Below are 57671 nucleotides of genomic sequence, written 5' to 3'. Positions count from 1 at the left end.
TAACGGACGGCAATCGGCTTTGTGCTTAGGCCTAAGCCCCCCTCAAAAGCGGGATACTTCCGTAGCTAGCATTTGTCTAAATGAAGATAAAAAAAGTGCCTATCCGTCTTTTTGACGAGATAGACACTTTTTCATTATTTTATAGGCCACATTTTAACTGTGCAGCACAGTTTGTACAAGTATTACAGCCACCGATTTCCTCTACAGTTCCTTTGCGGCATACAGGGCAAGTGTTCCCTACATCCGAACCGATAACTGTTGTCGATTCTAACGCTTGAATCGTATCTACTAATACAACCGGGCGCTTCGTTGGTACTTCTACTAATTCTTCCTCGAATGATAGTTGATCCATATCATTTTCTTCAGCTTTTAGTGTCAGTACTTGTGAATCACGGCTACCATCTACATAGACCGTACCACCTTTAGCGCCGCCTTTATATAAGCGCTCGTATACTTGTTCAACTTGTTGTACTGTATAACCTTTTGGTGCGTTTACAGTTTTTGAAATAGATGAATCAATCCATTTTTGGATGATACATTGTACATCAGCATGCGCCTCTGGTTTTAACTCCATCGCCGTAACGAACCATTCAGGAAGGTCATTCTCATTTGCTTCTGGATGACGTTCTAAATATTCTTGTACGATTTCTGCTTTTACCTCGATGAATTTACCTAGACGACCTGAGCGGTAATATGTGAACGAGAAGTATGGCTCAAGACCAGTTGCCACGCCAACCATCGTACCAGTAGAACCAGTTGGAGCTACTGTCAGTAAATGCGAGTTGCGAATACCTGTTGCTAAAATTTGCTCTTTAATGTGTGCAGGTATTTTTTGCATAAAGCCTGTTTCAGTAAATGCTTTACGTAAACGCGCTGTCTCTTCCTCAGTTGCTCCTACAAGGAATGGGAAGCTACCGCGTTCTTTTGCAAGCTCTGTTGACGCCTCATACGCAGTTTCAGCAATCGTTTTAAAGATTTCATCGACTAGCTCATTACCAGCTTCTGAGCCATATTCTTTCTCACAATAAATTAGTAAGTCCGCTAAGCCCATTACGCCCAAGCCAACACGACGCTCACCAAGAGCTTGTACACGGTTTTCTTCTAAGAAGTATGGTGTTGCATCAATTACATTATCCTGCATACGAACACCAACACGAACTGTTTCACGTAGTGCTTCGAAATCAATTGTTTGATCTTCTTTATTTGCAAACTGTGCTAAGTTCACAGCTGCTAAGTTACACACAGAATATGGTGCAAGTGGTTGTTCCAATTATTGTTATCCTAAAGGCTTTTTATCCTCTAGTTCTTACAGTTCAATTCCTGTAAGTTCAGCATACATTTTCATTACACACTTTTTTCATAAACCTAAGTAGTTCTTTTCTTCCTCTATCTTCCCCAAAAATTGATTTTGAAATCACTCTAAAATCTTTAACCCCAAATTCTTGATAAATTCTTTCGATTAATGGTTGAAGAGTTGATTTTATTTGATTATAAGGGGTTGCAATTATAATTTCTTTATTGTTGATCGCCCATTGAATTACTGTCTGTTTAATTTCTCGATGAATTTTCGCTCGCTTATCAACATAAGTTTGTGTGGCAACTTGAATATTTGAATATCCAGCGCATGATTGAGTACAAAACAATTTTGTTGAAGAAACAATCACTTCAAAGTTGCTTCCACAACTCTTACAGATTCTTTGTTCCCTAGGTTTCTTTTGCTTACCCTTTTGAGCCAGGCCAGATTTTCTTAAACCTTCAATCATTCTTGCCTTTGCTGGACTATTAGATTCCCACAATCGCTTTGTATGCTGTCCAATTATTTTTTTAGTTTGCTCATTATGTTGTTGATTGAAATGGCCATTATACTTACCATAACTAGCTTTGTTTATTGTCGTATTTTTTGATTCTATCCATTCTGTTATCGTGGATGTTAACGAAAATGGTACAAGCTTATACATTTCGAGCAATTCTTCATAAGAAATTAATTCGCAATCAATATCATAAGTTGTTTCAATAACCTTTAAAGCTTCAAGAGCTTTTTCTTTCGCTGTAATATCGCGAGACTTAATTTCAACAATCTTTATAATATCACCGTTATCATTATAGAAGAAAAAATCAGGTTTATAAAATTTAAATCCTATATTAAATACTTTGTCTTCATAGCCCCAAGAAATGGAATGATAATCTAGAAATTTGGCGTATGCATACTCATATGAACTTCTTAAATAATATGATTTATAAAAACCTGCATAACCTCTGTTCATTTGATCACAGCCTTTCTTTAATTAGGCTAGTATTTATTACATTGTGTAATGTTGCGGTCTCGTGCCCGGATTATAGTCTACTAAGTAGGATCACCGGGTATGCGTTGCCCCTGACTTAAGTTTTACCTTTAGCCTTCGGTTCGGATTAGCATCTCAGCCTTCCCGCTTTATCCCGCAATTTTTAACGTGAGGCGAAGTCCACCACACGGATTTGTCGCAACAACGCTTTGACCATAAGCTTTTGCATTTGTCATGTCATTGGCGTTGTCGATGAAGAAAATACCTGGCTCTGCAGAGTATGTTGCACAAACGTTGATTAAATTCCATAATTCTTTCGCTTTAATCGTACGGTATGTGCGTACTTTATAGCCCATTTTCTCCCATTCGCGCACATCTCCAACTTTATGCCACTCACTGTTGTAAATAGCCATCTCTTCTTTTGTATATTCTTCAACAGCTGGGAAACGAAGTTCAAAGTCAGCGTCATTTTCTACTGCTTTCATAAATTCTTTTGTTAATGTTACAGAAATATTTGCACCAGTTAAAAACTCTTGATTGTGAACAGTATAAGTACCACCATCACGAAGTTTGTTTTCCGCTTCACGAATAATAGCCGTATCAAATCCGCCTAAGCCTTCGATACCTTTATAGTTAACAATCCCTTGATACATAGCTTCCTCTTGAGTTGAAAGAGGTTTAAAGTTTAATTTTTCTTTTGCTAGACGAATAATTGTTTTATCCGTTGTATTTTCGATTAGGTATCGTAGAATTCGTGGATTTTGCATTTTTGAAATAATAAATTCCACGATATCAGGATGCCAATCTGCCAGCATAATCATTTGGGCCGATTTCTTACGCGGGTTCGCTACACCCACTCTCTATGTCACCATAGAAGTTGAGACCATATCTTACATCTATTAGATGTCCTCGCACTTCGGAGTGGCTTCACTCCTACTCTACTCACTTCCGCTAACTTAGCGTGCTTTCGATGGTCGTTGAACCTTCCTCTCTGAAAGAGGCTTGGCTGCTGATTGTCTTTATCCCACTGCTATTTTTAAGCATTCACGCTTACCGTTTCCAGTTACGTTGTAGCTAGCAGTGCATTTATAATGCGTTTTTTAACATTTGTAAAGTTATGCTCATTTTTCAAATGAGACGTAAACCTTCCTTGTTTATTATGATCTATTGTAAAACCACATATTAAACAAGTTTGTGGCTGTTTCGCATCATAAACATCCATATTTCCCACCTCGATTAAAGTGACAATATTTCCGTTAAAGAGTTCCCAGCAATTCACGAGGTTTGTTTACGCAGAAGCACCTAGATTATGCTTACCTCTGCGGCTACCACCTTGTTCGACAAGATGAGTCAGCTTCGCAATATCATCTAACCATGACACGGAACCAGATGATTTACCATTTACACCACGTGCTAAAGTGTTACGTGGACGCAATGTCGAACCATTTGTCCCTACACCACCACCGCGGCTCATAATTTCCATTACTTGCTTACGGTGATCACTAATTCCTTCACGTGAATCTGCTACAAATGGCATTACATAACAGTTGAAGAAAGTTACATCTGTTTCAGATCCTGCTCCGTAAATAACTCGTCCAGCTGGAATGAATTTTAATGATACTAACTGCTCATAAAACTTTTCAAACCATTCTTGGCGTTTCTCTAGTGTTTTTTCAACAGCAGCAAGTCCTGTTGCATTTCGTTTTGCGATTTGTTCATAAAATATTTCAAGAGGCTTTTCTAGCACGTCAATTGAACGCGTTATCACACCCGTTTCTTGCTCTTTCGGATCATCTAAAGCACTACGGTAATCTTCCTGAATCAAAATTTCTGCTGTTTTCGTAGACATATCAAGCTTTTGGATTGTCCCTAAACCACGTGCAGGGAATTTTGGATCTGACTTCACTGTTAATACGACGAAATCACCAGCTTTTAACGTTTTCTTCTCCGTATCCTTAAACGAGTAGCGATCGATCATCACAAGTCTTGATACACCTTTATGCGTAATGTGCATATCAGGTGTTACAGGATGAACCTGTGGAAATTGTTCAATATCTTTGTTTAACTGTTCAAATTTGTTTACTTCGGGTTGATGATTTGTAAGTACCATCGTTTTGCCTCCCTTGTTTTCTGCATTACAATAATAAATACACAATATCATGTGTCGTTAAACACTACATATTGTGTATGTTTCTTTAAAAAAGATACTATATATAGTTTTTTAATTCAACACTTGCAATTTCGAATAGAATCCGAACCACTTGTTATTACAAGGGTTGAACGATAAAAAAATATTTTTCTTATACCATTTTTTATTTTTTGAAGTTCCAATCATCACATGCATATTTTTTTTCTTCTAGTGCATGTACATATTCTAATTGCTCCTCAGAAAGTGTAAATGGTTTTAAATCAATTTGCAACGATTTTGCAAAACCATCTCTAAAAGCTGTCACACATTGTTCAATAGTCACTGGTTCTTTAACAAGGTTATTGATAGCAACCGCTTTCTCAGGCATCTTTCTACGCATACGGTCCTTCGCTTCTTCACTTGAAAAGTTGAAAACAGACAATAATTTCTCCTGATCTAAATCCAGTAAAATAGCTCCGTGCTGTAAAATAACACCTTTTTGACGAGTTTGTGCACTACCCGCTACTTTTTTACCTTCTACAACAAGCTCATACCAGCTTGGCGCATCAAAGCAAACTGCGCTTTTTGGTTTCTTTAAGTCTGCTCTTTGTTCTTCTGTATCAGGTACACTAAAATAAGCATCCATACCTAGATTATGAAAACCTTGCAATATACCTTCACTTAACACTCTATATGCCTCTGTCACTGATTCAGGCATATCTGGATAGCTTTCTGAAACAATGACACTATATGTCAATTCATGTTCATGTAAAACAGCTCTACCACCTGTTGGACGACGAACAAAGCCTAGTCCTTGTTCTCGTACCGCTTCTAGATTGATATCTCTTTTCGCCTGCTGAAAATAGCCAATCGAAAGTGTCGCTGGCTCCCATTCATAAAAACGAATGACTGGTGGAATTAAACCTTCACTATGCCAATCAAGTAATGCTTCATCTAATGCCATATTAAAAGAAGGGCTACATTTCCCTGAATTTAGAAAATACCAAGTTGTCATATTTTCATCTCCTACAAATATTTAATTAAACTTTAGCGAAAGTGTACAAAAATAAGTCTCATCACCATAACGTGGGGTTGATTTCCGTTCCGGCTGGGCGCTTTCGCACAGAAAACATCCGCTTCGCTGCAGGGTCTCGGGCCAACACGATGTTGGTCACGAAGGCGTTATCACAGGATGTGATGCTTTTAGCCTTCGTTCCTCTATCGCTGATCCCCAAGGGGTCGCCCTGCCTTCACTCCAATCAACCTATATATGGCATACGTTTCAACAAATGTATCCTACTCTAGGTGATGAGCAAAAAACAATACTTCTCAAAATTTTGACACTGTGCGTTAAGTTCTATTCTTTAATAAAGTATCCACCACCCTATTCCAAGAAAATAGTGGAAAGATACTGTGACAGTTCACTAATAAAATCCATATAAATCGAGATAGATTAATTCTAGCCACAATCTAATTTATTTTATCAAACTCATTGGACTATCGCTAGCGCATCTTTTATAATAATAAAGAAGATAGAAAGGGGTAAGAAATTTTGTTGAACATACTTATCACAATCGGTGTTATTTTAGTAGTTGTAATTGCTTATATCGGCATTAATGCTCTACGACTAAAAAAAGCCGTAACAAACCTAACACAAGAACAATTTATTGAAGGCTATCGTAAAGCACAGCTTATCGACGTACGTGAACAAAAAGAATTTGATGCTGGTCACATCCTTGGTGCACGCAATGTTCCTTCAACTACTCTACGTCAACGTCACAAAGAAATTCGCCCAGATTTACCAGTATATTTATACTGTCAAAATACAGGCCGTAGCTCACGTGCTGCTCTATTTCTTAAAAAACGTGGCTACAACCAAATTTACCAACTTCAAGGCGGCTTCCGTACTTGGACAGGTAAAATAAAGTCCAAAAAATAAAATTAAAAAATCGATAAGACATTAGTGACTAATATAAATAAATCTACTCACGGAAACAAAGTAAATTTGTTCATATTTACCTATATCACTTTGTTTTAACTTCTTTCAGCAATTATTTTATGTAGCGAAAGCGAAGCGTCAGCTACAAATGTCTTTTGTAGCGAAAGCGAAGCGTCAGCTACAGAAGTCTCCCACCTCTATAGATGGTGAGATGAATGCAGGTATAAGTTACTTTTCAGCGGGTGTCCAAACATCCGCTGAAAGAAGTTAAAGCCTCCGGCGGATGTCACGGAAATCGGAAAGGAGTGCTTTGTGCAAGCACAAAGCCGATTCCGGACGCAATTATGCCGAGGCATAATTGATACAAAAAGAAACCATCTCACTATGAGATGGTTTCTTTTTTGCAAAAAATTCTGAGTTTCTACTATATTATATATATTGTTTAACGTCTGACAAGTTAGTTGGAGTAAGGTAAAGCAACGAGAGGTAATATGTCCTCATATTCACATTCCTTTGCCAAAATGCTAGCCGCTTCCCATGCTAGTTCCAATAGTTTACCTCTTTTAACACCCTATACCATAAATTAAATATTATCCTTAAATTAACATATGTCTAAAAATACTATTTTTCGTAAAGTATTTACCTAGACGAGCTCCAATCTTCTTTTTTTCTGAAAATGACTGAAATTTATCCTTGAATAATTAAGTAGGCACTGATAGGATTTATAATATCTTAAAACAATGTCATACAGACATACAATACAAGCTATGAATGCTATGGATAACACTATAGCAGGAGCAGTTCTGGAGAGAGCGCATTTTGCGTCGCCGAAGGGTTCACTATCTCAGGCAAAAGGACAGAGGAGTAATATCAACTTTCATCATGAAAGCTATACCACACGAATGTTTTCTTTTTTACATACAACATCCGCAATCGGTATTTGTTATTCTGTCGTTTACGAGACTAGTGTCACTACTAGTCTCTTTTTTATTTTCCAGTCATAGTTTTTACGAATCTTTGAGGGGGATCAACGTGGAACAACAACAACAACAATTAAAACGTGATTTAAAAAATCGCCATGTGCAGCTCATTGCGATTGGCGGAACAATAGGTACTGGCTTATTTTTAGGATCAGGTAAAGCCATTGCTTTAGCGGGACCTTCCATCATCTTTGCCTATCTAATTGTCGGAACCGCCTTATTTTTTGTTATGCGGGCATTAGGCGAACTATTATTATCGAATGCTGGCTATACATCATTTACTGATTTTGCATCCGAATACATAGGCCCTTGGGCAGGTTACATTACTGGTTGGACATACTGGTTCTGCTGGATTATGACCGCTATGGCAGATATTATTGCTGTCGGCGTTTATACACATTATTGGTTTGATATACCTCAATGGGTGCCTGCAATTGGCTGTTTAGTACTGTTATTAATTTTGAATTTATTGACTGTAAAACTATTTGGCGAACTAGAATTTTGGTTTGCCCTTATAAAAGTAATCACCATTGTTGCGCTGATTATTATTGGACTAATCATGCTATTTACAGGCTTTCAAACAAGCTCTGGCACAGTTTCTGTTGAAAATCTTGTGGCACATGGCGGGTTATTCCCGAACGGCCTAAACGGTTTCCTAATGGCATTCCAAATGGTTGTTTTCGCCTTTGTAGGTGTCGAATTAGTAGGAGTTTCTGCTGCAGAAACGGCCAATCCCAGGAAAAATATTCCTTCTGCCATTAACAAAATTCCATTACGTATTTTATTATTCTACGTAGGAGCGTTATTTGTTATTTTATGTATTAATCCTTGGTCTGAAATGTCTGCCTCAAGTAGTCCATTTGTACAAGTATTTACACTAGCTGGAATTCCAATTGCTGCAGGCATTATTAATTTTGTCGTTTTAACATCTGCTGCTTCGGCCGGGAATAGTGGTTTATTTTCTACAAGCCGCATGCTGTTTAATCTTGGAAACAACAAGCAAGCTTCGCCAACGTTTGCAAAGCTCAATAAAAACAGTGTGCCAAGCAACGCACTCATTGTTTCTGCAGTTGTTGTATCCGCCGGCGCATTACTAAGTAAATTAATGCCTGAAAACGCCTTTAGTGTTGTTACAACGATTAGTGCTATTTGCTTTATTTGGGTGTGGAGTATTATATTAATCTCTCATATCATTTATAAACGTAAAAATCGTGCACTTCATGAAGCATCGATTTTCAAGGCACCTTTTACTCCGTTCGTGAACTATTTAGTACTTGCCTTCTTTGCATTTCTATTAGTAGTGATGTTCATTTCAGAGGCAACACGTACCGCATTACTGTTAACACCAATTTGGTTTATTTTGCTACTGATTATTTATAAGATGAAAAGAAAGAAAGCAATACGCTAAAATGTATTGTCCTGGATAGTGATACTTTTAAGAAAGTGATCCTATTTAGGGCTTTTTCATTTGAAACAAAATCACAAAAAAGATGACTCCATATACTGAAGTCATCTTTCATTGTTTGATTAAAAAATATTCATATTCCACTCGGTAGCGATATGCTTTAGTAAATTCACTCCGGCTACACTGTTCCCAATGTCATCAATAGCTGGTCCATAAATACCAATGCCGCAGCCAGCAGGAAAAGGTGAATCTAAGCCTGCGTGACTTGGCACAGCCGCCAAAATTGCTCCAGAGACACCACTTTTAGCGGGTAACCCGATAAATGCAGCAAATTTACCAGAAGCATTATACATACCGCAAGTAACCATCAATGCCTTCGCTAATTTCGCTACTTGCTTTGGAAAAATTTGCGTTTTCAATAAAGGATGATAGCCATCATTGGCGATTACTAAACCAATCATCGCTAAATCCGAAACATTTACTTCTATAGCACATTGTTTCAAATAAACCTCCAATGCCTCTTCTACAGGGCAGTCTAAAAAGCCAGAATCCATTAAATAATAGGCTAATGAACGGTTTCGGTTTGCAGTTTGCCACTCAGATTGATAAACCTCTTCATTAACCTTTAATTCCTTTCCAACCATTTGTTCTAAAAATTGAAGGATTTTTGAAACCTTCTCTTGCGGAGAATTTCCGTCAAGCATAGAGGATACTGTAATTGCTCCTGCATTAATCATTGGATTAAAAGGTTTTCCAGGCTGATGGCTTTCTAGACGAATAATTGAATTGAAAGTGTCACCTGTAGGTTCAACATCTACTCGTTCTAAAACATAAGGTAATCCCCGTTCCATACACGCTAAAATAAATGTAACAACTTTTGAAACACTTTGCAGAGTAAATAGTACAGTTGTCTCTCCGGCTTTCATTTCATCATTATTAGTACCGATAATTGAAATCGCTAATTGATTTGGATCTTTTTCCGCTAAAGCGGGAATATAGCTTGCACATTGTCCCTCTTTAGCATAAGGACGAAACTGTTTCACCCATTCTGCCACAAGGTGATTATTATGATTGATATGATCTGTCGGCATTTTGTGGTCTCCTTTCAAAAAACGGCATCTAACACCATAGCTACCCATTAAGTACACTTTACTAAGAAAAAGACTTAATAGTATGTAAAAACAGAGCCTTCATAGTTTACCCTATGAAGACTCTATTTGGAATAACTTTATCAATTATGCCTCGGCATAATTACGTCCGGAATCGGCTTTGTGCTTGGGCCTGCATGATACAGGTCAGTTAGCCGTTATCGCATGGATGCGATGATTCTAGGCTAACATCCTTTATTAACTCCTTTCCGATTTCCGTGACATCCGCCGGAGGCTTTGGGCCAACATGATGTTGGTCACTCAGTCGTTGCCACAGGACGTGGCGTTCTTAGACTGAGTTCCTCTATTTCAGCGGATGTTTGTACACCCGCTGAAATGTAACTTAAACCCGCATTCATCTCACCACCTATAGAGGTGGGAGACCTCTGCTGAAAGAAGTTAAAGTTTTGGAGGCATAGTATCTTCTGGAATTAGTGAAGCATAAGTCTCCCCTTCCAGACGTTCCTTCCATTCTTTTTTAGCTTCTTCAATAAGTGTTGGATTATCAATTAAATCAACAGCAGTGCAAGCCATAATTTTTGCTGCCTGAAGCATTCCTTTATGAGCTATTGGCATAACACCCTGTGATACAACTTGCCAAGTATGAAGTGGTGTACCAAGTGCCATACATACCGTTGTACACTGAACAGTTGGGACATTCCAGCTTACATCCCCAACGTCCGTTGATCCACCCAATATAAATTCAGGTAGAACACTTGGGATATGGTTAGCAATAACTTTCCCTTGTAACTGCGCGACATCTTCTTTTTTTAGTCCAACTAACGATGATGCCTGAATTTCAGGAGTAAAGGTATTAAAAATAGCTTGGGCATGCTGCTCATCTTCTATTGTATAAGTTGGCATTCCTAAATCAAGTATTTGTTTTTGCATCGCATCATACAGTGTTTTATTTGGAATAAGATTTGACGCAGCTCCCTCAAAGGCGATTTCTAACGATGTTTCAGTCATTAACGTTGCGCCTTTAGCAATATTTTTAACACGTTGATAAATCTCTTGTACTTGATGTTTTTTAGGCGCTCTAACTAAGTATGTCACCTCTGCATATGGTTGAACAACATTTGGAGACGTTCCTCCTGTGTTTGTAACCGCATAATGCACGCGCGCTTCTGGAATGATATGCTCACGTAAATAGTTTACCCCAACATTCATGAGTTCAACTGCATCTAATGCACTTCGTCCTAGATGTGGTGCAGCTGCTGCATGTGCACTTTTCCCTGTAAACTTAAAAGTAGCTGCATAGTTTGCTAGAGAGCTGCAAGTCATAACAGATGTAAAAGTACCAGGATGCCAAGATATTGCAATATCGACATCATCGAAAATACCAGCCGTCGCCATATAAGCTTTACCAGAACCATTTTCCTCTGCAGGACAACCGTAGAAACGAATTGTAGCCGATTGATTATTTTGCTCTAAGTAATCTTTCACCGCAACGGCCGCAGCAAACGCTCCTGTACCTAATAAGTTATGCCCACAACCATGACCACTTCCTCCGTCCTCTAATGGTTCGCAATGAGTAGCTCCGCCTTTTTGACTCAATCCAGGAAGCGCATCATATTCACCGAGAAAAGCAATAACAGGCTTTCCAGAACCATACGTTCCTAAAAGTGCTGTATCAAGCCCTGCAATTCCAAGCTCTGTTGCAAAGCCCTCTTGTTCTAGAGCTGCCTTCATATATTGAACAGATTTCTTTTCTTGAAAGTGAAGTTCAGGTACTGCCCAAATGGCATCACTTAATTGAATGCTAGCATCTTTTTTTGACTCGACTAATGAAGAAATTTTTTCATGTAAACTCATATTTTTTACCTCCTAAGAAATATGTTCCTATTACGAATTTAAAAGACTCCCTTTTTGATCATTTAACGTTAAGAGTGCAATAATACAAATAACCGCAAATCCAATTAACATCCAAAAGGCTGCATCAAAGGAACCGTTAAAAGCATCTACCATGAAACCGATTGCCATCGGCGTTACAAATCCTGCTAATTGCCCACCTGTATTAGCAACCCCCATTGCTGAACCTGTAATAGAAGAAGGTAATTTCTTTAACACAATGGCAGGTAGTAATGTAACAACAAATGCAATAAATAAAGTAACTACAGTTTGATAACCAATAAACATCGTCACAGACTTAGCTGTAAACATGAAGTACAATAAAATACCAATAACTCCACATGAAATCGAACCTAAGATCTTGTCCATTCCTCGTGGCAACTTATCAATGATATAACCACTACCATAAATACCAATAATAGTAGCGATAGCTGGAATTGTTTGTGCCCAACCAATCGACATTAAATCAAGTCCACGATTTTTTTGAAGATATGTTGGAATCCATGACACTAATCCCCAGTTCACTGCATATATGCAGAAATACGCAATAATTAAATTCCACATAAGTGGTGTCTTAAGTAGTTCCTTAAAGTTAACTTTAGTAGAAGCTTTTTCTTTACTATTACTATTTTCCACCGCTTCATCTTGTGGAAGTTTGATATATTTCCAATATAAAAATGCAATAATGACACCGATAGCACCAATTACTACAAACATCGTGCGCCAACCAATTGTTCCTAACAAATAAGCTGCGAGTAAAGGTACGATTAATGAAACGATACCTCCAGAGGAAAGCATGATTGACATTGCTCGTCCTCTTTCTTCCCTCGGGAAAATCGTCGCAATAATTTTAGAGCTAGATGGTTGGAACCCACCTTCCCCAATACCAAATAAAAATCGAATGACAATCATTGCAACTAAAGACCAAGCCAGAGCTGTTAAACCCGTGAATATCGACCACATAATTACTGAAAAAAGTAGGATTTTTTTAGCACCAAATTTATCAGCAAGCCATCCGCCAGGTATTTGCATAATCGCATACCCTAAAAAGAAAGCACTTAAAATAATCCCAGTAGAAGAAGCATCTAAATTTAAATCACCAGTAATCGATACTACTGCATAGTTCATGATGTAACGATCTAGATTTCCTAATGACCATCCTAAAAATAAGAGTGCAAGGATTAAATTTTTGGATTTTTTTGTTACTTCATTCATTGTCATAAAAACCCCTCCTATGTTTAAACTACATCGCTGCAATTGATAGTAATAAGACAAAAAGTTTAATCATCGCCAGAAAATTACGATAATTAAAACTCTTATTCTTTCCTTTTCGATATCTTTTGCAACCTCAATATATTTATTTTCCCATCTCTCCCTATCTATAAAAATATGCCCCTTATATAACGACATTTTCGTTATATATTCGTATAATAATCGACTTGTTATGAAATGACAATATTTTTTTGAATATTTCTAATAGATAATCGCACAAAACTGATGTCTAAAATAAACCAAAAAACTAGGAAACTGTTGATTTATCTGCATTTTTAAATATTCACCAAAAACTAAAATTCACTAAAAATTTTCCGTCTTCTTTGACTTATACAACTATCCACCAAACAAAAAATGCCCCGAAAACCATTAATTGGTTCGGGACATTTTATATTTTTGGAAATTGACCTACATCAAAAGCTGATATATTTTTATTGGTCTACCACGTGTATGCTGTAATTCTTCTCCACAAATTTCCGCTAAGCCTACACTACATAAATCAGCCATGATGCGCTGCGCATTTCGTTCACTCATTTGAAGCTGTGTGGCTAAATCCTTTGTCGTAAAATGCTTCCAGCTCATTTTTTGAACTAGCGCGTGTATTCTTGTATAGGTTTTAATGCTGACACTGCCTTTTTTTAATTTTTCAAGGATAGTAGGATCTTCAGCTCTATAGGAATATGTTAGCTCCTCGGTATTACCGACAGATTCAATAATTGTGCCATCATCTTGAATCATAACAATATCAATCGATTCATTGTCTTTCGTTTGTCGTAAAGCTCTATGCGCATTTAATTCGGCATTAAATACCGTTTGCGCAAAACCTATTCCTGCTGTGACCTTTGCCTCCATTTCAATAGACAGCTGATACATTTTTTCCTTGATGAATTGAATCTGTCCCTCGATTGCTCCCCTCGTACTAAAAATTGTATATCTCCCATTCCCTTCCTCGATTAAGGAGCCATCAATCTGTTCACATAATTGCAGTAAGTTTTCCTTCATGCGTAATTCTAGATATTGAATACGATATCCTTGCTTCATTCTTTCCTTCAATGAATCGAAATCTTTTATTTCAAGCATGACAGCACCAATTTGCGTTTCTTTATAATACGACGTTTTAATTTTTTCGGTAAATAGCTGAACCGTATGATAAATTTCTGTTTTAGTTGGCGATACCCAATAGGAGGGAACCCCCATCTTTTTCAGGTCTTCATCAACTGACGGGTAACATGTTATCGCAAAATCGATTTTCCCTTTCAGCCACAGGTCATAATGGAAATCAAATAATTCTTTCGGATCAATAGCCACATCAAATTCCTTCAAATACAATTTCCTTACATTTTTCTCTATCTCCGCCAACCCTTCTGATGCCATTTGTGCAGGTGATGGGATAATATCAATACTGACACTCTCAATAAATTTTTTCATTTTATAGGATTGCTCTAAAAAGCCTTTATAGATAGCCGCTTCAGAAAAGATTATATGTGCCAGCTTATCTTGTGAGACGCTTGTCTGACTAGCAATTTTATAAGGTATGTATCCCGAAAACAGCCAAAAATCAACATCTTTATTATGGGTTTCCACAAGATGTTTTGCTTCTGTAGCAATCGAATAAATATATGGAATAAATTCCATGTCCTGTTCAATTTCATGTGCTAACTCGATAATTTTTTCTACAGATTTTATTGGGCCAACAACACCTATTTTATACATCTTTAGTTCCTACCTTCTATGTCAAACTACTCTTCTTATGATAAAAAATTCTCAATTATTATACAGATCAACTGTAAATAGTATATCTAAGTATTGATATTCTACACAAATGAAAAAGATAAATTTAACCAATAGACTTTTTTCTACTGAAAACCAATTATATCAATGAAATTAAGGATGTCATATTAGGAGACGCTTCGCTACAATCAACTTATCCACATGACATACTTTTTAACATAATGTCATCCAACTTTTGAATTTCATCGGAACACTTTTACGTTTTATCACCCAACTTTTGCATTTTATCTATAAACTTTCACGTTTTATCACCCAATTTTTTATTTTTATCGTCATCTTCATTCCAGGCGCACACACTAAAACCCCGAATAAATTTCTTTATTCGGGGTTTTGGTTTAAACTATTTTTTATAAATCGTTTGCATACATTTTCTTATATAAAATTTCTAATTTTTTCGAGAGCTTACCATATGCAGTTTGCCAAGCTTTACGAGCTGCTGCATTATCGTCTGTCGAAGGTACATACAGAGCATGAACCTCTGCTACCTTTTTCAAATCACTCTCAGCCGTAGTTAGCTTAGAATAATTTTTCACGACGCTCTTTTCAGAAGCACTAAGACCATCATATGCTGTACGAATTTCTTTTACTTTCGTCTCCAAGTCATCAATATATTCACCATTTACAAGCAGTGAATTAATTGATTCAACTAATTTCAAAGCAATTTCATTAGACTGTTGTTGATCTTGATCTTTATCAATAATGGATTGTCGTATTTCTGGACTAACTAAACTCATTTGTTTTGATGTAAGTTTTGCAAAAGCTTTGATGACAGTCGTTGGGCTACTAATAAATGATTTTTCATACGTCTTCATAAATGATTCTACTTTTTTTACATCAGAAACTGCTGTTGTTAAGATGGAAGCGTTCGTAATACGTTTTTTATCACTAGAGCTCAGCTTATTATATTGAGTTGAAAGCTCATTAATTTTTTCTATTGAAACTGTATACGTATCATTTGAGACAATTTTTGCAATTTCATTATTTAATTTTGTGATATCTGGTGCATTACCGTCTACTAGACGATTATTGAGCAAATCTTCATATTGCTGTTTTGCTAAATACTGTTGATTTGCAGGTAGCTTAGCATAAGCAGTTTGTACTGTTTGAATTTTTTTCGCTTGTTTCGTAACATCCGTTTCTTCTCGTGCGGTTTGCACTTTTTTATGGAATGACTTAACACCAGAAAGATCTTTACTAGCCGCTGTTAATAAATAATAGTTTGTTACGTACTTTCGTCCAGCGGAAGATATGTTTTTATATTTTGTTGTTGCTGCATTAACAGCACTTTCGAATTGTGCAAATGTATACTTCGTTACATCAGCAAGCTTATCAACATCAGCCTTTAAAGCCAATGCAGCTGCTTTATCAGCAGGTTCCTTACCATTTAAATCAACTGTAACATTCGGTGTATTTAATAAAAAATCGTTTGCATTATAAACAAGAGATTGTTGTAGACTAGTTAATTTATTATAAGCTTTCAATATATTAGTATAGTTAGTTTTCAACTTACTTTCAGCTACCCCTGGCGTTTCTGAAAGCTTTTGATAGGCGTCCATGTCCTTAATAATTTTTTCAGCTGCTTTAAAATCCTTTTGTAAAGTTACCATGCTTTCATATCCGACAATTTTAGCCGCTGAATTTTTCGTTAAGCCCTTATATTCATTAATAATACGGTTTACATTATTAACATGACTTTGCCAAGTAGTTACTGACGGATCTATTGGGTAACTATCATCCACATCGCCTACATAATTTTCAATCTCGATATTTAATCTGTCAATTTGACTGTTTTCTGCTTCTTCTGCTTGAAGTAATGTATTCAAATATTTTGCTGGTACAAGTTGAAGTTGTTTATAAGTTAACTTTTCATAAGACGTACGTATTGATTTTGCTGTAGTCACCTGTTTGCTAGGTGAATCATTTTGTGACAGCTTATCGAAAAGTTTAATAAATTGTTCAGCTTTTTTAATATCGGACTTAGCATCACTTAAAATTGTTTGATTTTGAACAGTTGCTCGGTAATTTTGAGATAATTTTGCTATATCCTTTTCAATTGTTTCAACTGCTGTTTGTAACGATTCTATGCTAGTAGGTACATACGTAACAAAAGAATTTTTATGTGCTAATAATTCTACAATTGCCTGATTTAGTCTTCTAACTTCTTTAAATTCTTCGATATCTGTAGGATTTTTCAAAATGTTTTTAATGCTATTGTATAAGGCATCATTTAGATCTAAGCTACGTTGTAATAAATCAAACTTATCATAGGCCTCTTCAATTTCTTTTAAATATTTTGACAGATCTTTTTCATTAACTTCATTAACCTTATCTACTTTCTCATTTAACTTGCTTATTAATTCTACATCCGCAACTGCTCTCTTTAATACATCATAATTTGTCACATTGGCCTTCGCCGCAGTTGATAGTGCCTGATATTTACTTTCTAATGCAGTTACTTCTGCCTTAAAAGATTCTAGACTTGTCATATTATATTTGTTGTCATTTATTAGTAAAGTTTTAATTTCATCAATCATTGAATCAGAAGGTTCATTAGATACTGATATCACATCAGAAACATCAGATTCTACGAAAGAAGATCCTACCTTTGCCTTTACTTTAACAATGATATCTTTCATGCCTTTTTCTAAAGCATCTTTAGGAATTCTGTATGTGTCGTTAGTAGCGCCATCAATTATTGTGAAGGATTCACCAACTTTATAAAACCATTGATAGCTATATGTAATTTGACTGCTTTTTAACTTTGCTCCTGCATCATCGGTTACAATTGCCCCAGCTACTTGTACCAATTCACCAGGTACTGCATAATTTGAACTACTATCAATTCTTGGTGCAGTTATTGAAAGATTTAGTTCTTTAATCGAACGGGGTTCACTCTTATACTTTTCACCTTTCGTTGTAGTCGCTTCCACGAAAACTGCCTTCCCTGCCGCTTCTACTGGTATTGTAAATGACGCTGATGTTGCACCAGAGATTGGTTTATTCGTTGAATCGTTGGAACCATCTACATAGTACCACTGATAACTATTAACAATTGAATTTGCTGGTAAGTTTTCAATAGAAGCTTTTAAAGTTTCATTTACTATATTTTGTCCTGTGACTGAAACTGTATAGTTTCCCGCCGCTCCTGCAACTGTTGGTACAATAAGTGCTGCTGGAATAGCTGCTGCTGTGAAAAGTAATTTTTTATTCAAATTTTCATACCTCCTCTATCATCTATTGAATTATATCGGCTACATTTTGAATAATTCTCTTCATTTTATTGAATAATTCTAAAACGTGTATTTCCTCCCTATTTTAAAATGAAGAATAATAATATTTTGATTTATATACTACGAAAAAAGAAATCTAGCAGTAATTCTCTGCTAGATTTCTCTTTTTATGGATTTCTGTCATCATATAGTTTTTCTAATTTTTTCGTAAGTTTATTATATGCCTTTTGCCATGCTTCAACATCATCTTTAAGCTCTTCAACTGCTTTTACTTTTTGTAAATCACTCTCAGCCTGTGTTAGTTTTGAATAATTTTTTACAAGATTCTTCTGCGCAGTAGTTAACTTATTGTAGTCTTCTTTAATTTTTGTCACTTTATTTTCTAGATTTTCTACATAATAGCCATTCTCTTGCAGATTATTTATTGATCCAATGATATCCAATGCTATATCGTTGGCTGTTTGTCCACTTGTCTCTAAATCAGTTATTTTCGCTAACATACTACCATCTAACAAGCTCACCTGTAATGACGTTAGTTTTTGGAAGTCCTTAACGATAGCTGAAGGATTTTTATCAATATTCGAATGGAATTTTTTTATAAACGACTCTATAGCTTTCACATCACTCGTTGCTTGTTTTATAACTTGGCCATTTTCTACTAATTTTTTTTCAGCAGAAGATAGACCATTGTAATCATTAATAATTTTCTTAACTTCTTCCAATGCAAATGAATATTTGTTATCTTCTATATTCTCTTTTAAATTAGAAAGTTGATCATTTAACTCACTATTACCATTTGTATAGTCTTTTATAGCATTAGTTATGTTTGAATAAAAATCACTTGCTAATTCCTGTTGGCTTGCATTTAATTTGTTGTATGCTTTGATTGCATCTTGCATCTTTGAATAACGCTTGTTTAAGTTAGTTTCGTTTACGGCATCATTTACTTTCTTTTCATAGGATCTAACTGCTTTTACATTCGTTTCAGCTGTTTTTAACTCTGAATAATTGGTAACATATTTTCGTGCACCTTTAGGTAATTCATTTTTGTATTCATTAGCAACCTTTTCAATTTCCCTTGCATACACTTGAAAATCAGCAGTACTTGTATTAAGCGCATTCTTAATTTTTTCACTGAAATCTCTTCCTGCAGTTGCATCACTTGACTCACTAGGTAATGCATTTCCGTTATTCTCAGGAGCTTTATTAAGAATATTTTTATTATAAACATATTCTTGCTGATTTTTTGTTAATTTATTAAATGCATTTAATGCTGAATTATAAGTCGTTTGTAATGTTGAATATTTTGTATCCGTTGTGTTTAATGATTCATATTTTTTTATTTGAGTAATTACCTTTTCAGCAGCCTTTAAATCCTTTTGTATTTGAATAAATTCATTCTTCTTAGCAACATTCTGATAAGATTTTAGACTTTTTTGTTTAGAAATAATTGAATTAACGTCTGCAACATATTTATTCCATGTTTCTGCATCTACTGGTTCTAATAAATTGTTTATTAGATCCTCTAAATCTGCTATTGCACTACTTTCTGCATTTTCAGCATCTTCTAATTCTTGTAACTTATATTCTACAAGCCCTTGTTGTCGTAAACTTAGCTTTAAATAAGCAGTACGAATATTTTTGGCTGTCGTTACCTTTTGTTGTGCTGTTTGTCCTTTAAGCTTATCAAAAAGCTTTTCAAACTTCTGAGCATTTTTAACATCAGCCTTAGCCATCGTTAAAATTTCTCGATTTTGTACAGCCGCTTTATAATCATTTGAGAGAGTGTTGATCTCTTTTTCTATATTTTGTATTAGAGTATCTAATTCAGTGGTAGTAGTTACTTTGTAGGTTGGTACTGAAATCTTATTACTATCTAACAAGTCGATTATCTTAGCATTTAAATCTCTCAATTTAGTAAGCTCTTTCATGCTATCAGGATTCTCAATAAGTAGTTTTAATAACTTTTCATAGGCAGTACCCGAATCCAAACTACGTTGGAGATAATCTAATTGATCATATTCTGCTTTTAATGCCTGCAACTGCTGCTGACTACTGTTTTCATCTAAACTACTAATTTTCCCAGCAATTTTTTCAACTTTTTCAATATCTGCAAGTGCGCGTTGTAAAATGCTATAGTTTGTCACTTGTGATTTGGCTGCAGGAGTCAAGCTTTGATAAGTTTCTTGTAATGAGGATGCTTTTGTTCTTATTTCTTCTATATAAGTTACTTTTTTATCCTTTGTCGATAACAGATCATAAATTCCCTGAATAAGTGGTGTAATATGTTTATCAGAAACAATAATAGGTTTCGATTCAATCTTAGATACCGTTTCATTCCCTACTTTTGCAGTTACTTTCACCACAATTTGATTCATACTTGAATCCATTGCGTCTTTTGGAATAGTATATGAAGCCGTTGTAGCATTTGGGATAACCGAGTAATTATCGCCTGCTTTATATAACCATTGATACGAATATGTTATTTGATCTGGGTTTAGAGTGATTTCTTTAGGGTTTTCAGTAGAACCATCATTTGTCGTCACAGTCGGCGCTTTAACTTTAAGAATATCTCCTGGTACCACTGAGTCGTTTTCGGCTTTAGAAAAACCTTCAATTACTAAATCAGCCATACTTAATTGTAATTTCTGAATAAATTTGTTTTCACTAACAAATACCAAGCCATCTTCCGTTTTCGCTTCTATAAATATATTTTTATTAGCAGCTGCAACTGGCATGATTATTTCGTTTTTCGTCGCGCCTTGAATAAACTTCGCAGTGTTTCCATCAATAATGTACCATTGATAACTGCTAAAAATATTTTTTTTATCTGGATTGTTTGGATTTTTTACATCATCAATATTAGCTTTTAGTTTACCATTTACATAATCATTTCCATCTATAGGGAGATTTCCTTTTGCTACGATTTTCTTACTTTCATAAACCTTCCCATTACTATCTGTGACCTGCACTATAATTGTTTTTCCCATCGCTATTTCAGGGACGTGTAAGGTTGGATTTATTTCATTGTCAATCTTCGTTATTGTATTGCCATCAACATAGTACCACTGATATGTAAATTGAAGATTTTCCGGTAAAGAAGAAATATCAACCTCTAGGTCAGATTTAATTACACCATTCCCTACAATAGTTACTTGTTCTACGGCAGCATATGCATCAATAGGCACGACAAGTGCTGCTGGAGCTGCTGCCATTAAAAAGTATTTTGCGTTCGTCATTCAAAGTTCGCTCCTCGTAATATGTATATGCTATACATTATAGCAACACTTTCCACCTACTAGCAATGACACCCTAATCTATATAAAATATGGTATAATAATATTTAAATAATTACTAAATTTTTATGATAATTTCACTAAAAAAAGTAGTATCTTTTTTCAAAAACACTACTTTAGACTTATCAGTATTTAAAATATATCATGACCTTCTTAAGGGATGTCTCTCTTTCTTAGATTTGTACACTCAAAAATAATATTGTTGCTCCTTCTAAACTTATTGCTTATGCAGAATATGCGTTTTATCATAACAATCAACGTATTGCACACGCTCAATTTCGCCTGATAATGAATAAAAAAATATCAATCGTTCATAAATCATCTCGGTTAAAAAAGCTGTTGTCGTAGAGTTATGACTAAATGGTATAAGTTTAAATTTATATAACGCTCCATACATCTTAGGGACTGTTAGATAAAGTTCTTCATTATTAATAGAAAGAGTAAGTACTTTGTCTTCATTTTCTATTACATATTGCCCCACGATAGATTCTTTCATTGTGAATGCGATCGGAACTGCAGGTGCTGGTGAAGATACATTTTTATCAAAAACGATTTTTGCAATCTCTCTACTTAAATGCATGACAGGTGTAACGCTAATATTGCTTAAAAAGATAATCGTAACTTGTTCATCAACAAATCTAAGGAAATCACTTGAATAACCGCTAATATCTCCAAAATGATGCACACATTTTTTCCCCATTACTTCAGAGACCAGCCAGCCACACGCGTAGGATCCAAGATTTGGAGTCAACATTTTCTCTGTTAATTCCTTGCGAAGGATTTTGGAGGATTTTAATGCCTGATCCCAAATAAATAGGTTTTCTGTTGTTGAATATAAACCGTAGGAACCTAATGGAAATGACATATCTGCATACGCTGAATGAATTGGTTCTTCCCAAAATGAATAGCCAGATGCTAAACCCGGAACCACCTTTATTCCATCATCACTGCCTGTATGATACATACCTAAAGGATGGCATATACGCTGCTGTATGTAATCTGTATAAGACATGTCTGAAACTTTTTCTATAATGGCCGTTAACAACGCGTACGCTGAATTTGAATAGCCAAATTTACTACCAGGTTCAAACTCTAATTCCTTTTCTTTAAAGGAATCAATGAGCTGATCTAATGTTGATGGCAGTCTCATTGTACGAAACCAAAAATCAGGGGCATTTGTATAATTAGATATTCCGGAACTATTAGTTAAACAATGAAATATTGTTATGTGTTGACCATTCGGATAATCATATAGATATTGTCCTACGTAATCGTCTATATTCAATTTTTGCTCTTCGTGCAATTGAAATATAGCCATCGCTGTAAATGCTTTCGTGAGTGACCCTATACGAAATTTAGTTGTTGGTACATTTGGAACGCTATGCTCCCAGTTCGCCATACCAAATCCTCTATTTAAAAGAATATTCTCATTCGATGAAATTAATATAGTACCATTCAAATAACCATTTCGATTATAAGAATCTACCCAATTATTTAACCGTTCTTCTAATAGCATGTGAGTTTCTCCTTACTAGAATGATTAATCATTCTTTAGATTGATAGATTTTCCTTACTTGATGAGTGACCAAATCCGCATTTCTTGAAATTATTTTGTAGAGACGCTTCACCTTAATTCATTTTGATGCGATGTCTAGTGTAGGATCATTTCTTCTATTTCCATATAGATATTAACTCCTTTCCATATAAATATACTTCAAAGCAAAACCCCCCAATCTATACACGTACTGTGTATTCTGCACAGTACGTGTATAGATTGGGAGGTGTGAAAATGGTTCATGTCTTTCTTTCTATTCATCTATTATCCTCTACTATGAGTTGGCCTTCTATGATAAGTATCGTAGTCGTAGTCATAGGCATGGGTATGATCCCCTTCATTTACTTTAATTCGAATGGACATTCCTTCTCCTACATTGGTGTTGATAGAAAACTGACCATTAAAGGCCTGTACCCTATCTTGCATTCCCCTGATGCCCATTGAATCAGCAAGAATGATTTCATCCATTTTACATCCTACACCATCATCAGAATAAATAATTTCAAAGCCCTCTTCTGTTTCTAACAGATGCATTTCGACAGTGTTGGCATACGAATGTTTTAAAGCATTGTTTAACAACTCTTGGAAAAGCCTATAAATCATCAAGTTTAAACGCTCATCCTCTAAATATAAACGATCAATTGTGTATATTAAAACAAAATCAGCACGCTTATGTACTTTTTGAATAAGTTTCTCAAGTGCAGCATTTAATCCCAATGTATCTAATAATGGTGGCTTTAAATTTTCACAGTAGCCTCTTAAATCATTCAATGATGCAATCATATGATCATGAATCTTAGTAAGGTTCACATGAATATCCGTTGTCTTCTTCGCATGAATAAATACATCCATTTCTCGAGCAATATGTAGCTGCTCTTGTAAAACCGTATCATGAAGCTCTTGAGCTAATTGATATTTTTCTTGTTCAAATCGTAGCCAAAGAAGCTTATTGAGCCATGGTAGCTGACTTTTATCAGCCTCTTTCATATGCTTTAACTGTTCTAATAGATCTTCCACCATTTTCGTATTTTCTATAAAATTATTTACATATAAAAGCAATAATTCAAGCCATAATAACTCCTCATCCTTTAGATAAATAGATTTATTATGGTCTACAACTAATATTCTTTTATAATTTACATCTTGATGAATAAAAGCAATATAAAAATGCTCCGTTTTCTTTATATCCCCCAAGCGGAGATTCTCAAGTAATATTTCGTTAATTTGATTTTGAGTATATTCTTTTGATGTGCTCGTGGAAGTAACTTGATGTGTTTGCAAATCGTAGGTTAATACATAAACATGTTTAATCTCAAGGTGTAAAGCAATTTCTTGAACAAATTTATCAAGCAAGTCTTCAATCTTCACGACCCTACCAATACTATCAACTGTCGTATACAAACGATGGATATAATCCCCTTTTGTTGAAAAAAGAATTTTCCGCTTACTGTAGTCTATTTTCTCTTTAATGTAGAAAAGCGCTATTAATGATAAGAAGGCAAAAAAGAATAATTCCGCCATTCTTGAAATAGACAAATCAGTAAGCCAATAAAGACCCATTAACAGCCAGATTGTAAAAACAAATGAAAAATTAAAATAATGGCGTAAACGGGTAATAAAGTATTCCATGTCAAATATACGTTCAGTGAGCTGTGTAAATATAAAACTATAAGGTATGAGCACTAAGAATGAGGAGCATACATCCGCTGAGAGTAATTTTTTATGAAAGATGACTTCTGGAAATGTATATAGAAAAAGAAATGGTAGAAACGGGATGATGATACTACTCAATAAGATTTTTAATTGTGGTGTTTTAAATCTATAGTAACTTATCCCTAAGACACCAAGAATAATAATTAATAAAATGAAAAACATCCACAGGACTATATTTGAGAATAATGGATATGTGAATGGATAAACACTACTGAAAATACTCATAAAAAACGTAATTAAAGGTAATATATAAAAAGCATTAATATTGTTAATAAAAAACCATTTTAAATTCAAAAATAAAAAATATTTTTTTAAAAAATGAATTAAAATTACTAAGCAAAGTAGCATACTACTACGATTCACAATTGTTCCTATAGTATTTAATCTTCCTGAAGCTCCTATACTAACATATGCTAATGAGACAATTAGTAGAAAAAGAATGAGTAAATTTATTAATTCAGTATTTCTTTGCTTATAATATAAGTAACATGCAATTATTAAACTTAAAAAATAATAACAAGCCGGGACTACTAGAACAAAAAGAATTTGTTCAGGAATGTCTAAAGGTTTTATTTGTACTCGGATAATATCTCCGTTAGTTTTCAATATTGCTAAATCATTAGCTCCTCGAATTACAGGAGTATACTTTATATTAGAAAGTTTATCAATTTGGATACCGTCAATCTCTAATACAATATCCCCATTTGCAATATGCTGTTTCGTTGCCCACTCCTTATAATAAGGATCAACTATCAACCATTGTCCATTTTCTTCCTTTAATTTAATACCTAAAAAAGGCGTACTATAAGTAACATATAGCAAATAAATGCCTAATAACAAATAGATACTTATAGTAAGCCCAAACCAATTATTTTTTAAAAATTTCAAAACCAAAGTCCGTTTTCTAAACGTTGCTCGTCATCAAACGAATCTAAGATTGCCTTCTGCTCAAGCTCAGTAACACCAACCAGAGAAGCTTTTTTTTCTTTTAACAAAGTTACCATCGACGGATTTTGCTCTAAAAATTGAATCATGTTAATCATAAAATCTCCTCATTTCATTAGTTTTTGTAATTACATCTATTATTTCATCAAAATACGATACCAATTATTTTACAAGGGATTAATAACCATAAATGTAATTACAACTTCATTATACTATCACTTTACTTTTAATCAACAATATTTTCTATAAATTGCTAAAAAATAATAGATTATGTAGTATTTTTCACAAAGTGTACCAATTTTCGCAATACTTCGTCATATCACTATTTAAATTTCTACCGTTTATAAATTCATTGGAAATATTTAACAAACACAAATTCCTTAACTCCCCTTATAAAATCCTGATAATTATAATTTAAAGTTTCATTAACAAAGTTTTTTCAGCAGTAGGTACTCGTTGAAAGAACAAAATAACAATGAAAAGGATGATTATATGAAGCAAAAGCTTTCACCCATATCTGCAAAAGAGCGGATTGAAACACTCGATGTATTAAGGGGGTTCGCATTATTAGGAATCATATTAGCAAATATTGTTTGGTTCCTTTATCCGGCCTATATGCAGGAAGATCTAAGTTTTAAAAATGAATGGACTTCTTTTTGGAATCAAGCAGATTATACAGTTCATACTATTCTTTCAATGTTTGTCGATGGGAAATTTGTTATGCTCTTTTCCATGCTGTTCGGTTTTGGAATGGTCATTATGCAGGAAAGAGCAGCCGCAAAGCAACTAAACTTTTGGGGAATTTATTTTAGACGACTTATTGCGTTATTTATTTTTGGTTGTATCCATGCTTATTTCATTTGGTTCGGAGATATTTTAACAGACTATGCAATCTTGGGGTTATTACTCCTTTTCATGCATAAGTTAAAACCCAATGCTATGTTAATCATTAGCATAACTTTATATAGCTTACTTTTTGGATTATTTACGTTAGGAACTCTATCCTCCGATTCTACAATGATGTCAATGACAATGTCAGAGGAAAGTAGTCAGCTTATGCAATTTACGATAGATGCCCATCAAAATGGAAGTATTCAAGAATTAATGAATGCTAATTTTATGGAAAGAACTTATTATACAATGCGTAATGGATTATATGTTCTTTCTCTAGGCAACCCTATACTTTATTTATTTACAAATCTTCCGTACTTACTAATGTTCTTATTCGGAGCAGCTGTTGCGAAGAAAAAATGGATTCACCGTTTTGAAGAATATCGAAAAGGCTTTTTCATTACGTGGTTACTAACGTTGATTTTTGGTGGAACATTGTGCTGGATCTTACCTTTCCTTTTAGAAAAATTTTCAGCTGTTCAATATATTAGCTCACCACTCCTAACAATCTTTTATGCCATTAGCTTGATCTTTATTTATCACACGGTGAAAGGGAAGAAAGTTTTACAGTGGTTAGCGTTCCCTGGAAGAATGGCATTCACAAACTATATCGGCCAATCTATCATTTGTACATTTTTATTTGGACCATTTGCATTTGGCGTATACGGAAAACTCCACTTAACGTCAGCTATCATCATTGCAATTGTCATTTTTGTGTTCCAAATAATTATTAGTAAGCTATGGTTATCCAAATTCCGCTTCGGGCCATTAGAATATGTTTGGAGGTCATTCACTTATTTAGGTATCAAAAAATAATATTTGATTATTTAACATAACGGAAATTCGCTTGATTTGTAGACTACCTATTCACAAATTTTCAAATAAACATGAAAGTCGGTTCCAGATTTAACATATTGCTTCTAAAAAAGAGCAAGTATATACTTGCTCTTTTTCTGTTCACTTCTTATTAATAATAAAAAATAGACTTATTAGGAAGATATTATCTTTGCTGTATGGGTTATTGTAAGAATTTCTTTTCAAAAAAATCTAACTGGTATTCTAATGTTTTTGCATCATTAAAGTAAAATGTGTTCGCATTCACTTCATATAAATGACCATTCTTTACAGCTTTTATATCTTTAAACCATGCTGTATTTGTAAATGAAGAATCTTGGTCTTCTGGTACACTTAAAATGATATAGTCACCAGCATATTCGCCTAATACTTCTTGTGAAATTGCAAAATAGCCTGGCTCTAAGGCCACTTCCTTCACTTTTTCTGGCATTTTCAAGCCCATTTCTTGATATAAAATTTCTGTTCCACGGGCCCAGTTATCTCCAAAAACATATAATTGTTTATCAAAACTTTCTGCAACAGTAACTGTGGCATCCTCACCGATTTTTTCTTTAATTTTCTTACCTACTTCTGAAGCACGTGCTTTAAAATCCTCTGCCCATTTTGTTGCTTCTTTTTCTTTATTAACAACTTTTCCAATTTCGATAAATTGCTGTAAATAATCCACTTTACCGTATGTAAACAGTACAGTTGGTGCGATTTCAGCTAATTTGTCTCCATTTTCAATATTATTTAACCCAATAATTAAATCTGGATCAAGTTCAATAATTTTTTCAATATCCGTATTTTCAACTACTTTCGCATTTTTAAGGCCATCATGGAAGTTTGGATTATTCGCCTCCCATGCATCAACACCCACAACATTAACTCCAAGCTGCAACAAATCCCCAGCATATGAGGATAACACTACTACACGCTTTGGATGAGCTGGTACTTCGATCGGGCCTGTTTCTGATTGATAGGTAATCGTTTCCGCTGAAGAAGCTTCTTTTGTACCCTCATCATCTTTCTTCAAAATGTCTTCCTTATTGCCACACGCTGCTAGCACTAGTATGACCACCATCATCATCGGTAATAACCATTTTTTCATTGTCAAATCTCCTTTTAATAATGTTCTATGTAATGCACATTGGCTTATTGGTACGTGAGTTCCTGCCAAGAATGCATCAATATGAAAATCGATTGTAGAATACAAATGCTTCTATATTAAAAAGTATAGTTTCCGTTCCAATCGATTTAGCTTGTAAAAATACGTGACCTCACTTTCCAAGGTAATCATAAAACAACGATAATGATAATCATTATCACTAAAGTTAGTCTAGTTATTCGAAAAGGTTTTGTCAAATACTTTTTTAAGATGTTCCACTACCACCTTATATCGTCCCTAACATCTAACGTAATCAGAAGCTATCATCATTAGCATCATGTGACAACGCACGCAAGATCTACCAATAATCACCTAAAGTAAGTACATCTCTTAACTTAACTATTTTTACAATTGATGAAATAGATTCACTGAGTCAAAAAAATCTTGATAGGCAACAATTCTCTTTGTTAAAGTACTTTAGATACGACATAGTGTAAAATAAGATGAATTTATTGGTAATTCATCTAAAATTCTCGATAAATTCAAAATGTTAATCGATAACTCATAATATTAATCGATAAACTTAGGATTCTTCTCGATAAAATGAACTAAGGGGCCGTCAGTTGACAGCCCCTCTTAGCTTTCTTTTCTAAGTTTTACCCTAATGATTTTCTAGCTCTTTTTGCCATTTGGCCTTCCATGCTTGCACCTTAGCGTTAATCTCGTCGGAAGCTCGCTTCATTTTGACATTTCAATCCGTCACTTTGCTAGTTCTATCTATCACTTTAGCTCTTATTTCCGTCACTCTGCTGGTTCTATCAGATACACTGCCTCTTTTATCCATTATTCGTGAGTTCTATTCTAAGCTCTGCCTCATTGATCCAACTCTTTTTCATTTAAATGCCTATCAAAAAAGGAATAAAAAAGGAGTCCAACAAGTACTAAAATACTCATTGGACGCCTTATGGCAGTTAATTATGCTTTTTGATAGCGAAGCACAGGTGTACGAGCAGCGCGTGTTTCGTCTAAGCGAGTTACGACTGTTGTATGTGGTGCTTCTTGTACGATTGATGGATTTTCTTCTGCTTCTTTTGCAATTTGGATCATTATATCGCAGAATGCATCTAATGTTTCTTTAGATTCTGTTTCTGTTGGCTCGATCATTAACGCCTCTTCCACATTTAATGGGAAGTAAGTTGTTGGTGGATGGTAGCCAAAGTCTAACAGACGTTTTGCGATATCTAAAGTACGAACGCCAAGTTTCTTTTGACGACGACCTGATAATACAAATTCATGTTTACAATGACGGTTATATGGTAGATCGTAGAATGACTCTAAGCGACGCATCATATAGTTTGCGTTTAGTACAGCGTATTCTGTTACAGCTTTTAAGCCATCTGGACCCATTGTACGGATATAAGTGTATGCACGTACGTTAATTCCAAAGTTACCATAGTAAGGTTTAACACGTCCGATTGATTGTGGACGGTCGTAATCGAAGTGATATGTTCCTTCCTCTGTTCTTACTAAAACTGGTTTTGGAAGGAATGGAATTAAATCTGCTTTTACACCTACCGGACCTGAACCTGGGCCACCGCCACCGTGAGGACCTGTAAATGTTTTGTGTAAATTTAAGTGTACGCAGTCAAAACCCATATCACCAGGACGTGCTTTACTCATAACCGCGTTTAAGTTTGCACCGTCATAGTATACTTTACCGCCAACAGAGTGAATAAGCTCTGCCATTTCGATAATATTTTCTTCAAATAGACCAAGTGTATTTGGATTTGTTAGCATTAATGCAGCTGTATCAGAACCAACTACATTGCGCAAATCTTCAATATCTACTAAACCATTTTCATCTGATTTAACAGTGATAGTTTCAAAGCCTGCAACAGTTGCCGATGCTGGGTTAGTACCGTGAGCAGAGTCAGGAACGATAACTTTATTACGATGACCTTCACCGTTTGCTTCATGGAAGGCACGAATCATCATTAATGCTGTCCATTCACCATGAGCACCTGCCGCTGGTTGTAATGTCACTTCATCCATACCTGTAATTTCAACTAATGAAGTTTGTAGATCGTAAAGAAGCTCCATTGCGCCTTGAACTGTTGATTCATCCTGTAATGGGTGAACATTTGCAAAACCAGAAATTCGTGCAACAGCCTCGTTAATTTTAGGATTATATTTCATCGTACAAGAACCAAGAGGGTAGAAGCCAGAGTCTACACCGTGGTTTCGACGAGAAAGTGCTGTATAATGACGCATTATATCAAGCTCAGATACCTCTGGTAACTCCGCTTCTTCCGCACGTACTAAGTTTGCAGGCAGTAAATCTGCAAGATCAACCTCTGGTACATCAAGTGCTTCTAAGCTGTAGCCTACGCGACCTTCTTTGGAAATTTCAAAAATGAGTGATTGATTTTCGTTATGCATTAAGAGCCCCCATTTCTGCAACAAGTGCATCAATTTCTTCCTTCGTGCGTAATTCTGTTACTGCGATTAGCACATGATTTTTAAGAGAGTCATATGTTTGACCTAAAGGATAACCACCGATGATCCCTTTATCAATTAAGCCTTTATTAATTTCTTTCACACATTTATTTGTCTTCACAACGATCTCGTTAAAGTGTGCACCTTGGAATGCTACTGTGAAGCCTGCCGCTTCAAAGGCATTTTTAGCATAGCGAGTTTTCGCGATATTTTGCATAGCCATTTCACGAACGCCTTGCTTACCTAGAGCAGTCATTGCCACAGAAGCAGCAAGTGCAAGAAGCGCTTGATTCGAACAAATATTAGATGTTGCTTTATCACGACGGATATGCTGTTCACGCGCTTGTAATGTTAAAACATAACCACGACGACCTTCACCGTCTACTGTTTCACCAACAAGACGACCTGGAACTTTACGCATTAGCTTCGTCGTTACTGCAAAGAAACCACAGTGAGGACCACCGAATGCTTCAGAAATACCGAACACCTGTGCGTCCCCTACACAAATATCAGCACCTAGCTTACCAGGTGGTGTTAAAACCCCTAGTGAAAGTGGGTTTGAAGATACGACAAATAAACTTTTTGCTTCATGTGCAATATCGCCAATTACTTGTAAGTCCTCTATTTGACCAAAGAAGTTAGGATACTGTGTAATAACAGCTGCCGTATTGTCATCAATTAGTTCTTTTAAAGTTTCTACATCTGTCACACCATCTTTATGTGGAACAGTAACAATTTCAATGGATTGACCGTATGCATATGTAGCAACGACATCGCGATACTCAGGATGAACCGTTTCAGATACTAAAATTTTCTTACGGCGTGTATGTCCAGCTGCAAGCATACCTGCTTCAGCTAATGCTGTTCCTCCATCATACATAGAAGAGTTTGCAAGATCCATACCTGTAAGCTCTGCAATCATCGTTTGGAATTCAAAAATTGCTTGTAATTCCCCTTGTGAAATTTCTGGTTGATATGGAGTATACGCTGTGTAAAACTCTGAACGAGAAATAACGTGGTCCACGATAATTGGTTTATAGTGGTTGTATACGCCTGCACCTAAAAACGATACGTTAGCATTTGTATCTTTATTTTTCCCAGCAAGTGCCGTTAATTCTTTTAATAAAGCTGATTCAGATTTTGCTTCTTTAATATCATATAGGCCTTTAAAACGTACTTTTTCTGGAATATCCCCAAATAACTCATCAACTGAGGATACGCCAATTACGTCTAACATTTCTTGTTTATCTTGCTCCGTCATAGGTAAATAACGATGTTTCATAAATGTAGGTCCCTCTTTTCAACTATTATTTTGAACGCTTGTAAAACGGTGTTTCAACTGTTACTACCTTTAAGTGCTTTCCACGAATTTCGATTTCCAATTCAATTCCGATAGTTGTGAATTGACTGTCAATTAATGCGTGACCAACATTACGTTTAGAGGAAGGAAGCTGTGTACCTGTTGTCACTTCACCGATTTCCTTACCATCCTTAAACACTTTATAGCCATGACGAGGAATTCCTTTATCGATCATTTCAATGCCTACAATTTTACGTGACAGTCCATTTTCTTTTTGTGCCACTAATGCATCATGACCATTAAAATCCTCTTTATTTAATTTTACAGCAAAACCAATACCTGCCTCAAGAGGTGAAATTGTCGCTGATAGCTCTTGCCCGTATAATGGAAGACCTGCTTCAAAGCGAAGTGTATCACGGCAACCTAAACCCGCTGGAACAACACCTTTGTCTTTTCCAGCCTCTAAAATTTCATTCCATAATGCTTTAATATCTTCTGGAGAGCCATATAATTCAAAACCATCTTCTCCTGTGTAACCGCTACGAGATACTAATGCTTTATGACCAGCAACTTCAACGTCTGCTTGGAATCGGAAGTATTTAATCATTTTTAAATCAGTGTCTGTTAATGTTTGAAGAACCTCTTCTGCTAATGGGCCTTGAAGGGCAATTTGTGCATAAGCATCTGATTGATTGTCGATAGTCACATCATATTGATGTTGATTTTCCATCATCCAATCATAATCTTTTTCAATATTTGCCGCGTTGACGCACAATAAATAATGATTGTCGGCTAATTTATACGTTAATAAGTCATCGACAACGCCACCATCTTCATAGCACATTGCATTATATTGCGCTTGACCTACGGCAATTTTTGAAATATCATTTGTCAAAAGATTTTGTAAAAAATCTAGAGAGTCAGGTCCAGTTACTAAAACTTCCCCCATATGTGATACATCAAATAAGCCAGCACGATTACGTACAGCATCATGCTCTTCTTTAATAGAAGAGAATTGCACTGGTAATTCCCATCCACCGAAGTCGATTGTTTTACCACCATACTTTGCATATTCTTCAAATAGAGGTGTACGCTTTAATTCATTCGTCATTATTTTTGCCCCCTTATTGTTAGTTACATTTTTTACTGGTAGTAGTTCGTCTGCTTTTTATTAGTACAATCATGCTTCCCCTGTTTGTTCATTCAAATAAGGAACTAACAAGCAAAACATTTAGACATAAAAAAAGACAGACGAACCCCTTTTCGGGATTCTCTGTCCTTATACCTGAAAGTTACACCAGACTAGCTCGCATTACTACAATGCCAATCAGCCGGCTTTCCCCTTTGGTGGCTGTTATACTACAGCTCTCTCCAGAGTTGCGTCTTGTACGAGTCCTTTTACCTGAGAGATTCATAACATTTTGCTACTTGCTCCTTCGGTGACGTCTATACGTGCTCTCCCCGTACAATCATCCGCCCAAGATTCATCTTGGTACTATTTAGTATTCAATGAACATTAAGTTACTTATTTGTCTATATCCTAACATTAATTGTATTGAAAAGGCAAACATTTTTTAATTTATATTAAAACACGAACATTACATTAGTTTTAATTCATGATAGTTCGCCTTTTAGTCTTTTAACTTGGAATACTAAATACTCAAGAATTTGGCGGATCGTCCGCCCCTCTGTTAACACTTGTATATGTCCTGCCTCACGATAGAACTTTCTTCTGTAATGATACAGCTTCTCTAGCTCCTCTTTCGTTGAACTCTGTACAATCGGTCTGTTCGGATCATGCTGTATTCGTATATATATATCTTCGAATGTCGCATCTAAAAAAAACACGAGTCCACTGCGTCTCATTATTTTTCGATTTTCAGTATTAATTGCAACTCCACCACCAGTTGAAATAATACAAGCTTCGTCTCGGAATTTTTTCAAAAATTCTGTTTCTATTTCTCGAAAACGTGCTTCTCCGTATTTTTCAAATATCTGTGGAATTGTCATACCCTGCTGCCTAACAATCTCATGATCCATATCATAATATGGCATCTTTAACAAATAACTTAAACGCCTTCCTAACGCACTTTTCCCGCAGCCCATAAAGCCCACTAAATATATTTTTCGCATTCGAATCACCTTCTTATAACTACGATTCTACACTGTCTGACAAAATTTGTCCTAATAAATTTATCGTAGCTCGAACATTCAGCTTTTCAAGGCCATCATATGTTCGAAACTGAATCTCATAAGACGTACAATACGTAAGAACAAAAGTAGTTACAAAAAATAATAATGCAATTGCGATTAAAAAAATAGCCCCTCTGTCATTTTTCAATAACTGGAACATAGAAAGTTCGCTCCTTTTTGATACCACTCGAAAATTCAACAGTTAATGTTAACATATCTTTTTCATATTGGAACTGGCATTTATTAATACCAATTAGCATTGGTACATGACCACCATTCACTTGATCACGAATAATATTGCTATAACAATCAATATGATGAATGGTATCTGCTGCTTGGAAGGTAATTCTCTTTTGATCTTGTCGAATCGTAAATGATGAAATATCATGTAAATACATATTCAAATCATAAACAAAAAGCTCCCACTTTGATTGTTCATTAGATAGTACCGTTATTTTCATTTCTGCAAACCAAAGCATAATGAACACAACAAGATGCGCAATAAGCACAAAAACAACTAATTGAAACAACGCTTCTAATAATGTATAGCCTCGTTCATTCATCGACTTCACCTGTCAGTTGTATACATTTTTTACGTAATTCTCGCGTATTTTGAAAGCTTACACATATCCCTTGTCCATTCATAGACCACTGAAAATCTACATTTTCAATTGTTTTAGTACCTTCCGTTTGCTGTAAATAGCGAAAATGCTTTAAACCTTCATAGGCAGTTTCCGCTGCGATAACTTCTAATTTCTTGTTATAAAGAGTCGTTTTCATCGTGTAGCTAATTGGTATTAATGCCGTGCATAATAACATGACAATGACTACTGATAAAATCGTTTCTACAAATGAATAACCAGATTCATTCAACTCTCGATCTCCCTCGTCCTAACGTAATCACAACCTTCTTAATGCCTTGAGGCGTTTTAAAATAAATAGTCCCTGGGGTCATGACGTTTCCATTGAAGTTGTATATAATCGTGTAAATCGAACTCGAAGCAGGCATGAACTCAACCCCTTTCGGAAAAGGTCGTTCATATAATTCTGTAAAAATATCCTTTTTAATGATGTATCTCTTTGATGAGCTCTCAAACTTCATCGAGATATATTCCCTTTGGTGCATACTATAAGTTTGGATATATTGGATATCCAATTGAATTTGTGTAAAAAATCGCTCAAGCTCCCTCGTTTCCTCCGCTTTTAACGAATACTTTACGACAATCGCTGATAAAGTCATAACGATAAACAATACGATTAGCATTTCAACAAACGTATAGCCATGCTCACTTTTTATAACATCCATCAGCTACCTGAACCAGTATCGGAAGAGGTCTTCGCCAATCGTACCTCACCGTCATTAGTTATCATAATCTCTTCTTTATTAGGACAGGTCGTTTCATTCTTCTTCAAATAGCCTTTTGCTACCAAATCTTCAATTGTTGGATAAACCATAAAATCTACTCGATAAGCCTCTACCTGCCCCTGCACCATAGAAACATACGCTTTACAGCCCTTCTCATCGACGGTAGCAAAATGTTTCGTAACATTTGGAATTGTAATTAAAATTAATACCGAAATAATCAAAAGGACAATTAGCATTTCAATCAATGTAAAACCTGCTTGCTTCTTTATCCGTTTCATTATGATCCTCCTATACTAGTTCAATCATGTGATATATTGGTAATAATAAACTTACATATGCGGCAACGATGCACATAGCAATAATGATAAAGAAGGTTGGCTGCACAAATGCAAGGATCTTATGCAATAGTTGCTCTTGCCTTTCTGTCAATAATTCGCTGTATAGTACTAGCTCTTTTCCTAAATAGCCGCTTTGCTCTCCATGTTCAACAAATATCGAAAAATCCTTCTGCCAAACTGTCATCAAATTAACAGCTTGTGTCAGTGTATCACCAAAAACAACACGCTCCTTTATGCATCGTGCCAGATACTGTAGAAACGGTTGAAGTCGCTGCTCCTCTAAGATTTGTAGACTTGCCTGTAAAGAAAATCCACTTTGTAGTAGACTTCCTAAATATGCAGCAAATTGTCTCGTCAAAGACATTCGTATATAAATGCGAATCAATGGTGTGTTTAGGATAATGTTTAACTGGCGAGCAATCGGACGTCGTTTGAGATAAAAGTGAAAAATCAAAATACTACATATCCCTACTATACCTGCGACTATTAAAGCATCAGGAAAATGCAACAATACTTTTGATAAAGCGATGCTTGTCTCCTCTGTGCCGACAGTTCGACTTGTTACCATTTTTTCTATATTAGGAAAGAATATGGTGCGAAACACTAAAAACAACAGCAACAAAAATAAAATGAGTACTATTGGATATAAGAGTAGCTTCATTAATTTTTTCTTCGTCGTTTCACTTAAAGCCATTTGCTTTGCCACACCTTTTAACGTCTCAATCATATCCCCATTGTTTTCTGCAACTGTAATGGCGACTAAATGCTGCTTTGGAAGTTGCAATGCTTCAAAAATCCCTAAGACACCAACTCCTTGCCTCAGCTTTTCATTGATTAGCTTTTGTATTTCTTCATGCGCTTCAATATGATGAGGTAATAGAATTGAAATAGCCTGTGGGAATAAATAACCTTCGTGCATTAACACGCTTAATCGACTAAAAAAACGAGCTTGTTCTCTTACTCGCCATTTTGTTGCCTTCATGTAATTTAATCGAATTCTTTCAATAAACTTTCGTATTCGCATAGTTCTGACTCTCTATCAATTCTTTTTGACCTGCAAGCGTTAAATCCTGTGGTAGCTCATAGCTAGTTTTTTGCATAATTGCTTTGATGGCCATTTGAAGATGAACATCGCTTAATATTTCAAACAATGCACGGCGTTCCTCCTGGACTATTGGTGATTGGAAAAGTGTTTGAGCAACAATTCCTACCACAGTTTGACGAAGTTCTTCTATTGAAACACCTAAGTCTATAAATCGATAAAGGCAGTTTATCGAATCCTTAGCATGAATGGTCGTTACCACTAAATGACCTGTTAACGAAGCCTCGATTGCGACTTTTGCAGTCTCTTTATCACGTATTTCACCAATCATAATGACGTCAGGTGAGTGGCGTAAAATAGCCTTTATGCCTGTAGCATATGTAACGCCAGCTCGTTCGTTTACCTGAATCTGTAAAAGGTTTGCTTGATTATTTTCTACAGGATCCTCCAATGAAATGACATGCCGATTTAGCTCTGTCGAACAGTAATGAATTAGGGAATATAAGGATGTTGACTTACCAGAACCTGTTGCACCTGTGAAACATAAAAGCCCTTGTTGATGTTTCACTAGTTCCATTAACAAGTCTGCTGCATACTTGGAATAAGATAAGGAAGTAAGTGGGAATGCATGATTTTGTAGAAGCAATCGGATAATTAGGCTTTCTTTTAAAAATACCGAGGGAAGTGTAGAAACACGAAAGGCATATTGATCTTGTTCCATAGCTTTTTGGAAGGAGCCGCTTTGGGGTTTGCGACGCTCACTAATATCTAATGCCGATAAAAATTTAAAAAAAGAAATCATTCGTTCCGCAAGATCGTTTGGTAATTCACCTGCTTGGAGTAACTTATCATATTTTCGAAAATAAATACGATATCGTATACTCTCTGGAACTAATAATAAATCTGATGCACCGAAATGATAGGCTTTTAGTAAAAGTTGCTCACATTTTTGTTCAACAACTGTTTCAAAATTCTGCATATTCGCACCCCTCTTCTGGTTCATTCGAATATGACCGCTCTATTCGTTATTTCCTAGTATAGATAGAAACTTGTCACGAGAAAAGCCCTTTTCTTAAAATAAAAATTTGCTATAAAATTTCCTATCAAACATGTTTTTTGCTATAAAATTGTGGATAACTTGCAAATTTCCACTAAATTTGAACATAATCCTATGAAAAAGTTAATATTTATGACTAAAGGAACTGTATCTTTTTCAATAATGCAATATAATAGAAACAACATGATTTTTTTCCTACACTTGGTAGAAAAAATAATATTCAAAAAAAATTACATAGAGGTGAAGAAAATGATCCATCCATTAAAAATTACTAGTACATTAGCCGATGAAACTAGATACTCTATTTATGAGTACATACTACAGGAGAAGAAAACTGTAACGGTCCAAAATATCGCTGATAAATTCGGCATCCATCCAAACGTTGCACGTTTACACTTAACAAAGCTCTCAGAAATCAATATAATAACAGCTGATTTTGCCAAAACTGGGAAAGGTGGTAGACCTGGTCGTGTTTATAAGGCCTCAGATAAAGGTGTATCATTAACGTTCCCGAGACGTGATGAAGATCGACTATTAAAATGGACAATCCAATTAATTGAAGAATTTGGACCGTCTGCATTAGAAAGATGTCAGGACATTAGCTACCGAGACGGTTATCAGCAAATGAAGAATTATGTAAATGCCGAGTTACAATTAAATAATACCCTTTCCTTCGAACAGAAGCTTCAGCTATTAACTGACAATGCAGCATTAATTGGCTATATTCCGCAAGTACAACAAACAGAGCATGGTAAAAGTGTGAATTTCTCCATTTTTAATTGTCCATTCCAGGAGCAGCTTACTACACATTCAGAAATTGTTTGTTCTTTACATGAATCCTATTTAAAGGGACAGGTAGATGCGTTATATTCGAGCAATGAGTTAATACAAATCGATAGCATGATACATAATTGCGATTTATGTAAATATGAAATAAACGTGACAGAAATCGATAGCTAATTTTTAAAAATCAATTGTTTGTCACAAAGAAGAAGAAGTTCCAGTTTACAGATACCTTTCATATCATTTATAATGAGTAAGAGATTATTGTGTCGTGGGCAAAAGGAGGGGAAATCTTCATGGATAATATGTATAAAGTTATGGCATTCTGGACAGGTATTTTTGCAGTTATGTTCTACCTTGGTGGTATGAACGAAGTATCGCTATTATTCGTAGGTAATACAGGTTTATTCTTATTATTAGGCTTCTTAAACCTTTCAGAACGTATGTACATGTACATTTTCGGAGCATATTTAACTGTGTTCTTTGCTGGCTTCACGTACTATACAACATTCATTCACGTACCTGGTGGCGGTCATTAATACAGAGAAAAACGCGTGTCTCATTAAATGTGAGACATGCTTTTTTTATGTAAATTTATTCATCAGATGCAGAAATTATAGATGATCATTTATGAAAGCATAGTAAAATCCCCCTTTGCATTAAATAGGTTAGATTCTATCTATCCTACGAAATGCTAGAGGGATTTTTTCATTTTATGAAGTTAATTTAGGCTTTAATTTATTAAACACGAATCACTGTAAGTTGATTGGAGTGGAGGTTGGGCGACTCCTTGGGGATCAGCAATAGAGGAACGAAGGCTAAAAGCATCACGTCCTGTGATAACGCCTTCGTGACCAACATCGTGTTGGCCCGAGACCCTGCAGCAAAGCGAAGCGGCTCATCGGACGCCCCCAGGAAGCTTTGCTCTGTGCGAAAGCGAAGCGTCAGCAATTGTTTTATCTGTGCGAAAGCGTAGCGACAGCAACAACAAAGCGCCCAGCCGGAACGGAAATCAACCCACGCTATGGTGATGAGCCATTTTTTAACTATCGTCTCTATCAGCTAACCTTAGAAACCATTTAAAAAAGGATTTGTCTCCATTTCTGCACCAACTGTTGTATAATTCCCATGACCAGGGTAGATAATAGTATCTTCAGGTAGAGTCAATAGCTTATCATGAATGGATGCAAGTAATATTTTTGTTGAGCCTCCTAGTAAATCTGTACGACCAACACCTTGCTCAAAAAGTGTATCACCAACAATAGCGAAGCCATCATTTTCAAATATATATGATATACTACCCGGTGAATGCCCTGGCGTAAAAATAGCTTTAAAACAAAAATCGCTTATTTCAAATAGCTGTTCTACTTTAATAATATTTTCTTCAGCTGGGGCATCGACAATATAATCTGGTAATGCTGCGTATTTACTAGAGCCATTTTTTGTTGGATCTCCTAACCAGCTCACTTCTTTTTCATGAATCCATACTGGAACATTAAATGTCTCGCGGACAGCATCCACTGCGCCGATATGGTCGAAATGTGCATGTGTTAAAAAAATGGCTAGTGGTTTTAGATTGTTACTGCGGATTGCCTTGATGATTCGATCTTCTTCTTCTCCAGGATCAAATATTAAGCATTCCTTATTTTTATTCGATACGATATAACAATTCGTTTGGACAGGTCCAAGTGAATAACTTCGTACGTTCATCATTGTTATCACCTCAATTACAATTATACAACCTTTGCCACAATTTGACGATAAATGTTCATAGTTTAAGCTATATTAGTTCTCGACAAAAACAGGTAGAACGTTTACAATTAAGGAGGAATATTGTTTACGACATTCATTTTCTGATGTCGAAAGGAGTATCAATTTCTAATGAACTTATTAATGGTAATTTTTGGTCTAGTTGCAATTTTAGCAGTAGTTGGTACATTCCAAGCACTTAAAGAAAAGAACCTTTTAAGCATCGGTTTCAACTTATTAAGTGCTGTAGTATTCGGTTGGTTCGTAATTATGACTGTAATTAATAGCGGATACCCACCAAAATTACACTAAAATTCAGACAGAAAAAAGAGCGGTCTCCATTACGAGACTGCTCTTTTTCTGTCGTTTTTATATTTATACCCTTCTAAAAATGATAATATCCACTTTCCTTTAAGCTGTTTATTTGGCTTTTCGAGCGTTTAAAATTTCAATTTGATATTATACATAAAAATTTTCAATACGCCCTTATTGAAGTGTTAAAAGGAGTTTTTACACTATTTGTTCGGGTATCCATCATGAGGGGATAGCTCGTAACTTCTGCTAAAAATCGGAAAATGAAGATTGAACATCGTGCCTCACCCCCAGTAGTGCAAAAAAGAGATCTCACTAACGTGAGATCTCTTTTTTGTTACTTAGCTGTCCCTTGCTTCAAGTTACCTGTCTTTGGATCATAGAAGCGGAGTAAATCACCGTTAATGATGGCATCAGAATTTTCTAGTTCTTTCGTAGCTCGATCAGCGTATGGCTGACATGGCTCACCATCAATTTCTTCACCAGTTGCTTTGTCATAGCAAGCTTCACCAGCATATACATATTTATCTGTTACAAAACGACCGTCACGGAAAACAACGAAATCTTCATGCTCTGGTGAGAATAGGTCTGCACCAAGTTGCATATCTTTTGAAGTTTCAACGCCAAGAAGGTGTAAAATTGTTGGACGTAAATCCATTTGTCCAGCAACCTCTGTCATTTCTTTACCATCACCTGATCCAGGGATATGGATGAATAATGGTACTTCTTGTAGCAGTGCATTATCAAATGGTGTAATGCTTTCTTTTCCTAAATATTGAGCCATCGCTTTGTTATGGTTTTCTGAAATACCATAATGGTCACCATACATTACAATAATAGAGTTATCATATACACCTTGATCTTTTAAACTTTGGAAGAAGTCTTTAAGAGCTTCATCCATATAACGAACTGTTTGGAAATAACGATTTAATGTACCTGAGTTTGAAGTATATTCAGGAATCATTACATCTTCTGGGTCCAATGTGAATGGATAGTGGTTCGTTAAAGTAATTAGTCGCGAATAGAATGGCTGTGGCATATCTTTCATTAATGCTGCAGATTGCTCTACGAATGGGACATCTTTCATGCCCCAGTTAACAGCTTGCCCTTCGCCAATCTTATATGAATCTATGTCATAGAATTTGTTAATGTGTAATGATTGATACATCATGTCACGATTCCAGAATGATTTATTATTCGGGTGCATGACATTTGTAAAGTAGCCATTATCGCCAAGGCGCTCAGCCATTGAGTTATACGTATTTCCACCGTGCGTGAAGAATACCGCACCTCGACCTAAGCCGAACAATGAGTTTTCTGTAATAAACTCTGAGTCAGAAGTTTTTCCTAATCCAGTTTGGTGATAGAAGTTACTGAAATAATACGTATCTTTATCTTTTGTTAAAGAGTTTAAGAATGGTGTAATTTCATGACCATCCATTTGATTATTAATCACAAAGTTTTGTAAAGACTCCATCGAAACAAGAATCAAATTACGACCCTTGTATTTACCAAACATTTGAGGGTTGATTGCTGCTTGATTAGAACGAATATAGTTGTTCACTTCTACTAATTCACTGCCATCCGCTAATGCACGTTGAGCAGAAGATTTTGATTGAATATAAATGTCATATAAATGGTAGTTATAAGTACCAATGTTTTTCACAAGTAATTCACGGTCAAAGCTACGTGTTAACAATTGTGGACGCTCTGTTTCAGCTAATCCTAAGTTTAAGAACGACACAGCAATCGCTAATACGAAGTAAGCGCGACGGAATTCCACGTTGACTTTTACTGCATCTTTCATTTTAGGTAAATATTTATTAGCTAAAATTAGAATAAGTACATCAACGAAATATAATAAATCCCAAGGGCTAACAATCGCTGCTACTGAAGTTCCTAAATCACCAAAGTTACTTGTTTGGAATAATACCGGTAACGTAATAAAGTCGTTGTAGAAACGATAGAACGCCACATTCCCATATAAGACAATCGACAAAATAACACTGATAGTTATTATATAACGACTTTTAACTTTTGGCGATTTAAAGAATAACGATATACCATAAGCAAATAGCACGAAGCTTAATGGATTAATAAACAAAATAAATTGTTGCATCGCATTTTCGATTTTCATCTCAAAGCTTGTGTGATAAACAATGACCGTTTTTATCCAAGTTGCTACAATTGCTAGTATCATAAATGAATGTTTAGGCCACTTTATTGATTTCATCCCTAACATCCTCCCTACTTTCTTACAAAAAAATAATAATTTTTAACAATTTGTTACTGAAACAAAATATATCTTAATCCATTTTTTACAGATAATCAATAGATATATTTTGGGAAAAACTGTGCGCATTGTTCGTATATGCGCCGGATAGTAATATATACGTTTTTGTTTGTAAAAAGTTTCGTAAATCATAAAAACAGTGGAAAACCACTGTTTTTTAAGAATATTACATACATGTTACATTATCTTTACAATACCACAAATGAATTATATTTAAAACATTACTGATTATTTTCTTTCATGCGAAGCTTTGTTGTTTCTTGTCGAATTAGTAATAATGCCATTTGGTAATCTTTAATATCTAGTACATTCGCTTTATACAACTCACGAATTTCATCCTCCATTAACATCAAATCACCAATGGCATCTCGTGTGTAAATATAAGTGCCATATGTTTTTAATAATTCATAAATATCTAACATTTTGTCCATTTTCGTTCGCTCCTCGTTGTGTTACACAGTCAATACGTTTTGTCGGTGTCACAATGATATCTATTGGGCAATCGTGCGCTTCTGTAGGTACGTGTTCATATAGCTGTTCATTAAATAGCAGAGACATGAGCTTACCCTTCGTATAGTTTAATACATAGCGATCATAATAACCACCGCCATAGCCTATTCGATAGCCGAACTTATCAAAAACAACTCCTGGAACAAGGATGACATCCATTTCATTTGCGTCAACAAACTCACACTTCTCTGGAATTGGCTCACGCAAATGCATATAAACAGTTTCAAGCTGGGCAAATGATTCGATGGCATAAAATGACATTTCTCTTGTTTTTGGATTGCATTTAGGTACAGCGACTTTTTTACCAAGTTGCCACAATTCTTCTATTAATGGAATTGTGTCGACTTCTGGCATATTAGAAATGGTGATACCTATTGTAGTTGCTTCTATTATATATGGTTCCTGTAGCACTTTTTTTACTACAGCAAATGATTGATCGTGGTAAGCTACTTCGCTCATTTTGGCAAGAGCTTCTTTTACCTCGTTCCGTAAAGTTGTTTTGTCCATGCTAAGTTACCCCCTAATCAATTATGCCTCGGCATAATTGCGTCCGGAATCGGCTTTGTGCTTAGGCCTGCATGATGCAGGTCAGTTAGCCGTTATCGCATGGATGCGATGATTCTAGGCTAACATCCTTTATTAACTCCTTTCCGATTCCGTGACATCCGCCGGAGGCTTTGGGCCAACATGATGTTGGTCCCTCAGTCATTGCCACAGGACGTGGCGTTCTTAGACTGAGTTCCTCTATATCAGCAGGTGTTTGGATACCCACTGAAAAGTAACTTAAATTCGCATTCTTCTCACCACCTATAGAGGTGCGAGATTTCTGTACTTGTCGCTACGCTTTCGGTACAAAAGACATTTGCTGAAAGAAGTTAAAATGTAGAAAGCCAAAACCACATGTGGTTTTGGCTTAATGAGCGATTACTTAGTTTCACGGTGAAGAGTGTATTTCTTCTCGCGAGAGCAATATTTTTTAAGTTCAAGACGCTCTGGATTGTTACGCTTGTTCTTTTTAGAAATGTAGTTACGTTCGCCGCAATCTGTGCAAGCTAAAGTAATGTTTACGCGCATTATTAACCCTCCCACTCTATATCAAGAATTTAAATTTTGAGCATGATTTATACGACTAACCTATTATAACATAAAATGAAAAAAAATCTACCTTCATTTCATATTAAGTTCGCATATGGTAAAATACCTTATAATTACATACTTAATGAGGTGAAACTATTGGATTTATCCATCATACTTATGATTGTGGGGATTCTCCTAATTATTGCGTCGTTCTTTTTCAAAAATAGTGCGAAAAAAGTCGAACAAGATGTAGAGGAGCTATCCATCTCAATTTTTCAAGAAACAAATAATTTAAAACGTCGTCTAAAAATTGTTGAGGAGGAACTGTTATTAGAGCCAGAGTTTCAGGTTAAATCACAGTCAGCGCAAACTAACACTATACCAAATCCGAAGGTTCAACAGGTCATGCAAGCGGTTCAACAGGCTGCTCAGACATCGAAAATAGGACAAGCTGCTCCAAAAACGAAACCTATACATCAAATTATTATAAGTCAGGTGCTTGAACTTAATAAGCAGGGTCTTTCTGTAGCCGATATAAGTATTCGTTCAAATTTAACGGAAGAGCAAGTCCGCCAAGTGATTGCAAACGGAGGTCGGTAATCTATGAATAAGTCCGCTATCCGCGCATTTGGCATTGCACTTTTTCTTGTCGGAGCTTTGCTAGCTTTAGCAGTTCGTTTTGATCTCAATATCGGTCTACCAACTAAAGCTTCCAAAAACAACGAACATGTAGAGGAGCTTCAAAAAAAGCTCGAGCAGGCAAATAAAGAAATTGCATTGTTAAAGGAACAAGTTAAGCAAGCGCCGAAGGAAAACACGCAAAAGACAGATGCACTTAAAACAACGGCTAAAGACAAACATGAATCGGCATCCCAAGGAAACGTTACTACTATGACACTCCAAATTTATAGCGGTATGGAACCATATACTGTGGCGCAAAAGCTTGAAGATGGTGGCGTCATCGAAAATAGTGTTGAAATGGAACTTTTACTCGCTAACCCTAAATACGCTCGAAGCTTACAAATTGGCTCCTACGAGGTCAATTCTTCGATGTCTTTAGAGGAAATTGCAAAATTGATTACAGGGAAAAAGCAATAACATTACGATCCCATTGGTAAAAATGGCTGTCACCAAAAATCACAACTACTGATTTTTGATGACAGCCTACTTTGTTTAGTTTATGAAATTTGTTCTAAAAAACCTTTCATCATTATACTGCCCTCTTGTGTCCCAATGGATTCTGGATGAAATTGCAGCCCAAAAAGTGGGTACTCCTTATGTTGAATCGCCATAATTTCCCCATCATCATTGGACTTTGCTAAAATATTAAAATCCTCATGTAACGTGCTTGGCTCAATGACGAGAGAATGATAGCGCATTACTTCGATTTTACCTTCTAACTGAGCAAATAAGCCTGTTTTTTCGTATTGAATCGTAGATAATTTTCCATGCATTATATTTTTAGCTTGAACGATGCTTCCTCCAAAGGCTTGCCCTATCGATTGGTGTCCAAGACAAATGCCCAAAATCGGAAATTTCGTATAAAGCTCTTTAACAACATCCACTGTTATTCCTGCATCAATTGGCGTACCTGGGCCAGGCGATAAAATAATGGCTTCTGGTTGCATTTTCTCAATTTCTTCAACTGTCATTTCGTCATTACGTACTACTTTTACATTTTTCCCAAGCATACTTATTTGCTGAAATAAATTATATGTGAATGAATCATAGTTATCGATCATTAAAATCATTTTTTTACCTCCAATAGCGCGCGAGCTTTATTCAATGTTTCCTCGTATTCAGACAATGGCACTGAATCGTAAACAATTCCAGCCCCTGCCTGAACATGAGCACGATGTTCCTTAATAATCATTGTCCGAATGGCTAGAGCTAAATCCATATCCCCTGTAGCGGAAATATAGCCTACTGCACCTGCATAAACACCACGCTTCACAGGCTCAAGCTCATTGATAAGCTGCATAGCGCGAATTTTCGGCGCACCTGATACTGTACCAGCAGGTAAGCACGCTCGGAGAACATCCAAAACATGAACATCATCACGTAATTCGCCGATAACCTCTGATACAATATGCATAACATGTTTATAACGCTCAATATTCATATATTTCATTAGCTTCACTGAACCCACTTTGGCAATACGTCCAAGATCATTACGACCTAAATCCACTAGCATACGATGTTCAGCGATTTCTTTTTCATCATTTAATAAACCTTCCGCGATCGCGTTATCCTGCTCCACTGTTTTACCTCTTGGCTTCGTTCCTGCGATAGGATTTGTCGTAACCTTTCGATCCTTCACCTTAACGAGACTTTCAGGAGATGTTCCTAAAATGGTATACGTACCAAAATCCATATAGAACATATAAGGTGAAGGATTAGAAGTACGTAATTGACGATATAAAGCGAAAGGATTACCTGTATATGGTGAAGTGAATCGTTGTGATAAGACAATTTGGAAGATGTCACCCTTACGAATATGCTGCTCTGCACGTTCAACCAGTGCCACAAAATTTTCTTTGGCGATCATTGGTCTGAAATCTAGCTTTCCAAACGTCGCGTCGTCAAACGTTGTTCCAGCATAAAGCTGCTCCTTCATCGAAGAAATAGCCAATTCCATCGCTTCAAGAGAACGCCCTTCATCAAATAAATCGATTGCTGCTAGTGTAATCTCCTGCTTTAAATGATCAAAAACGATAAATGTATCATAGAAAAAGATATGAACATCCGGCATTTCTAAATCATCCTGCAAGTATTTACCTATTTTCTCTGTATAAAATACTGTTTCGTAACCAAAGAACCCAATTGCTCCCCCGAAAAAGGCAAAAGGGTACTGTGCCCTATGCAACGGCATAATCTGTTGTAATTTTATTAATACATTGGCGCTCGATTTTTCTGTTTCTCCATCTTTGGTAAAAGAATACCCATTCCTTTCTCCAATCAGTTCTGCAATTGGGTTGACGGCAATAAATGAGTAACGCCCACTTTCTTCATGCTTGGCAGACGATTCGAAAAGCATTTTATGCTTCCCTTCCAGTGATTGATAAACGGAAATTGGCGTCATCATATCACCCTGCAATGCCTTCATGGCAAACTTTCTAAGCTCAACTGTCATACTCTTTCTCTCCTTTTCTGCGCTCTGCTCTTCTACACCAAAATCTATCAATTATGCATTGACGTAATGGACGCTGCCGCTTCGTTAGCATTTCGCTTTCACTACTATAAACATTACGTCCGGATTTTGAACTGTGTAAACACTATTCATTCCGCCAAAACATATAAAAAAAGGCCTTTCCATCGCAAAAGGACGGAAAAGCCGTGGTGCCACCTTCATTGGTCCTTATCAATTATGCCCCAGCATAATAGCATTCAGCTGATATTTGGATATCCGCTGAATGAGTTAAAAGACCCACTCTATACCCTGTAACGTAGGCAGACGCTAATCCATACTTTATTCAGGATTAGAGCTCCGAAGTCCATTCACCATTTATTTGTACTAGTTTCCACCAGCCACTAGCTCTCTATAACAAATAATAATGGCTACTACTCTTCATCAAAGCTGATTACATATATTCATTGTAAAACAAGGAAACTAACAATTCAAATTATTTTTTATTACTTATCCATTCATCTTCAGCCAGATTAGCTACTATAATATTTAGTTCTTGAAAGATTTGACGAATAGCAAACAAAATATCCTGTCGTACATTTAGCATCACTGCCGTATCATTTGTTGCCACATAGAAACGTACAAGGACTCGATAGGAAGTTGGATAAAACTCATCTATAAATACATGAATCATTTCTTTTTCTGTTTGAGCATGCAAATAAATTTCCTTTTGAATGGCACTTAAAGCACCGCGTAATGTTTCTTCTTCATTTTCAGCAGCTACAAATAAAAATTGCTCACATTTTCGTTTTTCCCTTCTTGATAAATTATAAATTGGTCGATTTGCCAAATAAGAGTTAGGCACATAAACAAGCCCTTTATCACCCGTTTGAATTAATGTACTTCGAAGATTAATATCCTCAATGGTTCCTTCAATTTTTTGGTCCTCTGTTGCTATCCAATCGCCAATTTGAAACGGGTTATCTAATGCGACTGACATCCCACCAAAAACATGCCCTAGTGTATCCCGAATACCAAAGGCAATTGCCACACCCGTTAAACCAATCCCCGTTAAAAAGCCATTCAAGTTAAAATCCCAGAATGAAGCAATCGTAAACATTGCCAATATCATGATAAGCACTTTTCCTATACGGAGAAAAAACGGTAAGAGGACGTTTGGTTCTTCTTCGCTATTCAGCTGCAAAGGCTGTTTTGTATAAAAATGTAAAACATCATATACACCTTTAAAGGCAAAAAAAACAATAATGGACAAAACAAAATTCTTTGTCACTGCATTTGTAAATAAATTTTCTTTTAATAATATGGTTAAGCTGAGTACAATCACTGCAAACATGAATGCATAGCGAATCGCTTTATTAAATTGTGCGAGCACGGTTGCCTGAAAGTTACGCTGACGATTTCTCAAAAATGTAACAGTGCGATTAATCATTTTCTTTATAATAAAATGCTGAAAAAGCCAACCCATTATACAAAGTGCAACGGCAATAATAACTTCCATCCACGTTGGGGTTGAAATATCAGGTAATAACCATTTCAATGAATTCAAATTTCATTCTCCTCTAACTACTATGTATTATTCACAGAAAAGGAGCCGATCAACAATGACGATCAGCTCCGTTTTTATTGAATTGCATCATCCGCAAAAAAAGCCTTATTAGCAAACCAAAATTGCTGCTCATTAAAATTATGTTCATGCATAGCGATAACCGAAAATTCTGCATGATACTTACGCTTCATTTCCTCAAGTACAGCCTTCGCTTGCTTTCCAACTAGATGCTGTCCATCAATCGGAGTACCTTCTGTAAAAATAATAATATCCGCTTCTGTACAATGCTGATTTTCTTGGAGCAAGCCCTTTACAAAATGGAGCACAGGCAGAACAGCAGCTTCTCCCTTTGCCTTATATTCAATAAAACCCTTAAAATCGGATAAATTTAAATGGCCGTTTTCAAATCGATAATGTACATGAATTTGACAATCATATGGAATGATATATAAATCTCGACGTTCACGGTGCGCGGTCATAAATAACGGTAAAATTATGCTTTTACAAAGCTCAGAATATGCCGCCATACCAGTTGTTTGCTCAAGACAAATAATAATTGGACCTGTTTCTTTTTTGTATTCATCAAACGGAACATATAGGATATTTCCTTTTTTTATTGTTTGACGATTAAGCTTTTGACGCCTAGCTATTTGCCACTTTCGCTCATCGTAATAACGCCGTTCTTTTCCATTAGTCAATCGTTCTGTCTGCTCAATAGCTGGTATATTTTTATAAATTTCATGCATGATATCCGCCAATTCAAGTGCAAATGCTGCCATATTTCGTAATGTTTCACTCTTGTAAAAATAGTCAATAAAAAAACATTGTTCCTTATCACTTAATTCCTCAAGATGTAAGTTTTCGTATAGAAAACATAAAAAGTCACGTTGTTCTGACGTGAATTCCAGATCAAATTTCTTTATGAGTGATTCTACAGCGTCTTTCACGAAGCAGCACCTCCGCAGCACATTTTTTCGGATAATGTCTATAGTATAACCAAAATAAATTTTTGACAATACAATAACGTTTGCAGTATTTTGACGCTATTTTTAATAACAATGTTGCTGTTATTAATAATGTCATGGAAAACTATATGCCTACAAAATTAAGTATTCTATTAAATAAAGTATGGCACTTCGATAAAACGAGTGTTTGATTTCCGTTCCAGCTGGGCGCTTTCCTAGGGGCGTCCGATGAGCCGCTGATCCCTAAGGAGTCGCCCAGCCTCCACTCCAATCAAACACTCCGCGTAGTATGTATATTCTGGCATTTTATTCTAATTTATAGTGTTAAAACACAACTTCAGCAATGTTTTTATGTGCGAAAGCGGAGCGGTGGCAACAGAAGTGGTTTTTACGAAAGTGGAACGATAGCAATAACGCAAGCGAAGGAAGCGGCTGGATACTCGCCATAGGAAAGCGAGTAGCATGGAACAATCCTCATTTAAAGCAACACCATATTTACAATAATCTCCTTAACCGTTTGTTTTTTAACACTATGAAAAAAGAGCCTATTATTGGCTCTTCTCTGATTTGCAGACTAATGTTACCCCTAATTGAATTAAGCTGTATGATGATTTAATCGTGAGTCTTAAACAATCAGTATTTTGTAGGAGCGTTGAAATCGTCTCGCTTTTTTAAGGTGAGACTTTCTTCATATAGAAGATAATGGAACACACTCCTTTATAACCAGATCTTTTTTATTTGTTAATCATAGTCATAATAATATTTTGTTTCAGCTTATCCGCTCATACTAATGATGAGGAGCTGTTGATTTTTCACGGAGAGTGGCGACTCCAGCGGGATGAGCTTGCGCTGAAAGCCCCCGCAGGAACGTAGTGACGAGGAGATTGATCAATTATGCCTCGGCATAATTGCGTCCGGAAACGGCTTTGTGCCTGCACAAAGAACTCCTTTCCGATTCCGTGACATCCGCCGGAGGCTTTAACTACTTTCAGCGGGTGTCCAAACACCTGCTGAAAGTAGTTAAAGCCAAGCCCGCGGAAAGCGCCAACTCGGAGTGAAAATCAACCTTTGTTTATTGATACACTTATTCTTATGTCGACAAACTAAAAAGAGCCTATAATTGGCTCTTCTCTAACTAATTATTTAATTCATAATGTTTACCTTTGACTAAGTAAAATAAGTGTTCAGCAATATTTGTTGCATGGTCAGCTGAGCGCTCTAAATATCGGCAAACAAATGTTAAGTGTGTGATTTGAGAAATATGTGCTGGATTTTCAGCTCCTGCACGTAGCAATAGCGTTATTGTCGCTCCATATAAATCATCCACATAATCATCTAGTTCAGCAATTTCTTTGGCATGAACAGTATCTTCCTCTGTAAAAGCTTTGATAATACTCTCTAGCATTTCCACAGTCTTGTTACACATCGTTTGCAAATTTGTTGTCGAAAAGACAAGTGGCTCTTTTCCAATACGAATCGTTTCTTTTGCAATATTAACTGCATAGTCCCCTACTCTTTCCATATCAGATGCGGCTTTGACTAGCACCATAAGACGACGTAAATCAGTAGCTACAGGCTGCTGCTTAGCAATCATTAAAATAACATGATCATTGATTTCTTCTTCAAGACGATTGATGATTAAATCGTCCTCAAGAATCTTTAAGGATGCCTCTAAATCCTGATTTAATAATGCTTCAAATGCTATTTTAAGAGCATTGATACTGCTATTGGCAATCTCGATAAATTGTTCCTGGACTTCTTTTAATTCCTGTTCAAAACGTTCACGTACTACCATCTCCTGCTCCTCCTTAACCGAATCGACCTGAAATATAATCTTCAGTACGTTGATCTGCTGGTGTTTGGAAGATAACGTCTGTTTTATCGTACTCAACGACCTCTCCACTTAGGAAAAATGCTGTACGATCAGAAATTCGCGCCGCTTGTTGCATATTATGTGTCACGATAATAATTGAATAATCTTTTTTCAGCTCTTGTACAAGCTCCTCGACTTTTAATGTAGAAATCGGATCAAGTGCAGATGTTGGCTCATCCATTAAAATAACATCTGGTTCAATTGCTAAACAGCGAGCAATACAGATTCGTTGCTGCTGACCACCTGATAAACCATATGCATTTTGATTTAAGCGATCCTTTACTTCATCCCAAATTGCCGCACCACGTAAAGATTTTTCAACAATCTCATCAAGAATTTTCTTATTTTTTATGCCATGGATACGTGGTCCATATGCAATATTATCGTAAATAGACTTCGGGAATGGGTTTGGCTTCTGGAACACCATACCTACACGAGTGCGTAATTCCTCAACAGTGTAGCTTTTATCTAAAATATTGCGCTCACGATATACTATTTCACCTGATGTTCGAACACTCGGTACAAGCTCTACCATTCTATTTAGCGTTTTTAAATAAGTAGATTTCCCACAGCCTGAAGGGCCAATTATAGCTGTTACTTCATTTTCGTAGATGCTTAAATTGATGTCTTTTAAACCATGATGATCACCGTACCATAAATTTAAATTACGTGTATCATAAACTACTTTTTTGGCAACATCAGCAGATGGCTTTGTAGCCGTATGAATCGATTTGACAACAGATTTTTCCTCTTTTATACCCAGTACCATAAGGTCACCTCATTAATAACGTTTTTGGAATTTATTTCGAATAAAGATGGCAATAGAGTTCATCAGTAAAAGCACTGTCATAAGAACTAAAATACCGGCTGCCGCTACATATTGAAATGCCTCTTGCGGACGTTTTGCCCAATCGTAAATTTGCATTGGTAAAGCAGTGAATTGGCTTAATAAACCATTAGGTAAAAACTGTAAAATAACAGGGATACCAATAACAACAAGTGGTGCTGTTTCACCTATCGCACGAGACATCGCTAATATACTTCCTGTTAAAATCCCTGGAATAGCTGCTGGTAGCACAACATGTAATATCGTTTGCCATTTTGTCGCGCCCATACCGTAAGAAGCTTCGCGTTGTTCATTCGATACTGCACGAATAGCCTCCTGCGCCGCAACAATGATCACTGGTAAAATCAATAAACTCATTGTTAAACCGGCTGCTAAAACACTTTTCCCTAATCCCAACATCCGAACAAAAATTGTTAACCCTAGTAAACCAAAAACAATGGAAGGTACACCTGCTAAGTTAGAAATATTCATACGAATAAAGTCGTTTAGTCTATTTTTCTTTGCATATTCCTCTAAATAGATAGCAGTCCCTACACCTATAATAATCGACACTGGAGCAACAACTGCCATCAGCCAAAGTGAACCTATTAAAGCTGCCTTAATACCCGCTTTATCTGCAAATCGTGAAGCAAAATTTGTTAAAAAATCGATTGTTAAATAGTCGACACCTTGTGTAATTATTCGATAAAGCAAAATAGCTAGTGACACTAATGCAAAGGTCGTTGCTAAGAAGAATAATGACTTCCAAACTTTATTGAATGTAATACGCTTTGTCATTCGTTTCATTACGACTGTGTCATCCATATAGCGCATGCTAGTAAACCTCCCTGAAGCGTTTCGAAATATAGTGAGCAATTAAATTCATCACTAAAGTAAAGATAAATAATGTGAATCCTACTGAATAAATCGAATAATAAATTGTCGTACCATAGCCAGCATCGCCTGTTGCAACCTGTACAATATACGCAGTCATCGTTTGAATCGAGTCTGTCACATCTAAATCGAATTTAGGTGTAGATCCGCCTGCAAGTGATACGATCATCGTTTCACCAATTGCCCGGGAAATGGCGAGGACAACCGAAGCGATAATGCCCGATAATGCCGCTGGTAATACTACTTTTATAGCTACCTCAAATTTTGTTGCTCCAAGTGCTAAAGCTCCTTCACGCATACTATTCGGGACAGATGACATCGCATCCTCAGAGAGTGACGTAATCATTGGTAGAATCATAATACCTACAACAATCCCCGGACTAAGTGCATTAAAAAGTTTCAGTCCTGGAATAATTTGCTGTAACATCGGCGTAACAAATGTTAATGCAAAGAAGCCATAAACAATCGTTGGTACACCTGCTAACACCTCTAAAATAGGTTTTACCGTGCGTCTTATTTTTTCGCTTGCATATTCACTTAAATAGATTGCAGAAGCAATGCCAAATGGTACTGCTACGACAACTGCAATAAGTGTGACTTTCAATGTTCCAGCGATTAAAGGTAATATCCCAAATAACGGTTCCTTCCCTGAAAACGGTAGCCACTGTGTACCAAATAGGAAATCCGTAATTGAAACACGTTTAAAGAATTCAAACGTTTCAAAAATAAGGGTGAAAACAATGCCAAATGTCGTCAATATAGAGATAAGTGCCGCTGAAAATAATAGAGTTGGCATTGCTTTTTCCACTATTTTCTTTGTTTTTTTATTGCGCGAATTTGCAATTAATTGCTGCACAGATGATGTCTTGTTTTCTTTTTGAGAAACCATTGGGTGCTCCTTTCAAATAAGAGAGGGAAAGAGCATACATCTCTTTCCCACTATGCATGTCTACTTATTTCAAGCCTTCTAAAGTTTTTAAAGCTTCACTATATTTATCTTCTGGTAGACTGACATAACCTACTGCTTCTGCCATGTCTCCTGCGTGCTCAAGTGTATATTTGATAAAGTCATATGCCGCTTCGCTTTCTTTCATAGCACTATTTTTCACATATACAAATAGTGGTCGTGAAAGCGGTGCGTATTCACCAGATTCGATTGTTTTATTTGTTGGCTCAATGCCGTTTACTTTCACAATACTTAATTTATCTTTATTTTCTAAGTAGTAAGCATAGCCAAAGAAGCCGATTGCGTTTTTGTCACCCGCTACACCTTGAACTAGCATGTTATCATCCTCTGATAATGTTGCTGATTTTGCTAGATCAGCACCGTCTAAAATTGTTTCATCAAAGTAATCATACGTCCCTGAGTCAGTACCCGGTGAGTAATACACGATTTTTTCATCTGGCCAAGATGGATCTATATCAGACCATTTTTTAGCTTTACCATCTTCAACCCAAATTTTCTTTAATTGTTCAACTGTTAGATCCTTCGCCCAATCATTTTCAGGGTTCACGACAACCGATATGCCATCATATGCTAAAGGAAGTTCTGTAAAAGCAATTCCTGCTTTCTCTAGTTTTGCTTTCTCTTCATCTTTTATATGACGAGATGCATTAGAAAAGTCTGTCTCACCTGCGATGAATTTTTCAAAGCCACCACCAGTACCTGAAACACCTACCGATACTTTGACATTCGGTTGAGTCCCTGCATACTCTTCAACAACTGCCTCAATAATTGGTGCGACAGTTGATGAACCATCTCCAGAAACAGCTCCTTGCAGTTTTTTGTCAGCAGCATCTTGTCCTGAGCTCGCTGGTGCGTTTGTTTCTGCATTCTTACCATTTTGTGCAGAGTCGCTACCGCATGCACCAAGCATTAATGCTGAACCCATTACCGCTGTCATCGTTAAGTACTTCCACTTTTTCATCTCATTTGCCTCCGTCACTAACATTTTTATAGTTATTTGTCTTACAATCTTTACTATAATGATTAAATGTTGAAGTCGTATAAACAGTTCGTAAAAGAGACGTAAAGGAATGTAATGCTTTGTAAACGATTGTAAAGATGAATTTACAATTGCAATCAATTTCGCCTTGGCGTAATTGTCGCCGACGCTTTGCTTTCGCGCAGAAAAACAATGTAGCAATAGCTTCGCTTTCGCTACAGATAAATTGCCACAGGACGTGGCGTTCTTAGACTGAGTTCCTCTATTTCAGCAGGTGTATGGATACCCGCTGAAAAGGGACCACATCTGCATTCATCTCACCATCTTAAGAGGTGGGAGTCTTCTTCTGAATGAAGATAAAACTTGCTTCCTATTGGAAAGATGCTATAATAATCAATTGTGTCAGGAAATAATCTAAGAGGAGTTTGACTTTGTGGTTAAGCATGCAAAAGTACCAAATGCCGATTACTTTAAAACATATTTAACACTTGTTATGGAACATCGGGAATTTACTCTACAGGAAGCCATTGATTTTATGGTAGAGTCTTATTTCTGTAATAATATAGAGCTTTATGGAATAAAACCGAAACAACAATTTGAAATAGCTATTCAACAATTATCTGTATAATAAGTCTTGTATATAAAAATAAATAAAACACGGTATGAAAATTGTGATTTTTCATACCGTGTTTTTTTCTCGGGTATTCAATAATACTCTGAAACTATAAAAAAACCGCTAGGCATTAAAATGCACTAGCGGTTTCTCTTATTTTTGCTCATCTTCACCAATTTTGTCTTTTGAAATAGCTGGTAAAATTGGTTGTTTTACATTACTATCTGTCACCTTTTCAGCGTTATATTTTGCCTTTAACTCAAAATATTTATCTACAGCTTTTCTTGCAATATCACTATTAGCCGAAAAAGGTTGGCTAGGGTTTGTTGATCCCCAAGGAATAACTACGGCATAGGCAATTTCAGGATTTTCATAAGGTGCAAAGCCGACATGTGTATAAGTAAGTGAATACTGACCCCAATACTGTCGTAAATCTCCGTAATACATTACTTCAGCTGTCCCTGTTTTCCCTGCCGCTGTATAAGGTGCATTTGCAAATTGTCTTTTTGCTGTACCATTTGCGCCCGTATAAACACGACGTAACCCTTGTTTTACATAGTTAATTTCATCTGATGAATTATCAATATGATTTAAAATTGTTGGTCCTATTTCTGTTACTAATTGACCTAGTGATTGCCCATCTTTTGATGGTTCACGTACCTCCTTCACAACATGTGGCTGAATGCGATAGCCGCCATTTGCGATTGTCGAGATATACTGTGCCAATTGTAAAGGTGTATACGTATCATACTGTCCAATCGCTAAATCGAGTGCTTTACCCCCATAGGTTGGACCAGTTGGACCTTTTACCCCACTAACTTCATTTGGTAAATCAATCCCTGTATTTACACCTAACCCGAATTGTGCATAAGAATTACGCATTTTTGGGAAAGTATCGTCATTTAAACGAAGTGGCATCCCATATTTATATGGTGTTCCATTAATAAGCAAAGCTGTTTTAAACATATAAACGTTT

48 protein-coding genes, 3 pseudogenes, 2 riboswitches and 1 other annotated feature (1 of these 54 only partly in view) are annotated in these 57671 nt (G+C 36.0%); of the genes and pseudogenes, 9 read left to right on the top strand and 42 right to left on the bottom strand.

Features of this window, described 5'->3' with window-relative positions:
* Positions 1–139: 139 nt before the first annotated feature.
* The 6 genes and pseudogenes from ABH968_RS05470 to ABH968_RS05445 all read right to left on the bottom strand — a co-directional run.
* Positions 140–1267, bottom strand: a pseudogene (locus ABH968_RS05470) (vitamin B12-dependent ribonucleotide reductase); the annotation flags it as partial.
* A gap of 61 nt (positions 1268–1328) precedes the next feature.
* Positions 1329–2264 (bottom strand): restriction endonuclease, encoded by a 936-nt coding sequence (locus ABH968_RS05465; RefSeq protein ID WP_370043015.1) that lies wholly within the window; start codon positions 2262–2264, stop codon positions 1329–1331.
* 200 nt (positions 2265–2464) lie between these two features.
* Positions 2465–3139, bottom strand: a pseudogene (locus tag ABH968_RS05460) (hypothetical protein); the annotation flags it as partial.
* Between the two features lie 206 nt (positions 3140–3345).
* Positions 3346–3504, bottom strand: coding sequence for a hypothetical protein (locus tag ABH968_RS05455; RefSeq protein WP_370043013.1), 159 nt, complete (start codon positions 3502–3504; stop codon positions 3346–3348).
* Positions 3505–3597: 93 nt separating this feature from the next.
* A pseudogene (locus ABH968_RS05450) lies at positions 3598–4392 on the bottom strand (ribonucleotide reductase N-terminal alpha domain-containing protein); the annotation flags it as partial.
* Between the two features lie 202 nt (positions 4393–4594).
* Complete coding sequence (locus ABH968_RS05445; protein WP_337989567.1) at positions 4595–5425, bottom strand: lipoate--protein ligase family protein; 831 nt, start codon at positions 5423–5425, stop codon at positions 4595–4597.
* Positions 5426–5965: 540 nt separating this feature from the next.
* Between ABH968_RS05445 and ABH968_RS05440 the strand changes: the two genes are divergently transcribed.
* A complete protein-coding gene (locus tag ABH968_RS05440; protein ID WP_370043147.1) occupies positions 5966–6349 on the top strand; it encodes a rhodanese-like domain-containing protein in 384 nt (127 codons plus the stop codon).
* 793 nt (positions 6350–7142) lie between these two features.
* A riboswitch (glycine riboswitch) is annotated at positions 7143–7219 on the top strand.
* A 162-nt stretch (positions 7220–7381) separates the two neighbouring features.
* Positions 7382–8737, top strand: coding sequence for an amino acid permease (locus ABH968_RS05435; RefSeq protein WP_370043011.1), 1356 nt, complete (start codon positions 7382–7384; stop codon positions 8735–8737).
* A gap of 119 nt (positions 8738–8856) precedes the next feature.
* On the opposite strand, the gene ABH968_RS05430 is transcribed toward ABH968_RS05435, so the two are convergent.
* The 9 genes from ABH968_RS05430 to comX form a co-directional block, all read right to left on the bottom strand.
* Complete coding sequence (locus ABH968_RS05430) at positions 8857–9825, bottom strand: glutaminase (protein WP_370043010.1); 969 nt, start codon at positions 9823–9825, stop codon at positions 8857–8859.
* Between the two features lie 456 nt (positions 9826–10281).
* Positions 10282–11697, bottom strand: a complete 1416-nt coding sequence (locus ABH968_RS05425; RefSeq protein WP_370043009.1) for a M20 family metallopeptidase — start codon at positions 11695–11697, stop codon at positions 10282–10284.
* 30 nt (positions 11698–11727) lie between these two features.
* Positions 11728–12954 (bottom strand): MFS transporter, encoded by a 1227-nt coding sequence (locus tag ABH968_RS05420; RefSeq protein WP_370043008.1) that lies wholly within the window; start codon positions 12952–12954, stop codon positions 11728–11730.
* A gap of 459 nt (positions 12955–13413) precedes the next feature.
* On the bottom strand, positions 13414–14718 hold the full coding sequence (locus ABH968_RS05415; protein WP_370043007.1) for a hypothetical protein: 1305 nt from the start codon (positions 14716–14718) through the stop codon (positions 13414–13416).
* Positions 14719–15143: 425 nt separating this feature from the next.
* Entirely contained in the window at positions 15144–18008 is a 2865-nt protein-coding gene (locus tag ABH968_RS05410) for a hypothetical protein (RefSeq protein ID WP_370043006.1), read from the bottom strand.
* A gap of 185 nt (positions 18009–18193) precedes the next feature.
* The gene (locus ABH968_RS05405) at positions 18194–21265 is read right to left on the bottom strand and encodes a hypothetical protein (protein WP_370043005.1); all 3072 of its coding nucleotides are present in this window, start codon (positions 21263–21265) and stop codon (positions 18194–18196) included.
* A gap of 274 nt (positions 21266–21539) precedes the next feature.
* Positions 21540–22838: a serine hydrolase domain-containing protein gene (locus tag ABH968_RS05400; protein ID WP_370043004.1), complete on the bottom strand. Its 1299-nt coding sequence runs from the start codon at positions 22836–22838 to the stop codon at positions 21540–21542.
* 303 nt (positions 22839–23141) lie between these two features.
* Positions 23142–25478 (bottom strand): ATP-binding protein, encoded by a 2337-nt coding sequence (locus tag ABH968_RS05395; RefSeq protein ID WP_370043003.1) that lies wholly within the window; start codon positions 25476–25478, stop codon positions 23142–23144.
* A complete protein-coding gene (gene comX, locus ABH968_RS05390; protein ID WP_370043002.1) occupies positions 25475–25633 on the bottom strand; it encodes a competence pheromone ComX in 159 nt (52 codons plus the stop codon). The genes ABH968_RS05395 and comX overlap by 4 nt, the downstream gene beginning before the upstream one ends.
* 358 nt (positions 25634–25991) lie before the next feature.
* Between comX and ABH968_RS05385 the strand changes: the two genes are divergently transcribed.
* A complete protein-coding gene (locus tag ABH968_RS05385; RefSeq protein WP_370043001.1) occupies positions 25992–27242 on the top strand; it encodes a DUF418 domain-containing protein in 1251 nt (416 codons plus the stop codon).
* A gap of 202 nt (positions 27243–27444) precedes the next feature.
* Here ABH968_RS05385 and ABH968_RS05380 read toward each other — a convergent pair whose 3' ends face one another.
* From ABH968_RS05380 to comGA, 12 genes are all read right to left on the bottom strand, one after another.
* On the bottom strand, positions 27445–28371 hold the full coding sequence (locus ABH968_RS05380) for an iron-hydroxamate ABC transporter substrate-binding protein (protein ID WP_370043000.1): 927 nt from the start codon (positions 28369–28371) through the stop codon (positions 27445–27447).
* A 972-nt stretch (positions 28372–29343) separates the two neighbouring features.
* The gene (gcvPB, locus tag ABH968_RS05375) at positions 29344–30807 is read right to left on the bottom strand and encodes an aminomethyl-transferring glycine dehydrogenase subunit GcvPB (RefSeq protein WP_370042999.1); all 1464 of its coding nucleotides are present in this window, start codon (positions 30805–30807) and stop codon (positions 29344–29346) included.
* The gene (gene gcvPA / locus ABH968_RS05370) at positions 30800–32146 is read right to left on the bottom strand and encodes an aminomethyl-transferring glycine dehydrogenase subunit GcvPA (protein ID WP_370042998.1); all 1347 of its coding nucleotides are present in this window, start codon (positions 32144–32146) and stop codon (positions 30800–30802) included. Before gcvPA ends, gcvPB begins: the two co-directional genes overlap by 8 nt.
* A 25-nt stretch (positions 32147–32171) precedes the next feature.
* The gene (gene gcvT / locus ABH968_RS05365; RefSeq protein ID WP_370042997.1) at positions 32172–33275 is read right to left on the bottom strand and encodes a glycine cleavage system aminomethyltransferase GcvT; all 1104 of its coding nucleotides are present in this window, start codon (positions 33273–33275) and stop codon (positions 32172–32174) included.
* 269 nt (positions 33276–33544) lie between these two features.
* A riboswitch (glycine riboswitch) is annotated at positions 33545–33637 on the bottom strand.
* A gap of 141 nt (positions 33638–33778) precedes the next feature.
* Positions 33779–34297, bottom strand: coding sequence for a shikimate kinase (locus ABH968_RS05360; protein WP_370042996.1), 519 nt, complete (start codon positions 34295–34297; stop codon positions 33779–33781).
* A 19-nt stretch (positions 34298–34316) separates the two neighbouring features.
* The gene (locus tag ABH968_RS05355) at positions 34317–34517 is read right to left on the bottom strand and encodes a hypothetical protein (protein ID WP_370042995.1); all 201 of its coding nucleotides are present in this window, start codon (positions 34515–34517) and stop codon (positions 34317–34319) included.
* Positions 34495–34920, bottom strand: coding sequence for a competence type IV pilus minor pilin ComGF (comGF, locus tag ABH968_RS05350; RefSeq protein WP_370042994.1), 426 nt, complete (start codon positions 34918–34920; stop codon positions 34495–34497). Before comGF ends, ABH968_RS05355 begins: the two co-directional genes overlap by 23 nt.
* The gene (locus ABH968_RS05345; protein ID WP_370042993.1) at positions 34913–35230 is read right to left on the bottom strand and encodes a hypothetical protein; all 318 of its coding nucleotides are present in this window, start codon (positions 35228–35230) and stop codon (positions 34913–34915) included. Before ABH968_RS05345 ends, comGF begins: the two co-directional genes overlap by 8 nt.
* Complete coding sequence (gene comGD, locus ABH968_RS05340) at positions 35223–35663, bottom strand: competence type IV pilus minor pilin ComGD (protein WP_370042992.1); 441 nt, start codon at positions 35661–35663, stop codon at positions 35223–35225. The genes ABH968_RS05345 and comGD overlap by 8 nt, the downstream gene beginning before the upstream one ends.
* Positions 35663–36001, bottom strand: a complete 339-nt coding sequence (gene comGC, locus ABH968_RS05335) for a competence type IV pilus major pilin ComGC (RefSeq protein ID WP_370042991.1) — start codon at positions 35999–36001, stop codon at positions 35663–35665. Before comGC ends, comGD begins: the two co-directional genes overlap by 1 nt.
* 10 nt (positions 36002–36011) lie before the next feature.
* Positions 36012–37085: a competence type IV pilus assembly protein ComGB gene (gene comGB / locus ABH968_RS05330; RefSeq protein WP_370042990.1), complete on the bottom strand. Its 1074-nt coding sequence runs from the start codon at positions 37083–37085 to the stop codon at positions 36012–36014.
* A complete protein-coding gene (comGA, locus tag ABH968_RS05325) occupies positions 37063–38082 on the bottom strand; it encodes a competence type IV pilus ATPase ComGA (RefSeq protein WP_370042989.1) in 1020 nt (339 codons plus the stop codon). The genes comGB and comGA overlap by 23 nt, the downstream gene beginning before the upstream one ends.
* 327 nt (positions 38083–38409) lie before the next feature.
* Here comGA and ABH968_RS05320 point away from each other — a divergent pair, with 327 nt between their 5' ends.
* Entirely contained in the window at positions 38410–39120 is a 711-nt protein-coding gene (locus ABH968_RS05320; RefSeq protein ID WP_370042988.1) for a helix-turn-helix transcriptional regulator, read from the top strand.
* 119 nt (positions 39121–39239) lie between these two features.
* Complete coding sequence (locus tag ABH968_RS05315; protein ID WP_024361272.1) at positions 39240–39482, top strand: DUF2626 family protein; 243 nt, start codon at positions 39240–39242, stop codon at positions 39480–39482.
* A gap of 529 nt (positions 39483–40011) precedes the next feature.
* On the opposite strand, the gene ABH968_RS05310 is transcribed toward ABH968_RS05315, so the two are convergent.
* Positions 40012–40656: an MBL fold metallo-hydrolase gene (locus ABH968_RS05310; protein WP_370042987.1), complete on the bottom strand. Its 645-nt coding sequence runs from the start codon at positions 40654–40656 to the stop codon at positions 40012–40014.
* Positions 40657–40824: 168 nt separating this feature from the next.
* Between ABH968_RS05310 and ABH968_RS05305 the strand changes: the two genes are divergently transcribed.
* Entirely contained in the window at positions 40825–41004 is a 180-nt protein-coding gene (locus tag ABH968_RS05305; RefSeq protein WP_370042986.1) for a DUF2759 domain-containing protein, read from the top strand.
* Between the two features lie 337 nt (positions 41005–41341).
* On the opposite strand, the gene ABH968_RS05300 is transcribed toward ABH968_RS05305, so the two are convergent.
* The 4 genes from ABH968_RS05300 to rpmG all read right to left on the bottom strand — a co-directional run bounded on the left by ABH968_RS05300 (position 41342) and on the right by rpmG (position 44881).
* Positions 41342–43237, bottom strand: a complete 1896-nt coding sequence (locus ABH968_RS05300) for an LTA synthase family protein (protein WP_370042985.1) — start codon at positions 43235–43237, stop codon at positions 41342–41344.
* A 281-nt stretch (positions 43238–43518) separates the two neighbouring features.
* Positions 43519–43728: a YqgQ family protein gene (locus ABH968_RS05295; RefSeq protein ID WP_370042984.1), complete on the bottom strand. Its 210-nt coding sequence runs from the start codon at positions 43726–43728 to the stop codon at positions 43519–43521.
* Positions 43703–44314, bottom strand: coding sequence for a 5-formyltetrahydrofolate cyclo-ligase (locus tag ABH968_RS05290; protein ID WP_370042983.1), 612 nt, complete (start codon positions 44312–44314; stop codon positions 43703–43705). Before ABH968_RS05290 ends, ABH968_RS05295 begins: the two co-directional genes overlap by 26 nt.
* Positions 44315–44731: 417 nt before the next feature.
* Positions 44732–44881, bottom strand: a complete 150-nt coding sequence (rpmG, locus tag ABH968_RS05285; protein ID WP_008408521.1) for a 50S ribosomal protein L33 — start codon at positions 44879–44881, stop codon at positions 44732–44734.
* A 150-nt stretch (positions 44882–45031) separates the two neighbouring features.
* On the opposite strand from rpmG, the gene ABH968_RS05280 reads away from it, so the two are divergent.
* Both ABH968_RS05280 and ABH968_RS05275 read left to right on the top strand, forming a co-directional pair.
* Positions 45032–45484, top strand: coding sequence for a hypothetical protein (locus tag ABH968_RS05280; RefSeq protein WP_370043146.1), 453 nt, complete (start codon positions 45032–45034; stop codon positions 45482–45484).
* A gap of 3 nt (positions 45485–45487) precedes the next feature.
* On the top strand, positions 45488–45982 hold the full coding sequence (locus ABH968_RS05275; RefSeq protein ID WP_370042982.1) for a hypothetical protein: 495 nt from the start codon (positions 45488–45490) through the stop codon (positions 45980–45982).
* Between the two features lie 80 nt (positions 45983–46062).
* Here the strand turns inward: ABH968_RS05275 and ABH968_RS05270 are convergent, their stop codons facing one another.
* The 9 genes from ABH968_RS05270 to ABH968_RS05230 form a co-directional block, all read right to left on the bottom strand.
* Positions 46063–46635 (bottom strand): anthranilate synthase component II, encoded by a 573-nt coding sequence (locus ABH968_RS05270; protein WP_370042981.1) that lies wholly within the window; start codon positions 46633–46635, stop codon positions 46063–46065.
* Positions 46632–48017 carry an anthranilate synthase component I gene (trpE, locus tag ABH968_RS05265; RefSeq protein WP_370042980.1) on the bottom strand — a complete coding sequence of 462 codons (1386 nt, stop codon included), beginning with the start codon at positions 48015–48017 and terminating at the stop codon, positions 46632–46634. Before trpE ends, ABH968_RS05270 begins: the two co-directional genes overlap by 4 nt.
* A gap of 185 nt (positions 48018–48202) precedes the next feature.
* Positions 48203–48468, bottom strand: a binding site (T-box leader).
* A 39-nt stretch (positions 48469–48507) separates the two neighbouring features.
* Positions 48508–49578, bottom strand: coding sequence for a mechanosensitive ion channel family protein (locus ABH968_RS05260; RefSeq protein ID WP_370042979.1), 1071 nt, complete (start codon positions 49576–49578; stop codon positions 48508–48510).
* A 74-nt stretch (positions 49579–49652) separates the two neighbouring features.
* Positions 49653–50525, bottom strand: coding sequence for a vWA domain-containing protein (locus ABH968_RS05255; RefSeq protein ID WP_370042978.1), 873 nt, complete (start codon positions 50523–50525; stop codon positions 49653–49655).
* Between the two features lie 1153 nt (positions 50526–51678).
* Positions 51679–52338, bottom strand: coding sequence for a phosphate signaling complex protein PhoU (gene phoU / locus ABH968_RS05250; RefSeq protein ID WP_370042977.1), 660 nt, complete (start codon positions 52336–52338; stop codon positions 51679–51681).
* Positions 52339–52351: 13 nt separating this feature from the next.
* A complete protein-coding gene (pstB, locus tag ABH968_RS05245; protein ID WP_370042976.1) occupies positions 52352–53185 on the bottom strand; it encodes a phosphate ABC transporter ATP-binding protein PstB in 834 nt (277 codons plus the stop codon).
* A 12-nt stretch (positions 53186–53197) separates the two neighbouring features.
* Positions 53198–54076, bottom strand: a complete 879-nt coding sequence (gene pstA, locus ABH968_RS05240; RefSeq protein ID WP_370042975.1) for a phosphate ABC transporter permease PstA — start codon at positions 54074–54076, stop codon at positions 53198–53200.
* Between the two features lies 1 nt (position 54077).
* Positions 54078–55025 carry a phosphate ABC transporter permease subunit PstC gene (gene pstC / locus ABH968_RS05235; RefSeq protein WP_370042974.1) on the bottom strand — a complete coding sequence of 316 codons (948 nt, stop codon included), beginning with the start codon at positions 55023–55025 and terminating at the stop codon, positions 54078–54080.
* A gap of 64 nt (positions 55026–55089) precedes the next feature.
* A complete protein-coding gene (locus ABH968_RS05230) occupies positions 55090–56064 on the bottom strand; it encodes a PstS family phosphate ABC transporter substrate-binding protein (RefSeq protein ID WP_370042973.1) in 975 nt (324 codons plus the stop codon).
* Positions 56065–56515: 451 nt separating this feature from the next.
* Here ABH968_RS05230 and ABH968_RS05225 point away from each other — a divergent pair, with 451 nt between their 5' ends.
* Positions 56516–56710 carry a hypothetical protein gene (locus ABH968_RS05225; protein ID WP_370042972.1) on the top strand — a complete coding sequence of 65 codons (195 nt, stop codon included), beginning with the start codon at positions 56516–56518 and terminating at the stop codon, positions 56708–56710.
* Between the two features lie 138 nt (positions 56711–56848).
* Here ABH968_RS05225 and ABH968_RS05220 read toward each other — a convergent pair whose 3' ends face one another.
* On the bottom strand, positions 56849–57671 hold the final stretch of the coding sequence (locus tag ABH968_RS05220) for a peptidoglycan D,D-transpeptidase FtsI family protein (RefSeq protein ID WP_370042971.1). It continues 1382 nt past the right edge of the window; 823 of the gene's 2205 nt are visible here — the last part of the coding sequence; its start codon lies off the right edge, out of view; it ends in the stop codon at positions 56849–56851.

This window comes from Lysinibacillus sp. RC79 (genome assembly GCF_041262405.1).
GTDB lineage: Bacteria > Bacillota > Bacilli > Bacillales_A > Planococcaceae > Lysinibacillus.
Note: the sequence above shows the minus strand (reverse complement) of the source record. Positions and strands in the feature narration are given on the sequence as shown.

Excerpts from the sequence above, each read along its gene's own strand:
- ABH968_RS05290 (WP_370042983.1), bottom strand. The coding sequence starts at position 44,314 with ATGGACAAAACAACTTTACGGAACGAGGTAAAAGAAGCTCTTGCCAAA.
- trpE (WP_370042980.1), bottom strand. The coding sequence starts at position 48,017 with ATGACAGTTGAGCTTAGAAAGTTTGCCATGAAGGCATTGCAGGGTGAT.
- ABH968_RS05355 (WP_370042995.1), bottom strand. The coding sequence starts at position 34,517 with ATGTTCCAGTTATTGAAAAATGACAGAGGGGCTATTTTTTTAATCGCA.
- ABH968_RS05420 (WP_370043008.1), bottom strand. The coding sequence starts at position 12,954 with ATGACAATGAATGAAGTAACAAAAAAATCCAAAAATTTAATCCTTGCA.
- pstC (WP_370042974.1), bottom strand. The coding sequence starts at position 55,025 with ATGGTTTCTCAAAAAGAAAACAAGACATCATCTGTGCAGCAATTAATT.
- ABH968_RS05300 (WP_370042985.1), bottom strand. The coding sequence starts at position 43,237 with ATGAAATCAATAAAGTGGCCTAAACATTCATTTATGATACTAGCAATT.
- ABH968_RS05270 (WP_370042981.1), bottom strand. The coding sequence starts at position 46,635 with ATGATTTTAATGATCGATAACTATGATTCATTCACATATAATTTATTT.
- pstA (WP_370042975.1), bottom strand. The coding sequence starts at position 54,076 with ATGCGCTATATGGATGACACAGTCGTAATGAAACGAATGACAAAGCGT.
- ABH968_RS05455 (WP_370043013.1), bottom strand. The coding sequence starts at position 3,504 with ATGGATGTTTATGATGCGAAACAGCCACAAACTTGTTTAATATGTGGT.
- ABH968_RS05445 (WP_337989567.1), bottom strand. The coding sequence starts at position 5,425 with ATGACAACTTGGTATTTTCTAAATTCAGGGAAATGTAGCCCTTCTTTT.
- ABH968_RS05465 (WP_370043015.1), bottom strand. The coding sequence starts at position 2,264 with ATGAACAGAGGTTATGCAGGTTTTTATAAATCATATTATTTAAGAAGT.
- ABH968_RS05305 (WP_370042986.1), top strand. The coding sequence starts at position 40,825 with ATGAACTTATTAATGGTAATTTTTGGTCTAGTTGCAATTTTAGCAGTA.
- ABH968_RS05360 (WP_370042996.1), bottom strand. The coding sequence starts at position 34,297 with ATGCGAAAAATATATTTAGTGGGCTTTATGGGCTGCGGGAAAAGTGCG.
- comGA (WP_370042989.1), bottom strand. The coding sequence starts at position 38,082 with ATGCAGAATTTTGAAACAGTTGTTGAACAAAAATGTGAGCAACTTTTA.
- comGF (WP_370042994.1), bottom strand. The coding sequence starts at position 34,920 with ATGAATGAACGAGGCTATACATTATTAGAAGCGTTGTTTCAATTAGTT.
- ABH968_RS05315 (WP_024361272.1), top strand. The coding sequence starts at position 39,240 with ATGGATAATATGTATAAAGTTATGGCATTCTGGACAGGTATTTTTGCA.
- gcvT (WP_370042997.1), bottom strand. The coding sequence starts at position 33,275 with ATGACGAATGAATTAAAGCGTACACCTCTATTTGAAGAATATGCAAAG.
- comGD (WP_370042992.1), bottom strand. The coding sequence starts at position 35,663 with ATGGATGTTATAAAAAGTGAGCATGGCTATACGTTTGTTGAAATGCTA.
- pstB (WP_370042976.1), bottom strand. The coding sequence starts at position 53,185 with ATGGTACTGGGTATAAAAGAGGAAAAATCTGTTGTCAAATCGATTCAT.
- comX (WP_370043002.1), bottom strand. The coding sequence starts at position 25,633 with ATGATTAACATGATTCAATTTTTAGAGCAAAATCCGTCGATGGTAACT.
- comGC (WP_370042991.1), bottom strand. The coding sequence starts at position 36,001 with ATGAAACGGATAAAGAAGCAAGCAGGTTTTACATTGATTGAAATGCTA.
- ABH968_RS05425 (WP_370043009.1), bottom strand. The coding sequence starts at position 11,697 with ATGAGTTTACATGAAAAAATTTCTTCATTAGTCGAGTCAAAAAAAGAT.
- ABH968_RS05400 (WP_370043004.1), bottom strand. The coding sequence starts at position 22,838 with ATGCTATTAGAAGAACGGTTAAATAATTGGGTAGATTCTTATAATCGA.
- ABH968_RS05275 (WP_370042982.1), top strand. The coding sequence starts at position 45,488 with ATGAATAAGTCCGCTATCCGCGCATTTGGCATTGCACTTTTTCTTGTC.
- ABH968_RS05415 (WP_370043007.1), bottom strand. The coding sequence starts at position 14,718 with ATGTATAAAATAGGTGTTGTTGGCCCAATAAAATCTGTAGAAAAAATT.
- gcvPA (WP_370042998.1), bottom strand. The coding sequence starts at position 32,146 with ATGAAACATCGTTATTTACCTATGACGGAGCAAGATAAACAAGAAATG.
- ABH968_RS05230 (WP_370042973.1), bottom strand. The coding sequence starts at position 56,064 with ATGAAAAAGTGGAAGTACTTAACGATGACAGCGGTAATGGGTTCAGCA.
- comGB (WP_370042990.1), bottom strand. The coding sequence starts at position 37,085 with ATGCGAATACGAAAGTTTATTGAAAGAATTCGATTAAATTACATGAAG.
- ABH968_RS05295 (WP_370042984.1), bottom strand. The coding sequence starts at position 43,728 with ATGGACAAAATGTTAGATATTTATGAATTATTAAAAACATATGGCACT.
- ABH968_RS05430 (WP_370043010.1), bottom strand. The coding sequence starts at position 9,825 with ATGCCGACAGATCATATCAATCATAATAATCACCTTGTGGCAGAATGG.
- rpmG (WP_008408521.1), bottom strand. The coding sequence starts at position 44,881 with ATGCGCGTAAACATTACTTTAGCTTGCACAGATTGCGGCGAACGTAAC.
- ABH968_RS05320 (WP_370042988.1), top strand. The coding sequence starts at position 38,410 with ATGATCCATCCATTAAAAATTACTAGTACATTAGCCGATGAAACTAGA.
- ABH968_RS05405 (WP_370043005.1), bottom strand. The coding sequence starts at position 21,265 with ATGACGAACGCAAAATACTTTTTAATGGCAGCAGCTCCAGCAGCACTT.
- phoU (WP_370042977.1), bottom strand. The coding sequence starts at position 52,338 with ATGGTAGTACGTGAACGTTTTGAACAGGAATTAAAAGAAGTCCAGGAA.
- gcvPB (WP_370042999.1), bottom strand. The coding sequence starts at position 30,807 with ATGCATAACGAAAATCAATCACTCATTTTTGAAATTTCCAAAGAAGGT.
- ABH968_RS05380 (WP_370043000.1), bottom strand. The coding sequence starts at position 28,371 with ATGAAAAAATGGTTATTACCGATGATGATGGTGGTCATACTAGTGCTA.
- ABH968_RS05310 (WP_370042987.1), bottom strand. The coding sequence starts at position 40,656 with ATGATGAACGTACGAAGTTATTCACTTGGACCTGTCCAAACGAATTGT.